Origin of the sequence: Micromonospora sp. NPDC005237 (assembly GCF_040607775.1) — a bacterium.
Lineage (GTDB): Bacteria > Actinomycetota > Actinomycetes > Mycobacteriales > Micromonosporaceae > Micromonospora.
In genome coordinates this window covers 1-56089 of the sequence record NZ_JBEXHJ010000009.1, presented here as the reverse complement: position 1 = coordinate 56089, position 56089 = coordinate 1, and the positions used below count along the sequence as shown (strand labels likewise).

Below are 56089 nucleotides of genomic sequence, written 5' to 3'. Positions count from 1 at the left end.
GCGCTTCCGCTTACGGCGACTCGGCCCGGGAGGCACCCGCAACTCCCGGCTGATCCGGATCGAGCGCGACTCGACCGTCGTGCGCCGGTTCGCCAGCAGCGCACGGATCGCCGCCGGGCCGGGCACGTCCGGCAGGCACTCCGCCGCCCCCCAAGCTGCCATGAAGCCGGACCGTCGGGCGAAAGCTTCGCGAAGAAGCAGAAGGAACGCGAGCCCGCTGCGGTGGCGGATTTCGAGCCGTCGCTGGACTACTTTCGGCAACCCGGCTGGGCTCGCCAGATCGGCGAATTACGGTGCATTGACGTGACCATCATTCGCGTTACCGCCGTAGCACTCAGCGCTTTCCTGGCCACGCCGGTTGTGGTGGCCGGGTCACCGACGCGCACGGCCGCCACGCCCGACATGCCCTGCCCGGCCGTGAAGCCGGCGGTGCCGCCGCCCGCCGGAGCGTCTCCACCACCGGTCGGTGCCGCCGATCGGGCGGTCGGCGGTGCCGCGCTGGCCACGACCGGCCTGGCCATTCCGGTGGGTGCGCCGACGGCGCCGGCGGTGACGGCCACCTCGTGGCTCGTGGCGGACCTCGACAGTGGCGCGGTGCTGGGCGGGTGCGGCCCGCACGAGCTCCGCACGCCGGCCAGCGTGCAGAAGATGCTGCTGGCCGCGGCCCTGATGCCCCGCCTGGACCCGGCCCAGATGGTCGAGGTGACCCGGGCTGATCTGCAGGATCTCGATCCGGCCAGCTCGCTGATGGGGGTGGTCGAGGGTGGCCGCTACTCGATCGAGAGCCTGTGGCTGGGGCTGCTCCTCAAGTCGGGCAACGACGCGGCCAACGTGCTGGCCCGCGTCGGCGGCGCCGCCGCCGGCCGGCCGGGCGGGGTGCAGGCGATGAACAACGAGGCGCACCGGCTGCGCGCGAATCAGACCCACGCGGCGACGCCCTCCGGTCTGGACGGTCCCGGCCAGTACACCAGCGCGTACGACCTGGCGCTGATCGCGCGGGCCACCTACGCCCGCGAGGACTTCCGGCGGTACATCGCGACCCGGGTGGCCCAGATAGCCGGCGACGCGGGCACCCCGGGCTTCGCCATCACCCATGACAACACCCTGCTGGACCACTACCCGGGAACGCTCGGCGGAAAGACCGGCTTCACCGACCTGGCTCGACAGACGTACGTCGGGGTGGCCGAGCGCAACGGGCGGCGGCTCGCGGTGACCCTGCTCGGCGCGGAGACCGCGCCGCTGGGCAGCCTGGGCGAGGCGGGAGCCCTGCTCGACTGGGGCTTCGCCCTCTCCCCCGGCGCGTCCGTCGGCCGCCTGGTCACCCCGGGCGAGAAGACGGACGACCATGCCGCGGCCGCCGGCGAGGGCGAGCACCACGGTCAGGCCGGGGACCGGTCGCTGCTGTCCTTCCCGGCGGTCCTCGGCCTCGGCGCCGCCGCGGCCCTGGCCGTCGTGCTCCTGGCGGCGCCCCGGTGGCGCAGGGCCATGCGGCAAGCAGCTGACCGGACCGCGCAGAGCGAGCGATCAGCGGCCGACCCGTCCCCGTCCGAACCGTAGGCGGACCACGCCGGCGCGCCGCCCGCGCAGGACCGGGATCCGGTGGACGTTCGCCGGCAGCCACCCCAGCGGACCCCGGCCCCGCGGCGACCGCAACTCCGACACCTCCGAGATGTTCGGGTGCAGCCCGCGAAGGCTCGGCCAGTCCGCCGAGTCGAGGCACCAGTGCATCTCGGGGGGCGGTAGCCGGATTCCCGGGCGCTGGCCCGGGGCACGGCACGCGCCATCCAGCCGGCGACCGTGTCGATGGCCATCACGCGCCGATCTCGATGATGTCGCCCCGGTGGTCGTCGGCCGTCACCCTGCCACCATCCCCGCGATTTCCCGCTCGGTCCCCCCCGTCGGGCGCGGTGGCCGGCGCATGTGAAGATGCGGCGCATGCGTGCCGTGATCTTCGACGAGTTCGGTGTCCGGCCCCAGGTCCGCGACGTCCCGGACCCGGTGCCGCCGCCCGGGGGCGCCGTCATCCGGGTCGAGGCGACCGGGTTGTGCCGCAGCGACTGGCACGGCTGGCAGGGGCACGACCCGGACGTCCGCCTGCCGCACGTGCCCGGCCACGAGTTCGCCGGCGTGGTCACGGCGGTCGGCGCCGGCGTACGCGGCTGGCACCCCGGCGACCGGGTCACCGTGCCGTTCATCTGCGCGTGCGGGCAGTGCCCGGCCTGCCTCTCCGGCGACCAGCAGGTGTGCGAGCGGCAGACGCAGCCCGGCTTCACCCACTGGGGCTCGTTCGCCGAGTACGTGGCCGTGCAGCACGCCGACGTCAACCTGGTCCGGCTCCCCGACGAGCTGGGCTACCCGGCCGCGGCGGCGCTCGGCTGCCGGTTCGCCACGGCGTTCCGCGCGGTGGTCGGCCAGGGGCGGGTCGCCGCGGGCGAGTGGGTGGCGGTGCACGGCTGCGGCGGCGTGGGGCTGTCCGCGGTGATGATCGCCGCGGCCTACGGCGCGCAGGTGGTGGCGGTCGACGTCGCCCCCGGCGCGCTCGAGCTGGCCCGCCGTTTCGGGGCCGCGGTGTGTCTGGACGGCTCTGCCCTCACCGGGCCCGGCGCGGTGGCCGCGGCCGTCCGGGAGGTGACCGGCGGCGGCGCCCACCTGTCGCTCGACGCCCTGGGCAGCCACGCCACCTGCACCGCCTCGATCGAGAGCCTGCGGCGGCGCGGGCGGCACGTGCAGGTCGGCCTCCTCCCCGCCGCCCAGGGCCGCCCGGCCCTGCCGATGGACCTGGTGATCGCGTACGAGCTGGAGCTGCGGGGCAGCCACGGCATGGCCGCGCACGCCTACCCGGAACTGCTCCGGCTGGTCACCGCCGGCGTGCTGCGCCCCGCCGAGCTGATCACCCGCACCATCGGGCTCGCCGAGGTGCCCGACGCCCTGACCGGAATGGACCGGCCCGCCCCCGGCGGGATGTGCATCGTCCAGCCTTGACCAGGACGACGCTCGGGTCGGACAGCGGACACGTCCCAGGTACGCGTAGGCCGCGGAGTAGCTCGCCGCCGCGGCACCGAAGACGGCCGGGAGATGTACCAGGAGGCGTTGCGGGACCGGCCCGACGATGGGATCCGGCTGCGGCTCGCCTTCGCGCTGCTGCGGGCCGGCGACGGCAGCGGCGCGCAACGAACCGCCCGAGAGGTCCTGGCCCGCGAGCCGGATTCCCGGTCCGCCGAGGCGGAGCAGACGCTGCGGCGTTTTCTGGCCGTCGCACCGGCTCATCCGGCCGCCGCAGAGATCAAGCGGCTGCTCGCCGCAGGTCAATCCACCGGGCGCTGACAGTGCCACCAGCCCGCCGATCAGGATCGCCGTCTCGCCGAGCACGACCAACCCGAGCAGGGTCGAGGACTCCAGGGCCGGCTGGACGATCACCAGCGTCAGGACGAGGAGCGGCGGCAGCCCGACCAGCACCGCCGACCGCCCTGTCCACCCGCTGATTGTCACCCCCAACGGGTTGACCGGTGACGAGAAAGGCCACGCGGTGGGCGGGCGATCCGTAGGGTTCGGGTCGACGGAGGCACTGCGCCGGATGAGGGGCGGCCGAGGACCGGTGGGAGCGCGAACGCATCGCCCGTCGCCGGTGTTGCTGGTCAGCCTGACCGTCTCGACCGGCCTGCTGGCAGCGCTGAGCGCCGCCATCCGCAGCCGTCCGGTGCCGCCGTGGGAGCGGGACCTGTTCGCCCTTCTCAATCACCTTCCCGCCGGGCTGGCCCCGGTCCTGGTACTGGTCATGCAGCTCGGCTCGTACCCGGCGGTGTTCGTCACCGCCGCGGCAGCCGTCGTCGCACGCCGGATCGGCACGGCGTGGAGTCTCCTGCTGGCCGGGAACCTGGCGTACTGGCTCGCGGTCGCCGTCAAGGCCGCGGTCGCCCGGCAGCGCCCGGCGGCGCTGCTCGCCGACGTGGTCCTGCGCGAGACGATCACCGGGCGCTTCGGGTACCCGTCGGGACACGTCGCGGTCGCCACGGCCCTGGCGCTCGTCGCGGCGCGGGCCGGCGGGCCCCGATGGCGCCGCGCGGCCTGGGCGGTGATCGGGCTGGTCGCCGTCGCGCGGATCCACGTCGGGGCGCACCTGCCGGTGGACGTGGTCGGTGGCTTCCTCGTCGGCTGGCTCGCGGTGTGTCTGACCCGGCTCGTGGTCGGCGAGGTTGGACCGCAACGGTCGGTGCCCCCTCTGCGGGCGGCGCTGCGGCGGCGCGGGATCGACGTGGCACGGTGGGCGCCGATCCACGGCGACGCCCGCGGCTCGCAGCCGTGGCAGGCGGTCACCACCGACGGGCGGCGACTGTTCGTCAAGGTGACCGGCGGTGAGCAGCGCGACGCGGACTGGTTCTACAAGCTCTACCGACGGGTGCGCTACCGCCACGTGGCCGACACGCCGCCGTACCTGAGCGCCCGCCAGCAGAGCGAACACGAAACGTGTCTGACCCTGCTGGCCGAGCGCGCCGGCGTCCGGATACCGGCCGTCGTCACGACCGCCGCCATGCCCGGCGGCGACGCCGTACTGGTGCAGGAGTTCATCGACGCCGCCCCGCTGCACGCCGTCGTCGGGCCGGTCCCGCTCGCCGCCGTGCGCGACGCCTGGGAACAGCTGGCCCACCTGCACCGGGCGGGCATCGCGCACCGCGACCTGCGCGCCGCGAACGTGCTCGTCGGCCGGGACCGCGCCTACCTGGTTGACCTGGGCTTCGGCACCGACGACGCCTCGGCCGAGCAGCAGGCCCGCGACGTCGTCGAGCTGATGGTCACTGTGTCCACGCGGGTCGACCCGGCCAGCGTGGTCGCCGGGGCGATCGACCGCCTGGGCGTCGCGGCGGTCGCGGACAGCGTGCCGTTCCTGCAACCTCCGGTGCTCTCGCGCGCCGGCCGTGCCGCCCTGCGCGGCCACCCCGGCATGCTGACCTGCCTACGCCAGGAGATCCTGCGGCGCTGCCCCGACCGTGACCGCCCGGCGGCGAAGGTGGTCCGGATCAGCCGCCGCGCGGTCCTGGAGCTGCTGGTCCTGGGGTTGATTGTGCACCTGCTGCTCCCCCAGCTCGGCGAGATACGCACCGCCATGCGTCTGATCGTGCACGCCAACCCGGTCGCGGTCGCAGCGACGCTGCTCGGCTCCGCCCTGACCTACCTGCTCAGCGGCCTCGTGCTCCGGTTGGCCGCGGCCAACCGGGTCCCGCTGGGCGAGGCCACCCTGGTGCAGGTCGCCGCGTCGTTCGCCAACCGGCTGGCACCCGGCAGCCTCGGCGGCGCCGCCCTCAGCCTGCGGTACCTGCACCAGAAGGGACTCGTCGCCGCCGCCGCGGGCACCGCCGTGGCCGTCTCCCGTACCGCCGGCGTGTTCTCGGTGGTGCTGCTCCTGCCGGTGCTGCTGCCGTTCGCCCGCCAACCCGCCCGCATCCTCACCCACGACGCGGCCAGGGCGTTGCCGCTGCTGCTGGGCGCCCTGGCCGTTCTGCTCGTCCTCGCCGCCGTGCTCGCCGTACCCCGGATCCGGCGCCGCGGACGCGCGGCGGCCGGCCAGGTCGTGACCGCGCTGCGCGAACTGCGCCACCAGCACGGGCTGCGGCGGCTCGCCGTCGCGTCGATGGCGCTCACCCTCACCTACGGCCTCTGTCTCTACCTCGCGCTGCTCGCCACCGGCCCGGTCCCCCTCGCGCACCTGCCCCCGGTGATCCTGGTCTGCCTCGTCGGTGAGGGTGTCTCGTCCGCCGCGCCCACCCCCGGCGGCCTCGGCGCCACCGAGGCCGCGCTCGTCTCCGGCCTGCTGCTCTACGGGCTGCCGCTGGACGCCGCGGTCGCAGGCACCCTGATCTACCGCCTCGCGACGTTCTGGCTCCCGGTACCGCCGGGCTACCTGGCCTTCCGGGTCCTGACCCGCCGCCGGCTGCTATGACCACCAGGCAACTGGCCGAATCCGCGCGCTGCCACGAACGCTGCATCACCCTGTTCCATGCGCAGGGCGAACAGTCATGGGGGCTCGGCGTTCCTCCGCGACTGCGATCTGTTTGAGCACGGGCTGCGGACCTGCCGCAGCAATCAGTGACCTCGGTCGCGGCGGAGGAAACACGACAGCAGTTGCCTGAACTCGTGCGGGTGCTCGATCGCCGGCACGTGCCCGCATCGGCCGAGCACGTGCAGACGGACATCGGCCAGGTGTTCGAGCAGAGGCTGGGCTGCCGTCGCGAGCGGGGTGACTCGGTCCTCGGCGCCGTGAACGAGCAGCACGGGCGCGCGGATCGCTGCCAGCGTCTGCGCCGAGAGGGTGAGATCGTCGACCCATCGTGCCCGAGGTGGAGGGAACAACGACGCGAATGCGGCCGCCCCCGCTCGCATCGCAGCCGCACGGGCATCGACGGCCGCATCCGTGACGAGCGCTTGGTCGAGGACGAGGCGACTCAGCATGTCTCGGGCCCCGAGCGGGCCGGCGGGGGCGGCCCAGACCGCGTCGAGCTCGGCGGACAGCGGCGCTCCGGGGGCGCCCATCGTCGAGACCGCCACGACACGGGTGACCTGCTGGGGGCGCGCGGCCGCCAACGCCAGCGCCACGGCACCGCCCATGGAGTGACCCACCACGGCGTAGTGCTCGATACCGAGAGCATCCATCAGGCCCGCAGCCTGCTCCGTCCACAGCCGGAGCCCACCCCTGGAGCCCGCCGGGACCGGTGTACGGCCGAACCCCGCCTGGTCGGGAGCCACCAGGTGCCAGGACGTGCCCAGCGCCTGCGCCGTCGTCGCCCAGGCGCCGGACCCGGTCGTGCCGGGTCCGGAGCCGTGCAGCATCAGTACCGCGGGCCCGGTGCCGCTCTCCAGGACGTGTACGGGGGAACCGTCGACTGTGACGGTCCGAAGTGGCGTCACCGGGGCAGACCAGGTGTGTTCACGCCGAGGCGGAGTTGACGGACTTCGAGAAGAGCTCCATCATCGCCCGGCCGAACTGCGGCATGTCGGGCCACCCCCGGCAGGAGACGAGGTTGCCGTCCACGACGTCGGGAGCGTCGATGACCGTCGCGCCCGCGTTCTCCATGTCACCGGTGATTGGCGGGAAGCACGCCGTCTTCCGACCTTTCAGGAGCCCGTACACCGCTGGCACCTGCGCGCCGTGGCACACCAGCGCGATGGGAAGGTTGCGTGCGAAGAAGTGCTCGGTGATGCGCCTGACGTCGGCGTCGACCCGGATCCACTCGGGGGCACGTCCCCCGGGGATGATGAGGGCGTCATAGCGCTCGACGTCGACCTCGGCCCAGGGCACGTCGACCGGCAGCTTCCGGCCGTTCTTCTCCACGTACGCGTCGGAGTTGGGGTCGAACTCGTGGATGACCAGTTGCACGTCACGCATCGTCCGTGACGAGACGTCGACGTCCCAGCCGCCCTCCTGCACGCGGTAGTAGGGATACATGGTGTCGAGTTCCTCGGCGGCGTCGCCGGTCAGGAGCAGCGCTCTGGGCACCTGCTTCTCCTCGCATCTGGTGGCGGTGGCGGTGGCGGTGGCGGTGAGGTGGATCCAATCCGATCCGATCGAGTCAGCATTCCTCGGCCCAGCCCGCCCGTCAACCCTCCAGCGCCATTCCGTCCTCGTCCTTGACCTCGTCGAACAATCGTCGGAAACGCTCGCCGGACCGCAGGATGTGCCGACGCATCGCGTAGGCGGCGGCGTCGGGGTCACGCGCGGCGATCGCGGCCACCACTTCCTCGTGCTCGGCCATCGCCAGGTGAGTGACCTGGGTGTCGTGGTGCAGCCGGAAGAGGTGCACGTGGCTGTGCAGGCGAGCGAGCGTTTCACGGATGACCTGGTTCTCCGCGCTCAGGGCGACGAGATCGTGAAAAGCGGCGTCGCGTAGCCCGAAGGCGCCATAGGCCAGCAGCCCGCTACCCCCCTCCAGCTCCGCCATCTCCTCCAGCATTCGTCGCAGACCGGCCACCTGCTCCGAGGACGCCCGCTCGGCGGATCTGCGCGCCGCCGCCGGCTCGAGGAGCAGGCGAACCTCGAGCATGTCCTCGAATCGGTGACGGGTGATCTGGGGCGGAATGCGGTAGCCGGCGTGGGGCACCCGCACGACCAGACCCTCGGCCTCCATGCGGTTCAGGGCGTCTCGGATCGGCGTCTGCGAGACCCCCAACTCTCGCGCCAGGACGTCGATCGTGACGCGGGAGCCGGGCTCGATCCGTAGCGACATCAGCTGTCCGAGCAGCGTGTCGTACACCTCGTCGGCAAGCCGGCCACGAGATCTTCCCGGCGGCATTCCACCCGGCATGGCCCTGCGGCCCCGCGCGATCATCGCTTCGTCGTCCATCGTGACCTGAGGTCCTTTCTTGCGCCTTCGGGAACCTGTTGACACCAGTCACAACGCTGCGGCATTCTGACGCCCCCAACCAGATCGTATAGGAAACGCGACGGATGATCTTCATCCGCCACCATCGCGGAACCGCCCGCCATGGCCACGTCGATCACCTGGAGGGCTGCTCGACGGCGTGAAGGCCCAGTACATCGCGGCGTACTCGTGACGCCGGTCCCCGGGTCGGCCCCCGCGACAGCCCGGCAACACACCTGAACAACCCAGCAACTGCTCGGCGAAGCACATAGCGAGGCTCTAGAAGTCCCCACCCAGAAAGCAGGCGAGAAGATGCGGAATCCACGGCGAATAGGACGAATATCCGTTCCTGGCCGAAAGGTGCAGCTGGCGGCGGCGGCCATGCTGCTGGTCGCCACGACAGTGACGGCATGCGGCGACGGCAAGGACGACGGCGGGAAGGCGAGTGCCCCCAAGGCACCGGCGACCATCCCGGAGCTCACCAAGGACCCGCTGACTCTCAGCTTCATCTGGTTCGACTGGCCGCCCGCCAAGGCGCTGGAAGCCTTCGCGAATGCCGAGTACACAAAAGAGCGGCCGAACGCGACCATCAAGGTCAACACCGTGCCGAACGCGAACTGGCACGACGCGATGTTCACCCAGTTCGCCGCGCACAAGACCGACTTCGACATCGCGATCCTGGACTCGCAACACATCGGCGAGGCCGTGACGAACGGCAACATCCTCGACATCACCGACTTCGTCAAGAACAACATCGACGTCAAGGCCTACAACCCGTACCTGCTGGCGGCCTACGGCCAGTTCCCCCAGGCGGAGACGGGCAAGCGCGACGAGAACGCCAGCCTGTACGGACTGCCGCTGCTCGGCGACACCTGGACGATGATCTACCGCAAGGACCTGATCGGCGACAAGCCGCCGCAGACCTGGGACCAGATGATCGCAGCTGCCGAGAAGTGCCAGGCGGACAACCCTGGCGTCAGCGGGCTGGCTTTCCACCAGGCCAACGGCTCCGACGCCGCAGCCGTCACCTACAACACGGTCAACGGGGTCTACGGCGGCAACCTCTGGGACGCCAAGACGCGCAAGATCGAGGGCGTCCTCAACGACGCCGCGGGCCAGGAGGCGATGGACGTCCTGGTCAACAAGATGAAGCCGCTGACCGCCAAGGGCTCCGGCAACTGGTTCATCGACGAGGTGAACGCGGCGGTCGCCCAGGGCAAGGCGTGTATCGCGTTCAACTGGATCGCCGCGAGCGGCGGCCTGCTCGATCCGAAGCAGTCGACGCTCGGCAAGACGCGGGAGCAGATTCTCGACAAGCTGGGCTTCGCCACCCTGCCGAGCCAGAAGACGAACCTGGTCCCCCTCGGCGGTATGGGGATGCACGTGTCGGCCTACTCCGCCAAGGCGAACCAGGCCGAAGCCCTGAACTTCATGAAGTGGTTCGAGCGGCCTGACATTCAGAAGAAGTGGGCCGCGGCCGGTGGCGTGCCGTCGCGTACGGATGCCCTGGAGTCGCCCGAGTTCCTCAATGCCGGGCCGTTCAACCAGGTGTACACCGACTCGGTTCCGCGGATGCGGGACATGTGGAACGTGCCCGAGTACGCGCGCCTCGTCGACATCGAGAACACCAACGTGAACGCCGCTCTCAACGGCGCGAAGAAGCCGAAGGATGCGCTCGACGACATCGCCAAGGAGCAGCAGGGCGTGCTCGACTCCAGCGGCCGCAAGGGCGGCGGCGGACTGTGAGTGCCCCCGTCCCCCTGTCGACCGACAACCCCGGGCAGGTGGCGTCCGCGGCGCCACCTGCACCGGGTCGGTCCCGCCGGCTGACCGACCGCGGGCTCGCCATGGCCTTCATCTCCCCCGCGCTGCTGCTGTTGCTCGCAATGTCGGTGTTCCCGTTGCTGTGGGCGTTGTACCTGTCGTTCACCGATTACTCGGCCACCCGCGGGGGGCCCGCCGGGTTCGTCGGATTCGGGAACTACACCGCCATCCTGACGTCGGCGCAGGTCCACCAGAGGGCCTTGACGACGTTGATCTACGTGGTCGGCGCGGTCGGCCTGCAGACCGTGCTCGGCTTCGGCATCGCCTACCTGATCTCGCGTCGTACGCACGGGCGAGGACTGCTGACCACCCTGTTCCTGGTTCCGATGATGCTGTCGCCGGTCGTGGTCGGGCTGTTCTGGCGATTCATGCTCGACGCGCAATTCGGCGTGATCAACAGCATGCTCGGCTCGCTCGGCCTGGGGCAGGTGGAGTGGCTCACCCGGCAGCGAACGGCATTGATCTCGCTGGTCGTGGTCGACACCTGGCAGTGGACGCCGTTCATCATGCTCATCGCCCTTGCGGGCCTGACCGCGGTTCCCAAGTACCTGTACGAGGCCGCCTCGATCGACCGGGCGTCCGAGTGGTTCCGGTTCCGCACCATCACTCTTCCGCTGGTGTGGCCGCTGCTCCTCATTGCCGTGATGTTCCGGGCCATCGAGGCCTTCCGGCTGTTCGACCTCGTCTACATCCTCACCAACGGAGGCCCGGGTGTCTCGACCGAGACGTTGTCGTTCCACGTCTACAAGGTCGCGTTCCTGGGCTTCAACACCGGGACCGCCTCGGCGTACGGGATCCTCATGGTCCTCGTCGTCATCGTCCTCACGCAGTTGTACCTGCGCTACCTGAACAAGCTCAAGGAGGGCTGATGGCCGTCTCCGTCGACGAGGCCGTGTCCACAGGTCCTGCCCGGGATCGCACGCCCCCCGCGCGCCGCCTTGGTGGCCGGGGCCGCTCCGGGGTGGAGTTGGCGCTGCTGGTGGTGCTGGCCGTCGTGATGCTCTTTCCGGTGCTGTGGATGATCGAGACGTCCATCAAGGAGAACCGGGACGTCTACGCCATCCCGGCCAAGTTCTTCGGCTTCACGGTCACGTTGGACCATTTCAAGGACGTGTTCGTCGCTCCCGGCGGCGGTCGCTCGGCCCTGTCCGTCGCGTTTCTCAACTCCGCCGTGGTCGCCGGGGTGTCCACGGTGCTGGCCACCGTGCTGGGGGTTCCGGCGGCCTGGGCGTACTCACGCTTCGCGGTGAAGGCCAAGAAGGACCAACTGTTCTTCATCCTGTCCACCCGCTTCATGCCGCCCGTGGTGGTCGTAATCCCGATCTTCCTCATGTACCGCCAGGTCGGGCTCATCGACAGCAAGCTCGGGCTGATCCTCATCTACGCCGCGTTCAACGTCCCGTTCACGATCTGGATGATGAAGGGATTCGTCGACGAGGTGCCCGCGGAGTACGAGGATGCCGCCATGCTCGACGGCTACACCCGTCTGCAGGCGTTCTGGAAATTCACCCTTCCCCTGCTCGTGCCCGGCATCGCCGCGACGGCGGTCTTCGCACTCATCTTCTCGTGGAACGAGTTCGTGTTCGCCATCTTCCTCACCTCCAGCGACGACGTGCGGACGGCTCCGCCCGCCATCGCCGGCCTCATCGGTGGCACCACCACGGACTGGGGTCTCGTGGCCGCGGCCTCCGTGGTGTTCGCCCTACCGGTGCTCGTCTTCGCCTACCTGGTGCGCAAGCACCTCATCGCCGGTGTGACGCTCGGGGCGGTGCGACGCTGATGGCCGACATCGAGGTGACCGCCCTGCACAAGCGCTACCCGGACGGGACGGTCGCGGTTGATCACGTGGACCTGTCCATCCGCGACGGTGAGCTGTTCGTGATGCTCGGCCCTTCGGGTTGCGGCAAGACGACCACGCTGCGGGCCATAGCCGGCCTGGAGAGGCAGACGACGGGCGACATCCGCATCGGCGACACGCTTGTCAACGACCTGCCGCCCGCCGAGCGCGACATCGCCATGGTGTTCCAGTTCTACGCTCTCTACCCGCATCTGAAAACCCGCGACAACCTGGCGTTCCCACTGCGGGCCGAGGGACTGCCCAAGCCGGAGGTGCACAAGCGGGTCGAGGAGGCCGCCCGGCTGATGCGGCTCGGTCCACTCCTGGACCGGCGACCGCGCCAGCTGTCCGGCGGAGAGCAGCAGCGCGTTGCGCTCGCTCGTGCCCTGGTACGACGACCGCGCGCGTTCCTCATGGACGAACCTCTCACCAATCTGGACGCCGAGCTGAGGGCGGACATGCGCACGGAGATCAAGCACCTGCAGGGCGAGCTGGGGGCGACGATGGTCTACGTCACCCACGACCAGGTCGAGGCGATGTCGCTCGGTCACCGAATCGCCATCCTCAACAAGGGCCGCGTCGAGCAGATCGGCACGCCGCTGGAGGTCTACGACCGTCCCGCGAGTCTCTTCTGCGCGGCATTCATCGGCTCTCCCCCGATGAACCTGATTGAGGTGGAGGTGGCCGACGGAAAGCTGCGCGGTCAGGGCGGACTGGTTCTCACGCCACCGCCAGGCCTGCCGCGTGACCGTCGCCTGGTGGCGGGCGTCCGGCCGGAGGCGCTGGAAGTCACCGAACCAGGGGCGGAAGGCTCGATCCCGGCCCGGGTGGTCTCGGCGGAGTGGCTGGGCGACGAAATCATCTACGTGGTCGACCACAGCGGCCAGCGCGACGTACGGGTTCGGATGCCACCGACTATTCGTTTCGCCGCTGACGCAAAGGTCGGGCTGCGGCACACCGGCGGGACCCCGGCGGTCTACGACGTGAGCACGGAAGAGCTGGTGGCCTGATGGGAACCGTGGCAGCGCACGGGCTGCGCAAGTCCTTCGGCAAGGTCCAGGCCCTGGACGGGGTGACGCTGGACGTGCCGGACGGCTCGTTCTTCGTCGTGCTCGGGCCCTCCGGGGCAGGCAAGACGACGACCCTGCGAGCGATCGCCGGGCTGGAGAAGCTTGACGCCGGGTCGGTGCACCTGGACGGGAGGGATGCGACAGGTGACACCCCGGCCGCACGCGACCTGGCCATGGTCTTCCAGAACTACGCCCTCTACCCGCGACACACGGTGTACGAGAACATCGCCTCGCCGCTGCGGGCACGCCGTAGTTCCGCGAGCGAGATCGCCGCGGCCGTCGAGCAGATGTCGAGCCTGCTGCACATCGAACGTCTGCTGCAACGTCGACCCGCGCAGTTGTCGGGCGGTGAGATGCAGCGGGTCGCCCTGGCCCGGGCGCTGGTGCGTCGCCCCCGCGCGTTCCTGATGGACGAGCCGCTGACGAACCTCGACCTCAAGCTCCGCGTCGAGATGCGCACCGAGCTCACCCGCATCCACCGGAGCCTCGGAGCAACCTTCGTCTACGTGACCAACGACCAGGTCGAGGCCCTGTCCATGGCCGACCAGGTAGCGGTCCTCAAGGAGGGGAAGGTGCAACAGGTCGGAACGCCGACCGAGGTGTACGAGCGTCCCGCCAACCAGTGGGTCGCAGGATTCGTGGGGAGCCCACCGATCAGCCTGCTCGCCTGCCGCGCCGAGGGAGATCGTCTGGTCGGTGCGGACGGCTGGACGCTGCCGCGGCCCCGCTGGACCACGGCTGAGGACGGCCGGGCGCTGCTGCTGGGCCTGCGCGCGGAGGACCTGTCCGTCGAACAGCGTGGGCACGCGTCGTTGTCCGGCGAGCTCTACGGGCTTGAGCCGCTCGGTGACCGCACGGTGGTCGACGTCCGAGTGGGGACGGAGATCCTCAAGGTCAAGGCACGACCCACCGTCACCGGTACGCCCGGCGAGCGGCTGCACGTCACGGTCGACCTGGACCGTGCGCACCTGTTCGACGCGGACACCGGGCTGTCGCTGTCCGAGGCTGGGCGGTAACCGCGCCGGCAGACGGGGCCACGGCCACCTTCGACCCGCTCGGCAACCTCGCCCCCGACGAGGGCGGGTGACCCGTCCGTCCACGCGCACAGCGCGCTCGCTGGGGCACGCCGGACATCACCACGAGGATCACAGGAGGCGACGCAATGAGTGACCCGATGAACGTCCTGGCCCCCGAGCACCGGCGGCTCCGGATCGGCGGCGCCTGGCGCGACGCCGCGAGCGGAGCCACCTTTGCCGTCGAGGACCCGGCCACCGGCAAGGCCATCGCCGAGGTGGCGGACGCGGACGTCGTTGACGGGCTCGCCGCTCTGGACGCGGCGAGCACGGCAATGACGGAGTGGGCGGCGACCCCGCCGCGGAAACGGTCGGAGTTGTTGACCGCGACGTACCGGGCGCTGATCGAGCGATCCGAGGAGGTCGCCCGGCTGATAACGCTCGAGATGGGCAAGCCGCTCGTCGAGGCTCGGGCGGAGGTGGCCTACGGCGCCGAGTTCTTCCGTTGGTTCGCCGAGGAGGCGGTGCGCGTCGAGGGGCGCTACAGCACCGCTCCCGCAGGCGGGTATCGCATCCTCACCGTGCCGAAGCCCGTTGGACCGTGCGTCTTCGTGACGCCCTGGAACTTTCCGCTGGCCATGGGCGCCCGCAAGATCGCTCCCGCGCTGGCCGCAGGCTGCACGACGATCACCAAGCCAGCAGCCCAGACGCCACTCACCATGCTGTTCCTGGCCCGCATCATGGAGGAGGTCGGCGTACCCCCGGGCGTTGTCAACGTGCTGACCACCAAGCGTTCCGGCGAGGTCATCTCCGCACTGCTGGCCGACAGTCGGACCCGCAAGCTGTCGTTCACCGGGTCGACCGAGGTCGGGCGCGTGCTGCTCCGACAGGCTGCGGACAACGTGCTGCGTACGTCCATGGAACTGGGCGGCAACGCGGCCCTGATCGTGTGTGCCGACGCTGACCTGGACGTCGCGCTCGACGGTGCCATGGTCGCCAAGATGCGCAACATCGGGGAGTCCTGCATCGCGGCCAACCGGATCTACGTCGAGGAGCCGGTGCGCGAGGAGTTCACGGCGCGCTTCGCCGAGCGGATGGGCGCGCTTTCGGTGGGCCATGGTCTCGACGACGGCGTGAACGTCGGGGCGTTGATCGACGAGGCCTCGGTCACCAGGATCGACGAGCTCGTCGCCGACGCGGTCGATCGCGGCGCCCGGATCGTGGTGGGCGGCGAGCGTCCGGATCGGCCGGGCCACTTCTACCCGCCCACGGTCCTCGTCGACGTGCCCGACGACGCGCGGATGCTGAAGACGGAGATCTTCGGCCCGGTGGCGCCGATCATCTCGTTCACGTCCGACGACGAGGTGCTGGCGAAGGCCAACGACACCGAGCACGGGCTGGTCGGATACGTCTTCACCCGTGACCTCCAGCGGGCGCTCCGGTTCGCCGAGGGGCTGGACACGGGAATGGTCGGCATCAACCGTGGCCTGATCTCGGACCCGTCAGCTCCGTTCGGAGGCGTGAAGCAGTCCGGGATCGGCAAGGAGGGGTCGCACGAGGGCATCCTCGAGTACCTCGACCTCACCTACGCGGCGATCGACCTACCGTGACCGGCCTGCCGCCCCGAGCTTCCGCCCCGCACATCGCCGCCGACGTTCGAGAGAGGCACTGACATGCTTGAGACCGTCCGCGGACCACGCCAGCTGATAGTGGGCGAAGGGGTCGCGCAGAACATCCCACGAGTGGTGGCCGAGAGTGGCTCGCGAGTGCTCATCGTGACCGACCAGGTTCTTCTCGGACAGCCGGGCGTGGCCGAGATCGTGGCCGCCGTACGGGAGAGGGTCGAGGTCGTCGGGGTGTTCTCCGACGCGACGTCAGACGTGCCACTCGCCGATGTCGCCCTGGCCGTCTCGGTCGCCGCCGAGGTGGACGCCGACGTGATCCTCGCCATCGGGGGTGGCACGGTGATCGACCTCGCCAAGATCGTCGGCGTCATCCGCCGCCACGGCGGGACGCCGCGCGACTTCTACGGCGAGTCGAAGGTGCCGGGGCCGACGATTCCTCTCGTGGCGGTCCCGACGACGTCAGGCACCGGCTCCGAGCTCACACCCGTGTCGGTGTTGACCGACCCGGACCGCGAGCTGAAGGTGGGGGTCTCCAGCGTCCACATCGTGCCCGACTTCGCCATCGTCGACCCCGAACTCACCTACACCTGCCCCGCGACAGTCACCGCCCACTCCGGCATCGACGCGTTCTGCCACGCGGTGGAGAGCTACACCGCGCGAGGGCGGGCCCACGGACCGCGCGACCCGGTGGAGCAGGTCTTCCTCGGCCGCAACCCGATCACCGACCACTACGCCCTCCTGGCCGCGGAGCGGATCGCCCGTAGCTTGCGTCGTGCGGTCAGGGACGGAGGCGACACGGACGCGCGCGCGGACATGTCCTATGGGTCCATGCTCGCCGGGCTGGCGTTCTCGCACGCGGGCAACGCGGCCCCGCACGCTCTCCAGTACCCCATCGGCGCAGCCACGCACACGCCGCACGGCCTGGGCGTCGGGCTGCTCCTGCCCTACGCGCTGGACGCGGCCAGGGAGGCCATCAGCGACCGGTTGGCCATCCTCGCCCGGGTGTGCGGGCTCGACGTGACCGACGCCTCGGATACCGAGGCCGCAGAGGTGTTCCTCACCTGGCTCGACGGGCTCCTTGCCGACATCGGCATCCCTGCCACCTTGGCGGACATCGGCGTGGCACGCGCCGACCTCCCGCGCTTCGCGGAGATGGCCAGTGGCGTCACCCGCCTGATCCAGAACCATCCAGGCCCGACCGACACCGCCAGCCTGACCGCGATCCTCGAAGCGGCCTGGACCGGGGACCGGATCCGACACGTCACGTCCTGATTCCGAACAGAGGCAGTGGCGGGCCTTTCACACGACGACGAGTGGTCGGGGGCGCTCCCCTCGACGGCCTGGCTCCACCACCACGTCAGCAGCACGGGAACTGCCGCGACGGCGCGTAACGACCCCGATTCTCGCCGTCGGCGCCCGAGCCCGGCTACCGGTGCGGAGCACCGATGACCCAGAGCGAAGTCCCGCGGCGAGAGCTGAACGGACAAGCTGGCTGAGGGCAATCCAGTAAGTGAGGTCGCGCTACGGTGCGAGGGGCACCGGCGACGGCGGAATCAGCTGGTCGGCTGGAAGACGGCCCGTACGCATCCGTCGAGTTTCTGTTTGAACATCTCGTAGCCGCGCGGCGCTTGGTCCAACGGCATCGTGTGTGTCGCGAGATGCTCCGTGACCAGCTCGCCGCGGGCCATCCGCTCCAGCAGCATGGGAATGTAGCGCTGTCCGTGCTGCTGTGCGCCGCGCAGCGTCAGCCCCTTGTTCATCACCGCCCCGAGCGGAAACTTGTCGACCAGGCCGCCGAACACACCCAGGATGAACACGCTGCCGCCCTTGCGGCAGTTGTAGATCGCCTCCCGGGCGGCGATCGGTCGGTCGGACTCGATGCGCAGCTGCTGCTTGACCTGGTCGTACCAGAACTGCGGACCGCTGCTGTGCGACTCCATACCCACTGCCTCGATGCACACGTCCGGGCCTCGGCCGCCACTGCGCTCCAGCAATTCGCCGCTGACGTCCTGCTGCTCGTAGTTCAGCGTCTCGACGCCGAGATGTGTCTGGGCCATCTGGAGCCGGTTGTCGAGTCGGTCGATCACGATCACCCGATCGGCACCGAGCAGCACGGACGCCCGAGCCGCCATCTGCCCGACCGCACCAGCACCCCAGACCGCCACGACATCGCCCGGTTTGACGCCGGCGAGGTCGGCGCCCATCCAACCGGTCGGCGCGGAGTCGGAAGCGAAGAGCGCGCGCTCGTCGCTCACCTCGTCCGGGACGGTGAAGGCGCCCTGGTCGGCGTAGGGGACGCGGATGAACTCGGCGTGGCTGCCGGCGAAGCCCCCGAGTGCGTGCGAGTAGCCGTAACAGCCTCCGGGCGCGGAGCCCCAGACGTTCTCGGTGATCATCGGGTTGGTGTTTCCGTTGTCGCACAGCGAGAACTGTTGTTGCTGGCAGTACCAGCACTTGCCGCAGGAGATGAACGAGCAGACGACGACCCGGTCGCCTACCTTGTGCTTGCGTACCTGCGAACCGACCTCGACGACCTCGCCGAGGAACTCGTGCCCGAGGACATCGCCGCGTTCCATGAACGGGATGTACCCGCCGAGCAGGTGCAGGTCCGAACCACACGTCACAGTCCGCCGGACCCGCACAATGACGTCCTGCTCGTTACGCATCTGCGGGTCCGGCACCTGCCGCACCGCGAGCTCGTTGGCTCCCTCCCAGACCAGCGCCTTCACTGTCGTCCCTCCCGCCGACCCTGCTGGGTGGCCATTCGCAGTGGCTTGTTCATCGGCGTCGGCTCGGTCGTGGGCGGATAGTCCGGATGCAGGACCTCACTGGTTTCGATCAGTTGCTTCGACTCGCGCAGCGCAGCCCGGATCGCCTGTTCAGGATCCCGGCCGGTGACCCGTCGGGCCGCGGCGGCAACAGGGAGTCGGGCGCCGTCGCGCAGCCGTACGGCGATCTCGGTCCCCCGGCCGCCGGGGGCAGGCCGGACCTGGACCTCGACGGCGTCGCCAAGCCCGGCCAGCGGCTCGGGGAACTGGCCGCCCGGGGCGACGTCACCCGCCGGTCGGTTCACCGTCGCCACGTGCCACCGCGCCCCGCGCCGCCGGGCCTGAACCCGTTGCCACTGGTCATTGCCCCGGCCAGCCCCACCGAGCAGGCGCCGGACAACCATCCCCCCGGCAATCGCGGCCGCACCACCGATCAGCCACCTCATGTCCGCCCCTGTCACTTGATCTGCTCGTGCGGGTGCCGTCAATAATCGGCAACGTTCTGAGCAAACCCTTTCATAAAGGGCGAACCCCGCAGGGGCGTTTGCAACACTCGCGGAGTTTCCACTGGCCAGGGCATTCTGGGAGCAGGCCGTCTTCAGTCCGGAGCACAAGCTCGCGATGGTGGCCGAGGGTGACGAAGTCCGCGGAACCTATCGAGTTGGAGCCGTGCAGGTGGCACGGGGTGTGCAGACCGAGCGGGGTGCCCAAACGGCGTGGGTGGGCGAGGCCGGATGGTGCGGCCTACGCCTGCGGCGACGCCTCCCCGACGATCACCGATCTGGTGCGACACACCGGGGTCGGCGTCGACGTTCAGGCCTTGCGCGCCGTACGCCGGTTGCCGAACGACTCCATGGTGGTCGCCTTCTTGGCCGGTGCCCTGGTGGCGGACGTGGTACGGGCCCGGGTCGGCGCGGCCTTCTTCGCCGGCGCCTTCTTCGCCGCGGCCCTCGCTGAGGGCGCCTTCTTTGGTGGTGCGTTCTTGGCGGCGGCCGCCTTCGCCGTCGGCCTGCGGCTGGGCGAGGCCGTGGTGGCGGAAACGTCCTTCTTCCGGGCGACGCGGGGCGTGGTCGGCGTGGGCTTCTCGCCGGGCGTCTTGGCTGCGCTCGCGCCGGTGGCCCGCTTCGTGGCAGCGGCGACCTTCTTGGCCGCCACCTTCCGGCTCGGCGGCATCTTCGTCGCCCCGGTGGCCTTGGTGGCTCCGGGTGATCTGCGTGCCGGGACGGTTGTCCTGCGTGGGCTCATCCTCGCTCCTCTCGGGTCTCGCCGGCATCACCAGCGCTGCCGGACGACAGACGTGGCGGGTCGCCTGGGCCCGATCGGCGAGGTGTTCCCGCGCCTCCGGCCGCCAAACGCGGGACGGAACGGCCGCGTCCAGCAGCCCGGGCCGGTCAGCCTGCTCCGCACGGCACGCGCACGAATGAGGAATGATTGGTTCATGACCGTGCGTGACGTGAGAACCGACGAGTCCCTTTCCGGGGTACGGGTCCTGGTCACGGGGGCGACCAACGGCCTTGGCCGCTCGATGGCCGAGGCGCTGGCCGACGGCGGCGCGCGGGTGGTCATCACCAGCCGCGATGAGGGCCGCACCGCCCAGGTCGCCGAGCAGATCGACGCCGAGCGCGGGCGGGTCGGTGGCGTCGCCATGGACGTCCGGGATGAGCGCTCGGTGGCCGACGGTGTCCGCCGGACGGTCGACCTCCTGGGCGGACTCGATGTGCTGGTCAACAACGCGGGGATCGGCATGCGAACCGTGAACCCGGAGTTCTTCACCGAACCTCGGGGCTTCTGGGAGGTCACGCCCGACGGTTTCCGGGACGTGATCGACACGAACCTCACCGGCTACTTCCTGGTCGCCCGCGCGGTCGTACCGACCTTCTTCACCGCCGGCGGCGGACGCATCGTGAACATCTCGCTCAACGAGGAGACCATGATCCGTAGAGGTTTCGTGCCCTACGGCCCGTCACGAGCGGGGTCCGAGGCGCTGTCCCGCATCATGGCCGCCGATCTGCGCGAGCACTCGGTATGGGTCAACGTACTCCTGCCCGGCGGGGCCACCCGTACCGGCATGATCCCGGACGGGATGCCCCAGGCGGTTCGCGAGCAGATGCTTGATCCCGCCGTCATGGCCGCGCCGATCCGCTGGCTGTGCTCGCCGGCCGCCGACGGTGTCACCGACGAACGCATCGTGGCCCGCGACTTCGACGCGTGGCTGCGTACCCGGACGACCGATCCGTCCCGGGTCCGCTGATCGCCGCTGGCGCGAAGGACAGGTCGGTGACGCGAAGGCCAGATCAGGGTCCGGGCACTACCAGGCCGGCCAGGTCGGCTGACAGCTACACATGGCGCGCCATCGCTGCCTCCGCCGACGACGCATGGGGCACCGACTCCCGCGGCAATCAACTGTTCGGCGAGAACCTGTGCCTGGAGAGCGCGCAGCTGCTCGGCGACGATCCGAACGCCGATCCCTGGAACTGACCCGGGGTTGACGAGCACCCCTCGCTCGATGCTGTGCCACCGCTGCGAACGCTTGATGTGGACGGCCTGAACGCGTCTGTTATCGACGCCCTCCCGACGGAAGTCCCACCGTTGCTCCGCTGCGAGTCCGCCGGCGGCGAGTAGTTCAGCCGCGCAGACGTCGGCGGCGTCGAGGTTCCCCGGGAGCGCCAGGATGTCGGCCGTCACTGGGCCTCGTCGGTTCCTGCACGGCCCGCTCGCGGCGGGCAGCCCGCCGGCCAGCCCAGATCCGTGCCGCGATCACCAGCGCCACAACCGCGAGCAGCACCTCCCCGCCCAGGCCAAGTCGCCGCTCCAGCAGTCCGTACGAGGCGCCAGCCAGGTAACCCAGCGCGGCCACCGCCGCTGCCCACAGCGCCCCGCCGGCAACGTTGGCCAGTGTGAACGTGCGCTGCGGTATGCCGCTCATGCCCGCCAGACCCGGCACCAGCGCCCGCAGCGCGGCCGCCCAACGGCCGAGCACCACTGCGCCGGCGCCCCGCCGACGGATCAGGTCGAGCGCACGACGCAGCTCACCAGATCGAACGAACCGGCGCGGCGTTCGGTCCAGCAGCCGCCGGCCGTAACGGCGGCCAATCAGATAACCCACCTGGTCGCCGAGGGCAGCCCCGGCCAGCGCCACAACCACCACCGCCCACAGCGGCAGCCTCCCGTCGTGGGCGAGGACTCCGCCGACCAGCACGGCCACCTCCCCCGGCACCACCAGGCCAAGGAAGGTCGACGCCTCCAGCGCCGGGAGGAGGAACGCCAAGACGAGCACCAGGGCGGGTGGCAGCGACACCAGCAGGTTGAGCACCTGGTCCATCCGGCAATTGTCATCCCATGACCAGGGGCTGGGCGCGGTGACGGCCAGACCGCTCCCTCCGTTCTCCCCGCACCTCTGGCAGGACACCGGCAGCAGAGCTTTCACGATCGCCGTCACCGCACTCGCCCCGGCAGCGGCCCGCTGTCCGCCGGCACTGACCGCCGCGTCGCCACCCTCGCCGACCTGAGAAGGTGCCGACCAGCATCGGCATCCCGGCCTGCCCGGTCAGCGTGGCGGCGAGGCCTGCTCCAGTGGGCGTCCATGGGCTCGGATCGCGTCCGCGACGGCGACGCCGAGCAGGACGGCGGCAGCTGCCGCAGCGACCCTGAGTGGCGGCAGACGGACCATCAGCGGCGCTAGGGCCACGAGGGCGAGGATCCCGATCGGCCGCGGAAGGGACACGCGGGCGAAGGCCACGTACTCGAATAGTGAACGCCCGGCGAGGTAGAGCGCGGGCCCGCCGAGGATGGCGCCGACCCAGGCGGGTTTGGCGTGTCCGGATGGATCCAGCAAGACGAGTTCGGAACCGGCTGAGGTCACGAGGATGCCGGACACCATGAGCAGGTGACAGAGCTCGGCCGACCGACCGAGTCGGCCTGGGTCGACGGATGCCACGACGGCCTCGCCCAAGATCTGGCCGGCTCGGTAGAAGTAGATCCGCCACAGCAACACCGTGGTGAGGAACGACAAGGTAAGAGCCAATATTCGTTCATGCACAATCGGACCACGTAGAAGACTCGAGCCGGAGGTCAGGATCGTCTCACCAAGCGCGACGATGACGAGCTGCCAGTAGCGTTCGGCCAGGTGCTCGCCGGCGACGGCCCACGGGGAAACCCGCGAGCGGCCCAGCCCCGGTACCGGCCAGCCGAGTCTGCCCCCCAGGTAGTCGATCGCCAGGGCCAGCGCCCACAGCGAATTGCGCGTCAACTCGGGTTCGAAGGCTCCGATGAGCCACGGCACGGCCGACGCGCCGAACCAGACGAGCGCCAGCATGTTGACGCGGCGCAGATCGTGGCCCCGCAAGGTAACTACGAAGAAAAGGGTGCGGCCCACCTGGATCGCGACGTACGTGCTCGCGAAGAGAATTCCGGTCTCGGCGAGAGCCCCGGATATCGCGACCGCCAGGAGCAGACTCCCGAACATCGTCGCGAGGACAAGGAACTGGATCTCCGGCCGGAACGGGTCGAATCTGCTGGTCATCCACGCCGTCTGGGTCCAGATCCACCAGACGGCCAATAGCAGCAGCAGAGTCTCGCCGTTTTCCGAAAGGGTGGTGGTCAACGTCTCGGCGACGTGACCCCTGGTGTAGTCCAGCACCAACTCGTGCACGACCCGGGTGAGCGCGAAGACGTACACGAGATCGAAGAACAGTTCCAGGAAGGTCGGCCGCTGCGGACTCTCCCGCCCACGCAGCAGATTGGCCACTCTGTTCGTCGTCACCGGCCCGCCTGCTTCGTCGGCTTGTTCTTGAAGCAGTCGTACCACGTGGCCGCGCCGTCGACAGATAAGACGCACTCCCGATGACTGAAGGCCTGACTGCCGACGAGGGCTGCGGCCCCGCCGCGTCCCCCACCGCCGCCCTCGATCAAGCCTGCGGCACATCCGGGACAAGCGCACCCAACTCCAGACGCCGGCCACCCGGTCGTGACGGTTCCGCTCAGCCGCACCGGCAGGATCGGCCGCCTGCGGGTCCGTCGTCGTCGCGGCGGGTCAGTGCGACAGGCAGCGCGGGGGGCACGCTGCTACTCGACCCTTGGCATACATACCCCCGGGGGGTACGGTGTGGGCGAGTGAAGGAGGTCGGACATGGATCACAGCAGCCACGTTCAGAGCCCCACGGCGACTGCGGCACCGGGCTCGGCCGGCCACGCCGGGCATGGGCACGAGGGGCACAACCAGCACAGCCCGGACGCCGACCGGCAGCAGATGCGGGTGGTGGAGAGCTGGGCGGTCGCGGCGTCGGCGACGCTGCATTGCCTGACCGGGTGCGCCATCGGTGAGGTCCTGGGCATGGTCATCGGCACCACGGCCGGGCTGCACAACGCCGCCACCGTGGTGCTGTCGATCGCCCTGGCCTTCGTGTTCGGCTACGGCCTGACCATGCGCGGCGTGTTGCGAGCCGGTGTCAACGTCCGCACCGCGCTGAAGGTGGCCCTGGCCGCCGACACCGTGTCGATTGCGATCATGGAGCTGCTGGACAACGCGTTCATCGTCGCGGTGCCCGGGGCGATGAACGCGGGGCTGACCAGCGTGCTGTTTTGGGCGTCCCTGGCCGGGTCGCTGGTCGTGGCGTTCCTGCTGACCACGCCCGTCAACCGGTGGATGATCAGCCGGGGCAAGGGGCACGCCGTGGTGCACCAGTACCACCACGCCCACTGAGAAACCGGCGACCGCGGCGGCCGAACCCGTTCAGGGTTCGGCCGCCGCTGACCGTCTAGACCTTCGTCAGCAGGTCCTGCATCTGGGTGATCTCGGCCTGCTGATCCGTGATGATCTTCGCCGCCAGAGTCTTGGCATCCGGGTTGCTGCCCTGCGCCGTCTCCTGCTGGGCCATGCTGATCGCACCCTGATGGTGGCTGATCATCATGGTGAGGAACTGCTTGTCGAACTCGGCGCCCTTGGCCTTCGCCAGTTGGGTCATGTCCGCGTCGGACATGACGCCGGGCATCGCGCCGTGGCCCATGCCCATGTCCATGCCGCTCGCGCTGGCCATCGGGGCCGGCCTGCCCCAGGCGGTCAGCCACCCGTTCATGGTGTCGATCTCAGGCTGCTGCGCCTGCTTGATCTTCGTGGCGAGCGCCTTGACGTCGCTGCTGGCGGCCCGGGTATCGGCCAGCGACGCCATCTCGATCGCCTGCCGGTGGTGGACGACCATCATGTGAGCGAACATCACGTCCGCGTCGTTGAATACCGCGCCCGCGCTCGCCGAGGCCGCCGGCGCGCTGGTGCCCATGCCGGAGCCGTGGCCCATCCCGGAGCCCGTGGAGTCATCGCCGCCGCAGGCCGACAGCAGCACCGCAGCGGTCACCGCCACGCCGGCCAGTCCGGCACGGCGCAGCACAACAGAACGTGTCAACACAACAAGAAGCCTTTCGGTATCGGTGAACGTGCGAGAAGAACCTCGGCGCACGCCCTGCCGTACGCGCAGCGCGTACGGGCAGCAGCGGCGCAGCGCAAGTTCTATGTACGCAGCACCGACAACCGAGCGAGACTCAGACCCACCGGCCGCGGCGGGCCCCGCGATACCCGCGACAGCGCGCTGACGTTGCGGATCTGCGAACCGACCGGACGCGGCCTCGCCCACCACCGCGCGATCAACAGCACGAGCACCGCCAGACCGGTGAGCACCGCCAGGCAGACACTCCAACCGGGCATGCCATCGCGCCCCGGGCCCTGCGGACCGCTCACGTGCGCGCAGCCTGGACACTCATCGGTCACGGCAGTCACCGCGGCCGCCACCTCCGCCGGCACGTCCATCCCGCCAGCCACGGCCACCGCACCGGCCGGCCCGTGGCCATGGTGGGTGCCCATGCGCATCCCGGCGTGTCCGAGGGTGTGCATCGCCGCGAGCCCGAACAGCGTGCAGGCCAGCAGCACCCACCGGGCCATCGGCCCGGCGCCCACTGCCCGCGCGCCTGTCACGCAACCACCGTACCCACCCACCGGGCGGGGACCCCTGACACCCGCACCGAACGTGACCGACAGACGACGGTTGACCCACCAGATCGACCAACGCACGGGCGCACCGACACGCGTGCGAGCTGCGACGCGACCCGATCGTGGCCATCCTTTACGGAGGTAGCGGCGCGGTCCGGCAGCGGCCTCGAAGGTCGTGTCGGCCCAGGGATTGCATCCGGTACCCAGGTACAGGCTTACCGTCGACCGGACGGCGCCGATGGCGCCCAGGTTCGAGGAGACGGCATGTCTTTCGTGATTCCGGACGCCTGCACGCTACCGACGGCGCAACAGCCGTTGTGGCTGGCGGAGTTTGCTGAACTGTTCGCCACCGCTGTGCGCGAGGTGGACCAGCTCGACGCGACCCACACGCGCCTGCGTCTGGCCGGCCCGGCGGGTCTGGCGGCCACGGTGCGTGACCTTGCCGCTCGCGAGACCGAATGCTGCTCGTTCTTCGACTTCACCGTCGCAGTCGAGCGTATCGGCGACGGGGAGGCCGTGACCCTGGACGTCGCGGTGCCGCCCCAGCATGGCGAGGTTCTGGCCTCTCTCGCGGGCCGCGCCCGTGACGCTGCCGCTCGCACCGCGAGCCGAGAGGAGCATCGTGCAGCGGATCAGTCGTGACCGGCTTCGCGAACTGCTCGATGCCGGTGAGGTCACGCTCGTCGAGGCAGCTCATTTCGAGGCGGACCATCTGCCCGGTGCGGTGAACCTGCCCGGTGAATTGTCCGCCGACCTGGCGGCCCGGCTGGCGCCGGACCGCGACCGGACCGTGGTCACCTACTGTTCCGGCCCGGCCTGCTCGCGTTCGAAGGCCGCCGCCGCGGCGTTCGAGCGGCTCGGCTACACCGACGTACGCGGCTACGACGGCGGCAAGGCCGACTGGGCCCAGGCTGGGTTGCCGTTCGCCGGTACCCGGTCGACGGCACGGGCGTCGTGATGGACGGGCTGCGCACCGGCGAGGTCGCCGAGCAGGCCGGCGTCAACATCCAGACGCTGCGCTACTACGAGCGCCGCGGCCTGCTCGCCGAACCGTCACGGACGAACGGCGGGCACCGCCTCTACCCAGCCGACACGGTCGCCCTGCTCAACGTGATCAAGGCAGCGCAGCGACTCGGATTCACCCTCGACGAGGTCGCCGAGCTGCTCGACGCGGGCCGCCACCGGCACCCGAGCGCGGATCTGCGGCAACGGGCCATCGACAAGATCGCCGAAATCGATCTGAAGATCGCCGACCTGACCGCGATCCGCGCCACGCTCACCGAAGTCGTCGACGCGCGCTGCAACAGCCTCACCAACTGCACCTGCACGGACTGCCCGATCCCGTATCTGACCATCGGCACCACTCGACCCTCCGGAGAACGCGAATGAGCCAGCCCGTCCCGCCGCCGACCCGCATCCCGAACCCAGCCCCGGGGGAGATCGACAACACGCCGCCGCGGCGCAGCAAGGTTGCCGGCGGACTCGCCGTCCTCGCCTGCGCCGCCTGCTGCGCGCTGCCTCTGCTGATCGCCGCCGGGGTGCTCACCGGCGCGGGCGCCGCGATCCTGGAGAAGACGCTGTTCGCCGTTGCCGCCGGACTGGTGGCTCTTGCGCTCGGCATGTGGTGGCTGCACCGCCGTCGCTCGGCCCAGCGTGCCACCGCTGAAGCGGGATGCGGCTGCCATAGCACTGGATGCGGCTGCTGACCCCCCGGGGCGCGAGGGTTTACCTGCGGGGCCGATCGCACACCGATGAGGTTTTCGCGCCGCGCCCGTCTGTACGTACTAAATGGACTTACGGGAGGTTGGCACGGTGCGGAAACTGATCTTCGCTATGAACGTAAGCCTGGACGGCTATGTCGCCGCGCCTGGCGATGACCTCGGCTGGAGCGTACCGAGCGACGAGCTGTTCCAGTGGTGGTCCGACCGGGTGGGGGCGACCGGCCTGGCGCTGTACGGGCGCAAATTGTGGGAGGCGATGAGCTCCCACTGGCCAACCGCCGACCAGCAGCCCGGCGCCACACCGGCGGAGATCGAGTACGCCCGCCGCTGGCGGGACGTGCCGAAGGTGGTGTTCTCCTCGACGACCCGCACGGTCGACTGGAACACCCGCCTGGTCACCGGCGACGCGGTCACCGAGATCACCCGGCTCAAGGCCGAAGACGGCGGCCCCATGGACATCGGCGGCGCCACACTTGCCGCAGCGGCCATGCGTGCCGGGCTGATCGACGAGTACGTGCTGGTCACCGCACCGGCCTTGCTGGGCGGCGGCACGCCGTTCTTCACGGCCCTGGACAGCTGGGTGAACCTCAACCTGGTGGAGACGCGGCCGTTTCCCGGCGGCGTGATACTGACCCGATACGAGACGAGGCGATGAGCACGGGCCGGACTCACCTGATCACAGTGTCGGAGGCAGGCCCAGCCATGGTTTGTCGGTGGCGTCGAATCCGGTGAGCTCGGCGATCCTCCCGTCGACGATGTGCAGGACCGCGATGGTGAACAGCCGGTACTCCGGTTCGTCGGGGGTGCGGAGGTACAGCGCGGCGGCAGGCATGCGGTTGATCGTCGTGGTGATACCGCGCCAGTCGTCGTAGCCGCGGTGGAAGAGCCCATGGGAGACCCAGCCGTCCACCGCTTCCCTGGCCGTCGTGGTCACGGTGCCCGGATCGGGCAGCATCGCGAAACGCAGGTCGTCGCGCAGTAGGGACGTCAGCCCGTCGAGGTCGTTGCGCTCATGGGCCTCGATGTACGACTTCACCGCGCCGCGCTCGTCATTCGACAGCTCGTGGTTGGCGGGGCTCCGCCAGTCGAGACGGCGGTCGGGCAGCTGCTCGCGCATCGTCACACGAGCCCGCTGCAGTGCGCTGGTCACCGATGCGACGGTCAGCTCAAGGGCGTCGGCGGCTTTCGACGCCGGCCAGCCGAGGACGTCGCGCAGGATGAACACCGCCCGCTGCCGCGGCGGCAGGTGCTGGACGGCGATGATGAACGCCAGCTCGATCGTCTCCCGCGCCACCACCGATTCCAGCGGGTCCTCGGGGAGCATCCGGTCGGGGTACGGCTGCAGGTACAGCAGCTCGGAGTCGGGGTTCGGCAGCTCGAACGGCACAGGTGTGCGGTCGTTGCGCTTCTCCAGGAAGTCGAGGCAGGCGTTCGTCGCGATCCGGTACAGCCAGGTCCGCACGGCCGCGTGGCCCCTGAACGACTCCCGCTTCTTCCACGCTCGCAGGAACGTCTCCTGCGTCATGTCCTGGGCGTCCTCGTAGTTCGCGAGCATCCGGTAACAGTGCACCTGCAGCTCACGCCGGTGGCGCTCCGTGATGAGTGCAAACCGCGCCGTGTCGCCTGAGTGGACCGCCGCGATGAACGCGGCCTCGGTGGCGCTTAGCGGTCTGGCGTCGGTCATGGTCGTTGATCCTTCCACCGGTGCGTGAGTGCTAAAGGAACCGACGACGTGGCGGAGGATTTCTGATCGGTGAAGCCGCCGACACTCAGGGCCGATCTCGGGCAGGAGCACGAGAGACCAGGCAAGCCGTCCGCCCTGCACGGTCCGCCTGGCCAGGCGCCATCCAAACGAGCTCGTGCACCCACCGCGCCACCAGAGTCCGGAACACCAGCGAGGGTCGTCGCCGAACGGCCACGGCCCTCGCTGCGTCGAGAGGACAAAGCCATGCCCCTTCTACCGCCTCGAGGAGAATGGCGTCTGCGAACCTCTCAGCGTCGGCGACCTGGCCCTCGGCAGGTTGCGGCTGCTGTCGCGGCAGTGCCACACCTGCATCTTCGCCCCGGCAATCGAATGCATCTCACCGTCGGGCGGCAGCGCGGCCTCCTCACGGAAACGGGAGTCCTTCACATCTGCCACGGCACTCCCGCATTATAAGTACCCCAACGCCAAGCCGGCGGTTTGCCGACCGTTACCGCATCCGGCGCCCGCAACTCGTCGAACGGCCCTTCGGCTTCGTCGAGGTCGATGCAGCGAAGTCCCCAACCTGGTCTCCACCGCCCTCGCGAGCTGCCCGTGACCGGCCTGGACGACTTCATGCACCACCTCAAGATGATCGGTCGGTCGGTCACCATGATCAACCCCGCCGAGTAGCATGGGCCTGTTCAGAGATAAGCACCGCCGCGCCGCAACGGCTCGGTCAAGCTAAACCCTAGGCTTACGCCCCAAGTCATCTGGCAACTGCCGCTCAAGAATGACCGACGAGAACAAAGCCAGTGTGAAAGTCAGCAACAGCAAGCCGGCGACCAGCACGGTCGTTGCGCCGATCTTGGCTGGCGCGCTCGATAGTTGGATTGAAGAATCGCCCAAGGTGGTCACATTCGCGACAACGTAATACGTGGAGTCTGCCAGCCTCCGCAACTCGGCTACAAAACCATGATCTCGCGACATGCCCTTGAACCCACCGAACCGGAGCTGAAGGGTAGACACCGAGATCGCTAGACTGAGAACCATAAAGACTGCCAAAGATACAAAAACAATCAGCTCATCCAGGACTGATCCATCCTCCGGGCGGCGCCCCGTGATTCCGGCCGTGAAGTAGGAACGCGCATATCGGCCGACGGCCAAATACCAGGCCACAGCCTCCGCTAACAATCCCATGTTGTAGGCGACAACCCAGAGGGTCAATGCGGACACGAGCACAGAAGCAACAACGCTCACTTTCGGCGCAAGAGCGTTCAGAGCGATCGTCGATACATAAGACACGAGGATAAACCCGGCACCACTGATGAATGTCTTCGCAATCAGCCTGACTACACTCTTTCTAGCCTTAGTCAGTCTCGAGTCTCTGGATCCAGGTGAGTAGAGTCGGCGGACCTTGTACCATTTAGCGCCAAATGGGAAGAAATCACCACCATGACGCTCAAATAACGCGGCCAACTCAAGATCATTTTTAGGAGGCCGCAGCCGCGACTCGCGCTCGTATCCGCGGGCCCGCTTAGCTGCCCATCGAACGGCGTTCATGAGGGCAACCGACTTGAGCAGGGCGAACGACATCAGGCAACAGACGACGACAGCCAGAGGCATCCGACAATTCTCCGGGCGACCCAGAAGTCTGGCAAGACTATCCCGGTACTAAGATCGGCGCGTCACAAGATGCCTAGAAGCTGGAGAAGAATGCTTGCGCTACTGATTACTGCAAGGAACGAGGAGCAGACCGTTGGTCAGGTACTAACAACGTTCCACGAGCAAATTCGGCCTCGCTTCAAGCTGTCGAAAACCATCGTTGTGGACGACGACTCGAGTGATCGCACTGCAGAGGTGGCACTCCATGCCGGAGCTTCCCTCGTTCTGCCTTCCGGGGGTATTGGGCTAGCTCAATCATTTCAACTGGGCGTCGATGCCGCCCTAGGCCTCGGTGCCACAACCATCGTCCACACCGACGCCGACGGGCAATATGCCCCCGACGACATTCACGCCCTGCTGCACAAACTCGCCAACGGGGCGGACTTGGCAATCGGGAACCGCCTATGGCGACGCCCTCCACATATGCAACCTTTTCGATACGCTGGAAACATCGCGCTGTCACAAGCGATATCAGCAATCTCGCGAGTTGCCGTTGCAGATAGCCAAAGCGGCTACCGGGCGTTCTCCGCCCGACTGGCTACTGCCGTTCGGATTTCCAGCAAATTCACCTATACCCAGGAGCAAATTATCCGAGCAGCGAGCCTAGGCTTCCGAATTGCCCAGACTCCCGTCTCGTTCCACGAGCGCCGATTTGGCTCGAGCCGCCTCGTACGCTCGCCTGCCGACTACGGGTACAGAGTCCTTAGAGATCTGATGAAAACTTTGTCGGCTCCGCCCGCAACTCGCCCTCGCACAGATTTTGTGAGGCGCATTCGTCGGTAGTTCGGGTTGGGTGCCGGAGTGGAGATCATTTCGACGTTGCTGTCGCACCTGACGGGCCTGCAGTTGGAAGCGGTGGCGGTCCAAGCAGAGCAAGCCGATAACTGGCACGTAAAACACCCGAGATCTACACAGATCCCACCGCACGCGCCGCAGCCCAAGCTGAACTGCGATCACAATCCGGCTGGCGTGGCAGCCCCCTGACCAGGATGCAACCGTGCCGAGGCGCGAGCGCCTTCATCGTGTAAGTGGACCCGAGCACATTGGTACACATCGTCGGCGCGACACTTACTGACCCGGTGGGGCATCCACCCGATGGCACGGTGATTACACAACCGACATCCGCAGTTAACTAATACAGTAAAGCCAGATTGGCGAAGGCCACGATGGCGATGCCGCTACCCCGCATCACCGCTCCGGTGGTCCTGCTACAGGACTCGAGCAGGGATCCGTACGACTGGCGTCGATGTAGGGCAGACCTGCCGAAGCCCTGACCACTTCTGTATCCACTGGGAGGTCACGCCGCGCCAATCGACCGCAGCACCACAGGTCAAAGCCCCTCGTCCCTGCCGCCGTCAGAGAGCACTTCGGGCGGGGAGACCTCTTCGCCAACCTGCACCCAATCTGCTCCCAGTTGCAAGCCGGGCCAACCAACGGCTCCTTGCCCCCTTGACCTGCGCACACTCCCCCTGCCACCGCCAGGCGACATAGAGCGTCGTCGACTGCTGAGTCTAACCGCGGAGCGCGGTGCAGAGACTGCCGTTGGACTCCCAGGGATTGGCGCGGAGCAGGACGAGCAGGTCGGTGCGGTCGAGGTCGGGCACCGGGATGGCGTTCGGGTCGCCGTACAGGTAGCCCGAGGAGACGTGCTTGGGCATCTGGTCGACGGTGCCCGCAGAGAAGAGGTTGCGGGTGGCGAGCGCGCGGACGAGCGGGCACACGTGGAGCCCGCCGGCCATCGTGTGCACGTTGGGATTGCCGAGGTAGGCGGCGACCGCGTCGGGGCCGCCGGCCCGGGCGGCGGCCAGCCCGGCCTCGACGGCGGCGAACGCCTCGTCCCAGCCGACCTCGCGCAGCGTGCCGTCGACGCGCAGCAGCGGCCGGCGCAGGCGGTCCGGGTCGGCGAGGAGCTGCGGGAACGGGGCCCTCTTCGGGCAGACGTAGCCGTGGCTGAAGACGTGCTCGCGGTCGCCGCGGACGTGGGTCACCCGATCGTCGGCGATGGTCAGTGTCAGGCCGCAGGTGGCCTCACGGAGCGGACAGGTGCGATACGCCGTGCGCGTCGCGGTCGTTCCCGGCATCGCGGGCCCCTTTCGGTGGGATACCGACTGGTCGGTATGGTGGCGCACCGCCGGGCGGCCGTCACCCCCGGCAACCGGCTCCGGCGGCATGCCGGGCACACCGCCGGAGCCCGCTCAGGTCGCCACGGCAACCGCCGGCACCACGTCGGGCGCGTCCAGCCGGAAGGCGTCGGCCGCCGCGTCGTCGGGCTGCTCGTGCGCGGCCCGCTCGGCCCGGACCCGCGCGACGTAGTGCGCCACCTCCCGGTCGACCCGCTCGTCGTCCCAGCCAAGGACCGGCGCCATCAGCGTCGCCGCCGGCCGGGCGGCCATCAGGCCCCGGTCGAAGCTCTCGATCGAGATGTGGGTGCGCCGGGTCAGCACGTCCTCCAGGTGCAGCGCCCCCTCGGCGGACGCCGCGTAGACGACCTCCACCCGCAGGTAGTCCTCCGCGCCGTCGAGCGGCTCGCCGAGCGTGGGGTCCTCCCGCAGCAGCGCCAGCACCTCGTCGACGGCGGCGCCGTAGCGCCGCAGCAGGTGCTCCACGCGCTCGGTGTGCAGGCCGGACTGCTGCGCCAGTCGGCGGCGCTGGTTCCACCGGGCGACGTAGCCCTCCGCCCCCAGCAGGGGCACCTGGTCGGTGCACGAGGTGGCCACCGCGGCGCCGAGGCCGCGCACCGCCTCGTCGACCGCGTCGCGCGCCATCACCCGGTACGTCGTGTACTTGCCGCCGGCCACCACCACGAGTCCGGGCGCCGGACTGACCACGGTGTGCTCCCGCGACAGCTTGGCGGTCGCGTCGGACTCTCCGGACAGCAGCGGGCGCAGGCCGGCGTACACGCCCTCGACGTCGTCGCGGGTCAGCGGGGTGGCCAGCACCGCGTTGACGCGCTCCAGCAGGTAGTCGATGTCCCGGCTGGTCGCCGCCGGATGCGCCTTGTCCAGGTCCCAGTCGGTGTCGGTGGTGCCGACCAGCCAGTGCCGGCCCCACGGGATCACGAACAGCACGCTGGACTCGGTGCGCAGGATCAGGCCGGTGCTGGACCGGATCCGGTCGCGCGGCACCACGAGGTGGATGCCCTTGGAGGCGCGCACCTGGAACTGACCCCGCTCGCCGACGAGGGCCTGGGTGTCGTCGGTCCACACCCCCGTGGCGTTGATGACCTGCCGGGCGCGCACCTCGAACACCCGGTCGGTCTCCAGGTCGTGCACCCGCGCGCCGGTGACCCGGGCGCCCTCGCGCAGGAAACCCACGACGCGGGCCCGCGACAGCGGGTACGCCCCGTGCGCGGCGGCGGTGCGGACGAGGATGGTCACCAGCCGGGCATCGTCGACCTGGGCGTCGTAGTACTGCAGAGCGCCGACCAGCGACTCGGGCCGCAGCGACGGGCAGGCGCGCAGCGCCCCGCGGCGGCTCAGGTGCCGGTGGGTCGGCACGCCGCGCGCGTGGCGGCCGGACAGGCTCATCGTGTCGTAGAGCAGCACGCCGGCGCCGGCGTACAACCTTTCCCAGCCCCGGTGGCGCAGCGGGTAGAGGAACGGCACCGGGCGGACCAGGTGCGGGGCGAGCCGCTGCAGGAGCAGGCCCCGCTCGCGCAGGGCCTCGCGGACCAGCCCGAAGTCGAGCATCTCCAGGTAGCGCAGGCCACCGTGGATGAGTTTGCTGGACCGGCTCGACGTACCGCTGGCCCAGTCGCCGGCCTCGATGAGCCCGACCGACAGCCCTCGGGTGACGGCGTCGAGAGCGCAGCCGGCGCCGGTGACGCCGCCGCCGATCACCAGGACGTCCAGTTCCTGGCCGCTGCCGAGGGCGGCCAGGGACCGCTCGCGGGCGGCCGGTGACAGTGTCGCGGAAAGCATCCGTCTTCTCTCTCCTGAGGAGGGTGGGGCGGCCGGCGACGGGCGCCGGCCGCCCGGATCCTTGAGGGGGGGTGGGGCGTCAGTCGACGTCGACCCAGTCGAGGGTGCGCTGAACCGCCTTCTTCCACCGGCCGTAGCCGTTCTCGCGCTGCTCCGGCGACCAGCCCGGCTGCCAGCGCCGGCTTTCGTTCCAGTTCTCGCGCAGCTCGTCGGTGTTCTTCCAGAAGCCGACGGCGAGGCCGGCGGCGTACGCCGCGCCGAGGGCGGTGGTCTCGGCGACCACCGGCCGGCTGACCGGTACGCCGAGGATGTCCGCCTGCATCTGCATGCACAGGTCGTTGACGGTGACGCCGCCGTCGACCTTGAGGCACTCCAGGTGCACCCCGGAGTCCTGCTCCATGGCGTCGGCCACGTCCCGGCTCTGGTAGCAGATGGACTCCAGAGTGGCCCGGGCGATGTGGGCGTCGGTGTTGAACCGGGAGAGGCCGACGATCGCGCCACGGGCGTCGGAGCGCCAGTACGGTGCGAACAGGCCGGAGAACGCGGGCACGAAGTACACCCCGCCGCTGTCCTCCACCTGGCGGGCCAGGATCTCGCTCTGCGCGGCGGTACTGATGATCTTGAGCTGGTCGCGCAGCCACTGCACGGCCGAGCCGGTGACCGCGATCGAGCCTTCGAGCGCGTACACCGGGGCGTCGTTGCCGAACTGATAGCACACCGTGGTGAGCAGCCCGGCCTTCGACCGCACGATCTCCGTGCCGGTGTTGAGGAGCATGAAGTTTCCCGTGCCGTAGGTGTTCTTCGCCTCACCCGGGGCGAAGCAGACCTGCCCGACCGTGGCGGCCTGCTGGTCGCCCAGGTCGCCGGTGATCGGGACTCGGCCGGCGAACGGGCCGTGCTGCCGGGTGCTGCCGTACGAGCGGGGGTCGGACGACGGCCGGATCTCCGGCAGCATGGCGCGAGGGATGTCGAAGAAGGACAGCAGCTCGTCGTCCCAGTCCAGCGTCTCCAGGTTCATCAGCATGGTGCGACTGGCGTTGGTCGGGTCGGTGACGTGCACCCCGTCCTCGACGCCACCGGTGAGGTTCCACAGCAGCCAGGTGTCGGTGTTGCCGAAGACGGCCTCGCCGCGCTCGGCGGCCTCCCGGACCCCGTCGACGTTCTCGAGGATCCACTGGATCTTCCCGCCGGAGAAGTACGTCGCCGGAGGCAGGCCGGCCTTGCGTCGGATGACGTCGCCCTTGCCTTCGCGTTCCAGGGCCGAGGCGATGCGGTCGGTACGGGTGTCCTGCCAGACGATGGCGTTGTAGTAGGGCCGGCCGGTCCGGCGGTTCCACACCACGGTGGTCTCGCGCTGGTTGGTGATGCCGAGCGCGGCCAGATCGGAGGCGGTCAGGCCACGGGCGTTCATCGCGGTCTGGATGACCGTCTGGGTCCGCTCCCAGATCTCGAGTGGGTTGTGCTCCACCCAGCCGGCCTGCGGCAGGATCTGCTGGTGTTCGAGCTGGTGGCGGCCGACCTCGTTGCCGCCGTGGTCAAAGATCATGAAGCGGGTGCTGGTGGTGCCCTGGTCGACCGCGCCGACGAAGTCAGCCATTCGGGTGTCTCCTTCTGTGTCCGTCGTAAGGATTCGGGTCGGCGATGTCAGATGCGGGCGAGCTCGTCCTCGGCCGAGGTCTTCTCGGTGGCCAGGGCGCCCGGCTCCAACTCGTCCTCGCTGGGCAGGAAGCGGCCGATGATCAGCTCGTAGAGGCCGGCGCCGATGATGCCACCGACGAGCGGCCCGACGATCGGCACCCAGAAGTACGGATAACCGCTGGTGTCCTGGAAGGCCGTTTCGTAACCGGTCAGGAACGAGGCGAGGCGGGGGCCGAAGTCGCGGGCGGGGTTGATGGCGTAGCCGGCGTTGGCGGCGAAGGCCATGCCGATCGCCACCACGATCAGGCCGACGATCAGCGGGGCGAGGTTGCCGGCGGGCAGCGAGTTACGCGCGTCGGTGACGGCCAGGACGAGGAACAGCAGGATGGCCGTGCCGATGATCTGGTCACGCAGCGCGCCCCACTCGCTCACGCCGGCACCGGGCAGGGTGGAGAAGACGCCCTGACTCTTGCTGGTCAGGCCTGGGTCGAACCGGGACAGCACCTCGCTGTAGTTCCAGCGGATGAGCAGGGCCGCGACGAACGCGCCGGCGGTCTGGGCCAGGGCGTACGGCATCACCTTGCGCCAGGAGAAGCCCTTGAAGACCGCCAGGGCGACGGTGACCGCGGGGTTGAGGTGCGCGCCGCTGATGCGGCCCGCCACGTACACGCCGAGCGTGACGCCGAGACCCCAGGCCCAGGCGATGCTGTCGAACTCGCCGGTTCCCGCCGCAGCCACCTGGGCGACCACGCCCACGCCGAACAGGATGAGAATCGCGGTGCCGGCGAACTCGGCGGCCAACTCGCCAACGAGCCCGGGCGCTTTCAACCGTTGCGCCATCTTGCCTCCAGAAACGGTGGGGGTGGCAGCCCTCCCCTCGGGGGAAGTGGAGGGCCGGTCGGTGACGCCGCGGTGCAGTAACGTCACTGTGCGGTGAACCGTAGGAAACCCTCGGTGCCGGGTCAACGAACCTCGGTCGACAATGCCGAACACTGTTGCGGCCGCCGAAACGCGATTAGCATTCCGCCCCATGCCGGGTCAGGTGCAGTCCATCACGCGGGCCGCGGCGATCCTCCGCCTGCTGGCCAGCAGCTCCGGCCGCCTCGGCATCGGGGAGATCGCCCGCTCCCTCGACCTGGCCAAAGGCACCGCGCACGGCATCGTCCGCACGCTCCAGGACGTCGGCTTCGTGGAGCAGGACAAGACCTCCGGCAAGTACCAGCTCGGGGCGGCCCTGCTGCACCTGGGCACCAGCTACCTCGACGTCAATGAACTGCGCTCACGCTCCATCAACTGGGCCGACCCGCTGGCCGCGCGCAGCGGCGAGGCCGTCCGCATCGGCACCCTGTTGGACGGCAAGGTGCTGGTGGTCCACCACGTCTTCCGGCCCGACGACACCCTGCAGACCCTCGATGTCGGGACCCTGCTGCCCCCGCACGCCACCGCGCTCGGCAAGGTCCTGCTCGCCTACGACGTCGGCGCCGCCAACGCGGTCATGCAGGGCGAACCCGAGCCGTACACCCGGCGCACCCTGGTCACCGTCCGGACCCTCAGCCGGGCGCTGACCGCGATCCGGGACAACGGCTGGGGCGCCGAGATCGAGGAGATGACCCTCGGCGAGGCCGGTATCGCCGCGCCCATCCGCGGCTACGGCGGCCTCGTCGTGGGCGCGATCGGGCTCTCCGGCCCGGTCGACCGCGTCTGCGACGCGCAGCGCCACCCCCGCCCGACGCTCGTCGCGTACGTCCGCGACGCCGCACGCGCGGTGTCCCGGGACCTCGGCGCGGCGCGTTGGTGATCCGTCCACCCTGCACCGCCATCCGCCCAGAGAGGACGAGGAATGACTGACAGCTACGTCGTCTCCATCGACCAGGGCACCACCTCGACCCGCTGCATCGTGTTCGACCGCCGGGGCAACCTCGTCTCCGTGGCGCAGCGGGAGCACCAGCAGCACTTCCCCCGGCCCGGCTGGGTGGAACACGACGCGCTGGAGATCTGGCGCAACGTCGGCAAGGTGGTGCCCAGGGCCCTCGCCCAGGCCGGCATCGTTCCGGGCCAGGTCGCCGCGATCGGCATCGCCAACCAGCGGGAGAGCACAGTGGTGTGGGACCGGCGAACCGGCATCCCGGTGGCGCCGGCGATCATCTGGCAGGACACCCGCACCGACACACTGGTGGAGACGCTGGCCCGGGCACCCGGCGCCGAGGACCTCCGGCAACACTGTGGGCTGCCGCTGGCCACGTACTTCTCCGGCCCCAAGCTGCGCTGGCTGCTCGACCACACGCCCGGGCTGTACGAGCGGGCCGAGCGCGGCGAGGTGCTTTTCGGGACGATGGAAAGCTGGCTGATCTGGAACCTCACCGGCGGCCCGGACGGCGGTCTGCACCTGACCGACGTCACCAACGCCAGCCGGACCATGCTGATGGACCTTCGCGCGCTCGGCTGGCACCCGGACTCGCTGGCCTTCTTCGGCATCCCGGCCGCCATGCTGCCCGAGATCCGCTCCTCGTCAGAGGTGTACGGCACCGCGACCGCCGTCCTGCCCGGCGTGCGGATCGCGGCGGCGCTCGGCGACCAGCAGGCCGCCCTGTTCGGCCAGACCTGCTTCGCGCCGGGCGACGCCAAGTGCACCTACGGCACGGGCAGCTTTCTGCTGCTCAACACCGGCACGGAGCCGGTGCATTCCAGCCACGGGCTGCTCACCACCGTCGGCTACCAGATCGGCGGGCAGCCGGCCGTCTACGCCCTCGAAGGCTCCATCGCGATCACCGGGTCCCTGGTGCAGTGGTTCCGCGACCGGCTGGAGCTGATCAGTTCGGCGCCGGAGATCGAGACCCTCGCCCGCACTGTGGACGACAACGGCGGCTGCTACATCGTGCCGGCCTTCTCCGGGCTGTTCGCGCCGCACTGGCGCAGCGAGGCGCGCGGCGTGATCGTCGGGCTCACCTCGTACATCACCAAGGGGCACCTGGCCCGCGCGGTGCTGGAGGCCACCGGCTGGCAGACCCGCGAGGTGGTCGACGCGATGAACGCCGACTCCGGCCTGGAGTTGACGGCGCTGCGGGTGGACGGCGGGATGACCGCCAACAACCTGCTGATGCAGTTCGTCGCCGACGTGGTCGCGGTGCCGGTGGTGCGCCCGATGGTCGCCGAGACGGTCTCCCTCGGCGCGGCGTACGCCGCCGGGCTGGCGGTCGGCTACTGGCCCGACCTGGAGGGGCTGCGCAGCAACTGGCACCCCGCCGCCCGCTGGGTGCCCCAGATGGACAACGCCGTGCGCGCCGAGGAACGGGAGAACTGGCAGCGCGCGGTGGAGCGCACCTTCGGCTGGATCAAGCCCGAGGCCCGGGCCGCCAACGAATGACCTTCGGGGGCCACCTCATCGATACGCCGATCCCCCATGCCTGCATCACCCGATTCCCGTTCGAGCCGTACGCCCGAGGATTAAACGGCGACACCGCGGCGGCCACCACTGGCACGTACTCGGCGAACGTCGGGGCTAGCGGACGGGCCGGCCCTACCTCCAGCCCGGCCAGCGACGGTCTGGCTCACGCCGCCTCACCGCCCGCCACGGCGGCGTGCACCCGCACTCCATGGGTGCAACTGCACCTCGGCTACCTCTGCCCGGAACCGGTCCGGTCGGGGACGTTCTCGACGCAGACCAACCTTCGCCGCCCGCGGACCGACACGTGCGAGCACTACGGCACCCGTCGTCCACAGTCACCACGCGCCCCGCATCCAGCTCCAGACCTAGGGCTCCGTGCTCGTCGGCCCGCTAATTGGTCCGACCCGTCCGACCAGGGCTGGTAGCGTGCGCCGAACATGAAGATCATGGGGGAAACATCGATGAACCGAACTCGACTCGTCCTGACTGGCTCGGCCGTTGCGGCGGCAATCGTGCTGTCCGGCTGCGATCCGCAGCCCGAATCTGCGGGCACCGCAACCTCGCCGTCCCCGGCGGCCTCGAGCGCCGCCCCGACCGGTAGTGCGGCCACCACCGCGACCAGCACCGCGGCCAACGACGCGGCCACAGTGAAGGCCTGCGCCGACATCAAGAAGGACATCAAGGACAACGCGGCTAAGGTCACCAAGGCCGAGAAGATCGGCCCGCCGGCCGGACACTTCGCGGTCAGTGCCCAGTGGGCCGCCGGCTCGGTCGCGATCCTGGCGCACTCGATGGGCGCCAACGAGGCAGTCACCGCCGCCAGCGAAAAAATCCAGAACGAGATGATGGGCCTGAGCGACGCGTACAACAAGTCCGCCGGCGCCAAGCCCAGCAAAAAGGCCCTGGAAGCCGCTATCAAGGAGCTGGACACCGCCTGCTCGGCCACCTGACCGGTTCGACCACGCAATCGGCGGTGACCCTCACCCGGACGGTCACCGCCGATTCGCGTGTCCGTGCGGCCTGCCGCACTGGTCGCGATGGACGACGCCGCCCGTCACACCCCGTACGCCTCGGCTTCAGCCCGGCGTACGGGGGTGCGACGAATAGTGGTTTCGGCGCGGGTTCAGTCCTGCGCGCGCCAACGGTAGAAGACGGTCGCGACCTGGTCCTGCGGGCCGTGGCAGAGGTCCGGCCGGTACGGCTCCACGTAGGGGCCGAGATCCTGCATCACCTTGCCGAAGGCCGGCTTCTCGGCGTGCTGGTCCCGGGTCGCCTCGGCCGCCGACGACTCCTGCTCCAGCAGGTGCACGTAGACATCGTCGATGGAGTAGAGCCAGCGTCCGGTGACACCCAGGTCGGTCGGGAGCGACCCGGCGTCCGACTCGCCGAACACCCGGGCCACGTCCGGCTCGGCGCCCGGCTTGATCCGCCCCACGATCACGGTGAGCGTGGTGTCCTCGGGCGGCTCGCCCTCCGGCGCCCAGTGGTAGAACTCCTTGGCCACCGAGTCCGACGGGTTCTTCCAGTAGCGCGGGTACGGCGTCACGTACGGGCCGATCTCCTCGGCGATCTTCTGGAAGGCGGGCAGCCCGCGCGTCTGCCCGGAGATCCTCGGGTCCTGCTCGCGCTCGATCACGTGCAGGTAGAGGTCGTGGTGCGACAGCAGGTACCGGCCGATGACGCCGAGATCCTGGGGCCGGGTGGCCTGGTCGTAGTGGCCGAAGACGTTGCCGACGATCTCGTCGCTGCCGGGGACCATGTGGCAGACGATCACGTTCCGGAAGACCATGACGTGCTCCTTGGCTGGGTAGGCGGGCTAGACGGTGAAGGTGACCGGCAGTTCCAGCAGGCCGCGGAAGGGCGAGGCGGCGGGCAGCCGGCGCACCTCGGCGAGCGGGACGGCGAGCCGCAGCCCGGGCAGCCGGCGCAGCAGCGCGGAGAGCGCGAGCAGCGCCTCCATCCGGGCCAGCGAGACGCCCAGGCAGTAGTGCACGCCGTGGCCGAAGCCAAGGTGCGGGCCCCGGACCCGGCGCAGGTCGAGCCGGTCGGGGTCGGTGAAGTGGGCAGGGTCGTGGTTCGCCGCGTTGATCGCCACCCCGACGATCGCGCCGCGCGGGATGCGTACCCCCTGGTATTCGACGTCCTCGGTGGCGATGCGCGGGCTGGCCACCGGCAGCGGGCCGTCGAACCGCAGCAGCTCCTCGATCGCGGTCGGCAGCAGCCTCGGCGTGGTCCGCAGCAGCTCCCACTGCTCCGGGTGGGTGAGCAGCGCCAGCACCGCGTTGCCGAGGAAGTCGGCGGTGGTCTGGTGGCCGGCGAACAGCAGTAGGAACGTGGTGGTGACCAGCTCTGCCTCGGACAGGGTGTGGTCCCGGTCGACCGCGTCCACCAGCGCGCCGATGATGTCGTCGGCCGGGTCGTCGCGCTTGGCCCGGACCAGGTCGGCCAGGTAGTGGTGCAGCCGCAGCTGGGCCTCCTGCACCGCCGCCCGTTCCTCGGCCGGGGGTCGGCTGGTCGAGCCGGAGGTGCGGATCACCTGGGTCCAGTCGAGCACCCGGTCGTGGTCGACCGGCGGCACGCCGAGCAGCTCACAGATGACCGTCATCGGCAGCGGGATGGCGAAGTCCCGCATCAGGTCCGCCTCGCCCTGCGGCACCATCTTGTCGATCAGCTGGTCGACGATCGCGGCCACCCGGGGCCGCAACGCCTCGATCCGCCGCGGCGCGAACGCCTGCGACACCACCCGGCGCAGGCGGGTGTGCTCGGGCGGGTCGGAGTTGAGCATGTTGCGGTTCAGGCCCTCCGAGTTCGGGCCGAAGATCCGCAGGTAGTGCTGGTCGGGCCCGTAGAGGTCCTTGGACAGCCGCGGGTCGGTCAGCGCCGTGCGCGCGTCGTCGAAGCTGGTGATCAGCCACGAGTCGAACCGGGGCGAGCCGACCGGGCAGACCGGCCGCTCGGCACGCAGCCGGGCGAAGGTGGGATAGGGATTGGCCGCGAACGCCTCCGTGTACAGCTCGCTCGCCGGCACCACGTCGTCGGTCATCGGGCCTCCCCCGGCTCGCTGTTCACACTGTGCAGCACCTGGTAGGTGTGTCGTTCGGCGGACTCGCGCAGCTCCCGGACCACGCGCAGCAGCCGGTCCCGGTGCGCGCTGCGGCCGAAGGCGTCCAGCCGCTCCCGGTCCGCCCAGTCGCTGATGACCAGATAGCTGCTCGGGTCGTCGGCGTCGCGGACCAGGTCCTGGTGCAGGCAGCCGTCCAGGGTGCGGATCTCCTCGGCGGCGGCGCGCCACTCCGCCTCGAAGCGCTCCTCGCACCCCTGCCGGGTCCGCATCGCCAGCACCGTGCGCACCCGGCTCACCGCGCGCCGCCGAAGACCAGGTGCAGGTGCTTGCGCAGCGCGTCGGCGTCGACCGGGGCGCCGCGGAAGCCGACGTGCCCGTCCGGACGGATCAGGTAGAGCCTGGTGCCGGCCAGGCCGTACCCGGCGCGGAACCGGCGGTCGCCGTCGCGCAGCACCGGCGGGTCGGCCAGGCGCGGCTCGGCGACGTCCGGGTCGAGCAGCAGGTACGCGTCGAGTTCCCCGCCGGCCTGCCGCCGCGCGTCGGCGCACAGGTCGGCGAACCCGGCCAGCTCCGTCGCGCCGGCCGTGGCGTCGGCGTAGAGCAGCAGCGTGTGCCGGGTGCCCCGGGTCAGGTCCCGCAGCCGCAGCGGATGCCCGACGCCGCGCCGGCGCAGACCCTCGACGTCCGGCGCGCGGTCGCCGGGACGGGGCGCGTCACCGAGCCCGGCCGGGTCGGAGACGGTCTCCCCGACCAGCGGGCTGCCGGCGTAGCTGAGCAGCAGGGACATCTCCTGAAGGAACTGCCGTTCCAGGTCGGCCCGGTCCAGTTCCTCGGTGCCGGCCAGCCGCACCGCGCGGCCGACGATCTCCTCGCCCTCCGGGCGCCGCTCGGCCTCGTAGCTGTCCAGCAGACCGGGGGCGGCCAGCCCGCGTACCGCCAGGGCCAGTTTCCAGGCCAGGTTCCAGGCGTCCTGGATGCCGGTGTTCATGCCCTGGCCGCCGGCCGGCGGGTGCAGGTGGGCGGCGTCGCCGGCGACGAAGACCCGGCCGTGGCGGTAGCGGTCGACGATGCCGTGGCTGATCCGGAACACCGACGACCAGCGCAGGTTCGTCGCCCGGGTGCCGGGCGGGGCGAGGCGGTCGAGGGCGGCCTGCACGTCGTCGAGGGTCGGCTCGCCGAGTTCCTCGCTGAAGCCGGGCGGGGCGTCCTGCCCGCCGGTCCGGGCGAAGAACCGGGGTGGGGCCAGGGTGGCGATGCGGTAGCGGTGTTCGCCGCGCAGCGGCACACAGACCAGCATCCCGTCCATCCGCCCGTCGGTGGTGTGCAGGAAGCGCAGCAGGTGCCCGTCGGGCATGTCCCAGTCCACGTCGACGTCCACCAGCATGAACAGCTGCGGGAACTGGCCCAGCCCGCCGGTGAAGGTGAGGCCGAGCCGGTCCCGGACCCGGCTGTGCGCGCCGTCGCAGCCGATTAGGTACGCCGCGCGTACGGTCTCGGTGGCGCCGTCGGCGGTGCGGACGGTGGCGGTCACGCCGTCCGCGTCCTGGGTGAAGTCCACCAGTTCGGCGCCGCGCCGCGGGCGAACCCCGAGCGCGGCCAGCCGGGCGGTGAGGATGCGTTCGGTCTCGTACTGGGGCAGGCCGAGGTGGTCGTAGGGCAGGCCGGGCAGCTCCCAGCTCATCCGGTGGGTCTGCTCGCCGTTGACGAAGACCATGTTGCCGGTGAGCCAGATGCCGGCGTCCATCGCCTCCCGCACGACGCCCTGCTCCTCCCAGATCTCCATGGTGCGGCAGTGCACGCCGATCGCCTTGTCGGCCTGCCCGGCCGGGGTCGCCCGCTTGTCGATCACCCGGCAGTCGATGCCGCGCCGGGCCAGCTCGACGGCGGCGGTCAGCCCGGTCGGGCCCGCCCCGACGACCAGTACGTCCGTTGTCCTCTGCACATCGGCCTCCCTGCCTGTGGTGTCGAGTCGCCGGCCGTCCCCACCGGGCACGACGTGGAACAGGCGGCGTCGGATGTCGAGAAGGAACGGTGCGATCGGCCCGGCCTGCGCCGAGGCGTGAGCCGGGTCGCCGATCCAGTCGAGGAACTCGGCCGCGGTGTCCCACTCGGCGAAGATGTGGTGCACGTCCGAGCCGGGTTCGCGGAGCAGCTGCTCACGCCGGTAGCCCGGCACGGCGGTCATCCGCCGCACCACCTCGGGGTAGCCGCGATGGAACTCGGCGAGCCGGGCGCTCGGCACGGTCAGCTCCACGTCCACGTAGACCGGGCCGGTCCCGTCGCCGGTCTCGACCATCGGCGGGTAGTCGGGCGGGCCGGCCGGTTCGGTCAGCGGCCGGAGCAGGTCGGACAGGCGGGCGGCCACCGGCCCGTCCCGGTAGGCGCGCAGCGCCTCCTCGTCGGCCCACTCGGTGACCACGACGAAGCCGTACGGGTCCAGCGCGTCCCGCAGCAGCTCGTGCCGGAGGCCGCCGGGGAGCGCGCCGAGCTGTCCGGCGACGTCCTCCCAGGCCGGCCCCACCGCGGGCGCGCAGCCGGGCCGCGCTCGCAGCCGGAGCATCGTCCTGATCATGCCGCCCCCTCGCACCGTGCCGTCCTCGTGCCGCGACCCTGCCAGAGTCCGCGTCACCCGGTCGTCACCGGCGGCCCGGGCGGTGTGGCCGTGCGGTGACGCGGCCGGAACGCCACCCCCTCCCGGCAAGCCGCCGTCATGTAACTATCTCCTTGGGCATGACTCCTTACGACTCGGATACCCGTGCCTGGCAGGCCCGGCGCTTGGGTAGCTGCCCCGGCCCGACGACATGTTTTCTCGGTCCTAACGGGATGCGAGGCTGAACGCGTGGCTCCCCGATCGACGTACACGTGGGCGGCCGCCCGGCCGCCCGGTACGCACCGTGGACACGTCGGCCGCCCTGGCCGCGCTCGGCGCGTCGCTGCACCGCACGGCGCCGTCGCGGGCAGAGCCGACCGAGCTAGAGCTGGCCGTGATCACCGCGCTGAAGCTCGTCGCACAGCCGGTCATCGCGTACGCGGCCGGGCTGGCCCTGCACCTGTCCGCGCCACAGTTGCTCGCCGTGGTGGTGTGCGCGGGCCTGCCGACAGCGCAGAACACGTTCATCTTCGGCCAGGAGTACGGCGTCGGCGAGGCGGTGGCCAACCGGGCGGTCGTGGTGACCACGACGCTGTCACTGGCCACCCTGGCCGCGGCGGCGGCGCTGCTCGGGTAGCTCCGCCGGCTGACTCGTCCAGCAATCATGGTGAGTCACGCCGACCATGGCGCTGGCGGACACGTCTGCGGCCACGATCATCGCCTGGTGATGTAGCGAGCGATCTTGAGTGAGAGTGGACGGACGGCTGTTGCGCCATGTCGGCGGCAGATCCGGATACCTGTGAGCCGTGGGTCTCGGCTAACGACACACGGGCGGTAGGAGAAATCCGCGATTGGATCAGACGTTGTCGGTCCAGGGTTTCCCGACGCCCGCGCGTGACACGCTGCGCCCACCTGGCAGGTCAAGAACATCGATGAGGCTGGGGTCCTCGTCGACGGCATGGTGCAGGTGCCCGACTTTGCCGTTGCTGCCGCTCGCGTCGGTGGCTCCGACCAACTGCCAGACCCCGTCGTCCGCGTCGTGACTGACGAACAAGACAGGCTCATGACGTTCGAACACCTCAGGGGTCTGGACACAGACCGTGCCAAGCAACCAGTGCCGCATCCACCAGGCTCGCCGGTCGTTCTCCATGACATGGTCGGTGACCCACCAAACGAACGGCAGGTCCTCGTGGGCACGCGACTGCTCCGCGGTCAGGTCCGGGCCGCCCTGCGGGACCCGCTCAAACGGCTCGTCGACCAGGGAGAACGCATGACCACCGTCGTTCACGAAGACGACGGCGTGGAAGGTGCCACCACCCGGATTGCCGACACCAATCCCAACGGACAGTCGGGCGACATGCGGGTCCGAGCCGGTGGTCCAGCCGAACGCGTACGAAGCCAACTCCCCACGCGGCCCCACGAACTCGCCGAATGCCCGCCGGTCCATGCCGCTGGCATCGGCCGTCGGCACCTCAACGAACGCACCCTCGAGCACCTGGATATCCACGCCGGCAACCTATCCGATCGCGCACATCAACCCGCAGTCGCACGCCTCGATGCCGCAGATCCGGATGTCCGCCGTACGCGACCGTCGTCGCGCTGGCGATCGGCCGCACCTTAAGATCAGGTTCTGTCGCGGTGACGGCGGGCTTCGATGTCGCGCAACACGTCCGGGTCCCATTGGCTGGCGTTCCAGTCGACGCTGGTCGGAGTGGGCGACAACGGCCACGCCGGGTCCTGCCCGGTGACGGGTGAGTAGTGTCCGGCGACGACGCGGTCGACGTGGGCGATCAGCCGCAGAACCCGCCTTCGGCTGTGCAGCACGCCGCCGATCAGCGCGGCGGCTCCGACGGTACGCAGGGCTGCCTGGCCGAACAGGACGGCCGGGGCGGTTCGGTCGACGGCCAACCAGGCCGTGGCGGCGCTCAAGACGACGCAGGAGGAGAAGACGCGTATGCCCCAGTGGCGGCTGTACGAGCGGCCCGAGGAGCCGTGCGCCTCGGCGATCTGACGAGTGCCGCGGCCCCAGATCAGTCCGCTGATCCCCAGGCCGATGACGGCGACGATCAGAGTCAGGTTGGCCAGGACGTAACCGATCGCCGCCCCGGTTCCGGACGGGGGCAGCGGGCGGGCACGGTCGCTCACGGCGCTGCCGAGGATCGCTGCGGCGATCGCGGCTAGGGCGAAGAGAATGGCGAAACCGGCTACGAACCAGGTCGCGATGTCCCAACCCGCTGTCCTGGGCGCGGGTGGAGGTGTCGAGGACCGGCACGTATGGCCTTGGCCGGGACCTTCGAGTTCGGTTCCGCATTTCGTGCAGTGCAAAGTGTTCCCCTCAGCGGCGCGACCAAGCCTCTGCCAGGCCAGATGAGCTGGGTGTCGCGCATCTTCCCGCACAGGACGGAGGGCCCGCCGGGTTCGGTGCCTAGCGGATCATGCCCGGTCGGCGCCGGTCCGGCGACCCCGAATCCCGCTGCTCGTCCTCGCCCCGGTTCCGCGCGGGTTGCCCGATGCCGCACAGGTGTCGGGTTGCTGCCGGTAGGGACGGTTTCTCGACGGCGACGTTGGCAACTCATAGCCGCCACCAGCACGGCTGCACGAGCATCAGCTCAGGCGGAACCGCCCCCCGATGTTCGCCATGCGCGTGGATGCTTCGTGTCGTCGTCTGCCGATTCGCAAGGATCGGTTGATCTCGCGAATCTCCACAAATACTGGTGTCCGAGGGCGACGAGCACCGCCGCCGCGGTCGCCTACTGGCGCCGCCGCGGCCGTCGTCTGCACCCGGCGGACATCGCCGTACGGATCGGCAAGTCCGAACGCACCGTCGGCCGCTACTGGTCGCGACCGGCCACAAACCGCACTTCCCACGTCAACGGGCGCCTTGCTGACAGCCTCCGCCGCTGACACCACCGGCCGGCCCTGTTTTGGCCCGACGACCACATCCGCTGGCAGGTCCCCGACTGCGATCCGCTGCGGGGGAATGGCGGACCATGGCGTTTTAGCACCGTACAGCGGCGGACACCATCCCCGGGCGAGACTCAGCTCGCCGCGCGAGAGGCCAACAGGTCGAGCGCGATGTCGACGATCATGTCCTCCTGTCCGCCGACGAGTTGCCGCTTACCGACCTCGAGCAGGATGGTGCGTACGTCGATGCCGTAGTGCTTCGAGGCTGCCTCGGCGTGCCGGAGGAAGCTGGAGTAGACGCCGGCGTATCCGAGGGTGAGGGTCTCGCGGTCCACGCGTACCGGGCGGTCCTGGAGCGGCCGGACGAGGTCGTCGGCGGCATCCTGGAGCGCGAAAAGGTCGCAGCGGTGGGTCCATCCGTGCAGGTTGGCCACGGCGATGAACGGCTCGATGGGGCAGTTGCCAGCTCCGGCACCATGACCGGCCAGAGAGGCATCGACGCGGGTCACGCCCTCCTCGACTGCTACGACCGAGTTGGCCACCGACAGCGAAAGGTTCTCGTGGGCGTGGATGCCGATCTCGGTCTGGGGGTCGAGGATGTTCCGGTAGGCGCGGATCCGCTCGCGTACACCGTTCATGGTGAGGCGACCGCCTGAGTCGGTGACGTAGACGCAGTGCGCTCCGTAGGACTCCATGAGCTTCGCCTGCTTCGCCAGCTCGTCGGCCGGGGCCATGTGGCTCATCATCAGGAAGCCTGAGACGTCCATGCCGAGGTCGCGGGCGTGGGCGATGTGCTGGGCGGACACGTCGGCCTCGGTGCAGTGGGTCGCGACCCGCACCGAGCGGACGCCGAGCCGGTAGGCCTGCTCGAGTTCTGCGACCGTGCCGATGCCGGGCAGCAGCAGGGTAGTGAGAGTGGCGGTTTTGATGTTGTCGGCCGCGGCCTCGATCCACTCCCAGTCGCTGTTCGACCCGGGGCCGTAGTTGAGTGACCCCCCGGCGAGGCCGTCACCGTGGGCGACCTCGATCGCGTCGACGCCTGCGGCATCGAGGGCGGCGACGATTTTCGCGACGTCGTCCGGCGAGACCCGGTGGCGCACGGCGTGCATTCCATCGCGCAGGGTGACGTCCTGAATGTAAAGATTCACGGGGGCGGAGCCGGTCATGGCATTGGTCTCTCGGTCGGCAGGGGTCGTCAACGGGTCACCTCACGGGCGACCTTGGTGGTGAGGCGGGCGGCGATGGCCTCCGCGGTACGGAGCGCGGCGGAGGTCATGATGTCGAGGTTGCCGGCGTAGGCGGGCAGGTAGTGCGCTGCGCCCTCGACTTCGAGGAACACCGTTACTTTGGTCGTCGCCGGTCCGGCACCCGTGGGGAGCAGCGTATGCACCGGCTCGTCGTCCGGGATGGGGGTGAACTGAACCTCCTGCTTCAGGCGGTAGCCAGGCACGTACGCCGCGACCTGCTTGACCATGTCCACCACCGAGGAGCGGATCGCGTTGTGGTCGGCGTCACCGATGAGCGCGAAGACGGTGTCGCGCATGATCAGCGGGGGTTCGGCAGGGTTCAGGATGATCACGGCCTTGCCGCGCAGGGCGCCGCCGACCCTCTCGATCGCTGCCCTGGTGGTCTCGGTGAACTCGTCGATGTTCGCGCGTGTGCCCGGCCCGGCGGAGCGGGACGAGATCGAGGCGACGATTTCGGCGTAGGGGACCGGTGTGACGCTGGAGATGGCGTGCACGATCGGGATGGTGGCCTGGCCACCGCAGGTGACCATGTTGACGTTGTCGACGTCGCTGTCGAGGTGTTCATCGAGGTTGACCGGAGGCACTACGTACGGGCCGATCGCAGCGGGGGTGAGATCGACCACCTTCTTGCCGTAGGGGGAAAGCTTCCTGGCATTGACCACGTGTGCGGAGGCGGAAGTGGCGTCGAAGACGATCTCGATGTCGTCGAAGCCGTCCATCGCGATCAGCCCGTCCACGCCCTCGTGGGTGGTGGGCACGCCTAGCCGTCGGGCTCGAGCCAGACCGTCGGATTCCGGGTCGATGCCGACCATCGCGCCCATCTGGAGGGTTTCGGAGAGTCGCAGCACTTTGACCATCAGGTCCGTGCCGATATTGCCGGAGCCGATCACGGCCACCTTGATCTTGCTCATCGCATTTCCTTCGCCGAGAACGTGGCGGTCACGGTGCCGAGGGAGGAGATCTCGGCTCGGACCCTGGCGCCGGTGGGAGTGGCAACCATCGGGCCGAGCGCGCCGGAGAGTACGACCTGGCCGGCACGCAACGGCTCGCCGAGCTCACGGGTGGTACGAGCCAACCAGAGCAGCGCGTTGAGCGGATCGCCGAGGCACGCGGCGCCGTAGCCCTCGGACACCAGGTCGTCGTCGACGTACATCCGCATCGTGACGTCGACCGGCTCGAAGTCGGTGAGCGTCACCCGCTGCGAGCCGAGCACGTAGAGCCCGCTGGAAGCGTTGTCGGCGACGGTATCGGTGATGCGGATGTCCCAGTCCGCCACCCGGCTGTCGACGATCTCCAGCGCGGCGACGGCGTAGTCAACCGCGGCACGGACGACGTCGACCGACAAGTTCTCGGAGTTGAGGTCCGCTCCCAGTACGAACGCGATCTCCGCTTCCGCCTTGGCCTGGAGCAGTCGCCCACTCGGGATTACGGGCAGGTGGGAGGCATCCATGTCGTCGAACAGCACCCCGAAGTCGGGCCGGTCCACCCCCAGCTGCTGCTGTACGGCGGGAGAGGTGAGGCCGATCTTGCGGCCGACGATACGCGCGCCTGCAGCGAGCCGGTTCCTGGTGAGTCGCTGCTGTACCGCGTAGGCCAGCTCCATGTCGCTGTCACCGAGCAGGTCACGCACCGGCTCGCACGGCGTGCCGTTGCGCGCTGCGGATTCGAGCCGGTCGGCCGCCTGAATGATGGCGGCGGCCCGATCGGTGCTTGTGGGTATCTGGGTCATCTGTGTCCTCGTGTCGGGTCGCCGCCGAGGACTCGGGCAGGCCCGCGGCCGGGCTACCGCTGTCATCGGTACGACGTGCGATGGGCGGACGCGTCCGGTGTCTGCTGTGGAGCGTCGGGGTCTCCGGAAATGCGGCAGACATGGCCGGAGACCCCGAAGATGGCGCGCGCGCGGGCGATTCGCTGGCGCGCCGAGCGGTCACGACAGCTGAGAGGTGAACTCGTCAACGGCGGCGACGGCGGCGAACAGCCCCATCGAGCCCAGAGATGCTTCGTGGGCGCCGGCGTCCGCGGCGGATGACGCGTCCGAAAGGACCACGGTGTGGTAGCCGAGGTCGGCGGCCTGTCGCACGGCGCCTTCGACAGATGCGTTGGTCGCGACGCCGCACACGACGACGTTCTCGATCCCCCGCTCGCTGAGGAGGTCGGCCAGTGCGGAATCGGTGAACGGACCCGGTCGCTTGTGCGTGACGACCACGTCGGACTCCGTGACCGTGAGCTCGGGGACGAGTGCTGCGCCCTCCGTGCCGTCCTTGAGGCAGCCTGCCTGCGCCACCATCTGCAGCAGCGGAAGCGTGGGGTTCAGGTCGGAGTGATCGGGTGCGAACGCGATACGCAGCGGAACCACGACTCCGCCCCGGTCGCGCAGGTGCTCTGCCGCGGCGTTGACCTTCGTGATGACGTCGCGGGCGGTGTACTCGGCAGAGAAGATCGTCCCGAAGGCGGTCCCCTCCGTGACGATGTCGTGCTGGAGGTGGACGATGAGGAGCGCGGTTTTGGACGCGTTGAGCTGGTTCATCAGTGGGTCCTCACTTGTGGGGCTGGACGATGACGCTGGCGAATCCGCCGTCGCGGTGGTTGGCCGCCGCCTGCACGGCCTCGTTGGCCTGCTCGAGCGGGAAGTGGTAGGCGTCGAGGTGGCTCAGGTCGAGAGTGCCCGCAGCCGCCATCCGGGCCATGTCCTCGCCCTCGGCGGTGGTGAACCACAGGGACCCGATGATGCTGATGTGCATGGTCATGAGCCGGTACATGGGGATGGGGAGGTCCTCGGGCATGGCGCCGATGCTGACCATCCGGCCTCCACGGCGCAGCGCCCAGATACCAGCCATCGTCACGTCAGCCGTCGCGGTGTCACCGGTGGCGTCGAGGAACACGTCGACGCCGCGTCCATCCGTGTGGGACCGGACCCACTCACCAACCTCCTGCTCGCCGAAGGAGAGGACCTTGATGCGTGCCGGGTCGATCTGACGGACCCGCTCCAAGCGCTCCTTGTTGCGCGCCACGGCGAAGATCTGGGTTGCCCCCATGGCGCGCGCCAGGAGGACGGCGTTGACGCCGAGAGTCCCGGTCGCACCGTGGATCAGGACGCTACTGCCGGCGCGGACGTCGCCCTTGCGTAGGCCGCTGTAGGCCGTGCCCAGGTAGCCGAAGCGCGTGGCGTGGTCGAGCGGAACGTTCTCCGGGATGACGATGACGTTCTTGACTGGCGCCTTCACGTACTCCGCAAGCCCGCCGTACGGATAGTCCTTGTGGATCTCGGCGGACTCCGGTCCGAAGCCGAAGTAGCCCATGAAGGTGTAGGCCGGGTCGTTCATCGGCTCGCCGTTGCGGGCGGCCCACGAGTCCCCGGAATCCAGGCCCGGGTTGATGTAGACCCGGTCGCCGGGCTTGAGGTTGCGTACCCGGGAACCGACCTCGGTGACGACGCCGGCGCTGTCCATGCCGAAGACAGCAGGCAGCTGCGGCAGGGGGAGGAAGGGCTTGACTGTCGGGTAGGTGTTGATGACGTTGCGCAGGTTCTGGACGATGGCCGCCGCCTCGACGCGGACAATCACGTCCTGGTCACCCGGGACCGGCTTCTCAATCTCGTCGATCTGGAACTTGCCGCCGACTTCGTGCAGCCGCGCGGCTCGCATCGTTGCCATGTTCGGACTCCTCACAGGTAGCGTTCGGCAGCCTCCCGGGAACGGGGCCGCCGGAGATTGGCATGCCACATCGTGGCACGAGGTGATCGCTACCACAACCGCCACCTTGCAAAAGCTCTATCGCGCACCACCCGGTATGGACATTACATCGGCCAGCTAGCATGCTAGTTGAGACGTCGAGGGGAAGGACGGACATGACCGAGCGTGAGTTCACCAGTGTGTGGTCAGACCTCGCCCAGGTGGAGTTCAGCCAGGGCTTCATCCAGGCGGGGCCCTACCGGACCCGCTACCTGAAGGCAGGGTCGCAGGACAAGCCACTGCTGCTCATGCTGCACGGTGTCACCGGTCACGCCGAGGCCTACGTGCGGAACCTGAAGGCGCACGCCGAGCACTTCAACGTCTACGCCATCGACTTCATCGGGCACGGCTACTCGGCCAAGCCCGACCACCCTCTGGAGATCCCCCACTACATCGACCAGGTCCACCACGTCATGGACACGCTCGGCTACGACAAGGCGTACTTCAGCGGCGAATCGCTGGGCGGCTGGGTAACGGCCCGTTTCGCCCAACTTTATCCCGACAAGGTGGAGCGGATCGTGCTCAACACCATGGGTGGCACGATGGCCAACCCGCAGGTGATGGAGCGCCTCTACACGCTGTCCATGCAGGCAGCGGAGGACCCGTCCTGGGAGCGGGTCAAGGCGCGCCTGGAGTGGCTGATGGCCGACCCGTCCATGGTCACCGCCGACCTCATCAAGACCCGCCAGATGATCTTCCAGCAGCCGGACTGGCCGCGGGCCTGCCGGATGAACATGGCTCTGCAGGACCTCGAGACACGCAAGAGGAACATGCTCAGCGACGACGACCTGCGTGCGATCAAGGCGGAGGCGCTGGTGATCTGGACGACCAAGGACCCCTCGGGCCCGGTCGACGAGGGCCGGCGCATCGCCGAGCTGATCCCCAACGGCCGCCTGCAGGTCATCGAAAACGCCGGCCACTGGCCACAGTACGAGCAGACCGCGGTGTTCAACCGCGTGCACCTGGACTTCCTGCTCGGAAACGAAGCAGTGTGAGATGACCGTTGCACTGATTGCCACCTCTCACAGCCCTCTGCTCGAACACGCCGACCTTGAGGCTGGGGTGGCAGCCGAGCTCGATCAGGCGTTCACGACCGCCCGGCGCTTCGCGGAGGACTTCGACCCGGAGCTTGTGATCAGTTTCGGGCCGGACCACTACAACGGCTTCTTCTACAACCTGATGCCGCCCTTCTGCATCGGCTATGCGGCGAGCAGCGTCGGCGACTACGGCACTCAACCGGGCCCCCTCAACGTGCCAGAGGAGATCGCACGAGGGATCGCCGAGGCCGTCATGTCGGCAGGCATCGACCTCGCGGTCTCCCTTCAAATGGAGCTCGACCACGGCGCAGTCCAGCCCATGGAGATCCTCTTCGGCGACATCGCCGCCCGCCCCGTGGTGCCGATCTTCCTCAACTCCGTCGCGCCACCCTTCACCCCGCTCCAGCGAGTCCGGCTTCTCGGCGAAGCAGTCGGCCGTCATGTTGCCCAACTGGAGATGAGGACCCTGCTCATCGCCTCTGGCGGTCTCTCCCACGACCCGCCCGTCGCTCGACTGGCAACTGCCACGCCTGAGCAGCGCCGGGTCCTGCTGGGTCACCATCTGCCCGCGACTCCGAGCTGGCGGAAGGAACGAGAGCAGCGCGTCGTCGAGACCGCCAGGGCCTTCGCAGCAGGCACCGCCGATATCCAGGACCTCGCCCCCGACTGGGACCGCGCCCTCATGGCCACCCTCGCCTCGGGTGACCTGACCAGCCTGGATGCGTGGACGCCAGAGGAGATGGCCAGGATCGCCGGGAACTCCTCACACGAGGTGCGGTCCTGGATCGCGGCCTATGCCGCACTAGGATCCTGTGGCGCTTACAGCGTTCAGTACAGCTACTACCGACCGATCCGTGAGCTGATTGCGGGCTTCGGCCTGACCACTGTGACCCTCGACTGAGCACGACCGACGAGACTCGTCGACATGGTTGGCTTGTGCCCAGCGCCAGCACCTGAGATTGGGAACCGCGATGAGCATAGCCACCGAATCGGGAAGAACAGACGTCCCGTTGGGACGTCTGCTGTTCGACCGCCTGCGAGAACAGCTCGTCGAGGGCACGTACCCACCCGGCTCCCGCGTGCCGATCGATGCGATCAAGGAAGAGTTCGGGGTCAGCAAACAACCCGTCATGGAGGCGCTGCGACGACTCGCCACGATGGGACTCGTGGAGATCGTGCCCCAGAGCGGCTGTGTTGTCCGGCAGTACACCCAGCAGGAGGCGCGCGACTTCTTCGGCGTGTTCGGCTCGTTCGAGGGTGACATCGCAGCAGCGGCGGCCCGTCGACACACTCCAGAGGAACTCGTAGAGCTCGACCACGCGTTCGAGCTGCTACATCAAGCGGAACACACCCCCGAGGTCGCCCAACGCAGTCGCGACTACTTCCAGTACAACGCCGGCTTCCACCGGGTCATCCACCGGATGGCCCGTTCGCCGCTCATAGCCGACCTCAGCCAGCGCATGTGGGTACTGTCAGACTTCCTGATGTACGGCTTCGCCGGCGCCGCACCCATCGCTGGCGCCGTCGATGCCCGAAATCACGACCACGACCTGATACGAACCGCAATCCGGGATCGCAACGACACCGTCGCCAGAGCCGCCATGGACCACCACATCCGATCCATCACCCGGCTCTTCGCCGACTGATCGTAGTTACCATCGGAGTTGGTGCCTGTCGCCGACATCGCGCACCGGTTATCGCCGATGCAACCCCTAGATTCTCCGCGACCACCGCCACACCGCGTCCGCCACGCGCAGCATGATCGGCAGCGGGCCGCGCCGGGATGGCAAGAGGTCCAACGAGCAGGAGTAGGGGCGGCCACGAGGTGGTTCGCACTGGCGGGCCGCCCCGCTCACCGCCAGCCGGCGACCTCACCCGTCAGTGGTCCGGTCAGTCGCGTTGCCTGTCCCGTGCTGCTGGTTCTGCCGCAGAGCTTCCTCGAGTTGGTCTTCGAGGATGATGATCCGGCAGGCAGCCTCCAGGGCGGTACCCTGGTCGACCATCTCCCGGGCCCGAGCGGCCAGGCGAAGCTGGTAGCG

At 69.5% G+C, this 56089-nt stretch carries 56 protein-coding genes; 29 read left to right on the top strand and 27 right to left on the bottom strand.

All coding sequences use genetic code 11. The annotated features are described in order from the left end of the window. Positions 1-303: 303 nt before the first annotated feature. From ABZT87_RS24360 to ABZT87_RS24345, 4 genes are all read left to right on the top strand, one after another. Positions 304-1557, top strand: a complete 1254-nt coding sequence (locus ABZT87_RS24360) for a D-alanyl-D-alanine carboxypeptidase (protein ID WP_355138330.1) — start codon at positions 304-306, stop codon at positions 1555-1557. A gap of 378 nt (positions 1558-1935) precedes the next feature. Then, positions 1936-2982: a zinc-dependent alcohol dehydrogenase family protein gene (locus ABZT87_RS24355; RefSeq protein ID WP_355138328.1), complete on the top strand. Its 1047-nt coding sequence runs from the start codon at positions 1936-1938 to the stop codon at positions 2980-2982. Between the two features lie 93 nt (positions 2983-3075). Continuing rightward, positions 3076-3324, top strand: a complete 249-nt coding sequence (locus ABZT87_RS24350; protein ID WP_354860307.1) for a hypothetical protein — start codon at positions 3076-3078, stop codon at positions 3322-3324. Positions 3325-3625: 301 nt separating this feature from the next. After that, complete coding sequence (locus tag ABZT87_RS24345; RefSeq protein ID WP_355138326.1) at positions 3626-5935, top strand: lysylphosphatidylglycerol synthase domain-containing protein; 2310 nt, start codon at positions 3626-3628, stop codon at positions 5933-5935. Between the two features lie 143 nt (positions 5936-6078). On the opposite strand, the gene ABZT87_RS24340 is transcribed toward ABZT87_RS24345, so the two are convergent. The 3 genes from ABZT87_RS24340 to ABZT87_RS24330 all read right to left on the bottom strand — a co-directional run bounded on the left by ABZT87_RS24340 (position 6079) and on the right by ABZT87_RS24330 (position 8333). After that, entirely contained in the window at positions 6079-6822 is a 744-nt protein-coding gene (locus ABZT87_RS24340; RefSeq protein ID WP_355138325.1) for an alpha/beta hydrolase, read from the bottom strand. 97 nt (positions 6823-6919) lie between these two features. Continuing rightward, positions 6920-7489 (bottom strand): DJ-1/PfpI family protein, encoded by a 570-nt coding sequence (locus ABZT87_RS24335; RefSeq protein ID WP_222952845.1) that lies wholly within the window; start codon positions 7487-7489, stop codon positions 6920-6922. Positions 7490-7589: 100 nt separating this feature from the next. Then, on the bottom strand, positions 7590-8333 hold the full coding sequence (locus tag ABZT87_RS24330) for a GntR family transcriptional regulator (protein WP_355138323.1): 744 nt from the start codon (positions 8331-8333) through the stop codon (positions 7590-7592). A gap of 378 nt (positions 8334-8711) precedes the next feature. Between ABZT87_RS24330 and ABZT87_RS24325 the strand changes: the two genes are divergently transcribed. The 7 genes from ABZT87_RS24325 to ABZT87_RS24295 all read left to right on the top strand — a co-directional run bounded on the left by ABZT87_RS24325 (position 8712) and on the right by ABZT87_RS24295 (position 16992). Next, positions 8712-10097, top strand: a complete 1386-nt coding sequence (locus tag ABZT87_RS24325) for an extracellular solute-binding protein (RefSeq protein WP_355138321.1) — start codon at positions 8712-8714, stop codon at positions 10095-10097. A 101-nt stretch (positions 10098-10198) separates the two neighbouring features. Then, positions 10199-11044 carry a sugar ABC transporter permease gene (locus ABZT87_RS24320; RefSeq protein WP_355138319.1) on the top strand — a complete coding sequence of 282 codons (846 nt, stop codon included), beginning with the start codon at positions 10199-10201 and terminating at the stop codon, positions 11042-11044. Then, positions 11044-11955 carry a carbohydrate ABC transporter permease gene (locus ABZT87_RS24315; protein ID WP_354860293.1) on the top strand — a complete coding sequence of 304 codons (912 nt, stop codon included), beginning with the start codon at positions 11044-11046 and terminating at the stop codon, positions 11953-11955. The genes ABZT87_RS24320 and ABZT87_RS24315 overlap by 1 nt, the downstream gene beginning before the upstream one ends. After that, the gene (locus ABZT87_RS24310) at positions 11955-13022 is read left to right on the top strand and encodes an ATP-binding cassette domain-containing protein (protein WP_355138317.1); all 1068 of its coding nucleotides are present in this window, start codon (positions 11955-11957) and stop codon (positions 13020-13022) included. The genes ABZT87_RS24315 and ABZT87_RS24310 overlap by 1 nt, the downstream gene beginning before the upstream one ends. Further along, a complete protein-coding gene (locus ABZT87_RS24305; RefSeq protein WP_355138315.1) occupies positions 13022-14098 on the top strand; it encodes an ABC transporter ATP-binding protein in 1077 nt (358 codons plus the stop codon). Before ABZT87_RS24310 ends, ABZT87_RS24305 begins: the two co-directional genes overlap by 1 nt. A 146-nt stretch (positions 14099-14244) precedes the next feature. After that, positions 14245-15705: an NAD-dependent succinate-semialdehyde dehydrogenase gene (locus ABZT87_RS24300; protein ID WP_355138313.1), complete on the top strand. Its 1461-nt coding sequence runs from the start codon at positions 14245-14247 to the stop codon at positions 15703-15705. A 63-nt stretch (positions 15706-15768) separates the two neighbouring features. Continuing rightward, positions 15769-16992 carry an iron-containing alcohol dehydrogenase gene (locus ABZT87_RS24295; protein WP_355138311.1) on the top strand — a complete coding sequence of 408 codons (1224 nt, stop codon included), beginning with the start codon at positions 15769-15771 and terminating at the stop codon, positions 16990-16992. A 281-nt stretch (positions 16993-17273) separates the two neighbouring features. Here ABZT87_RS24295 and ABZT87_RS24290 read toward each other — a convergent pair whose 3' ends face one another. The 3 genes from ABZT87_RS24290 to ABZT87_RS24280 form a co-directional block, all read right to left on the bottom strand. After that, positions 17274-18449, bottom strand: a complete 1176-nt coding sequence (locus ABZT87_RS24290) for a zinc-dependent alcohol dehydrogenase (RefSeq protein ID WP_355138309.1) — start codon at positions 18447-18449, stop codon at positions 17274-17276. After that, a complete protein-coding gene (locus ABZT87_RS24285; protein ID WP_354860279.1) occupies positions 18446-18793 on the bottom strand; it encodes a hypothetical protein in 348 nt (115 codons plus the stop codon). Before ABZT87_RS24285 ends, ABZT87_RS24290 begins: the two co-directional genes overlap by 4 nt. A gap of 508 nt (positions 18794-19301) precedes the next feature. Beyond that, complete coding sequence (locus ABZT87_RS24280; RefSeq protein ID WP_355138307.1) at positions 19302-19733, bottom strand: hypothetical protein; 432 nt, start codon at positions 19731-19733, stop codon at positions 19302-19304. 208 nt (positions 19734-19941) lie between these two features. Here ABZT87_RS24280 and ABZT87_RS24275 point away from each other — a divergent pair, with 208 nt between their 5' ends. Next, positions 19942-20739 (top strand): SDR family oxidoreductase, encoded by a 798-nt coding sequence (locus tag ABZT87_RS24275; protein WP_354860275.1) that lies wholly within the window; start codon positions 19942-19944, stop codon positions 20737-20739. A 26-nt stretch (positions 20740-20765) separates the two neighbouring features. Beyond that, positions 20766-20966 (top strand): hypothetical protein, encoded by a 201-nt coding sequence (locus tag ABZT87_RS24270; protein WP_355138305.1) that lies wholly within the window; start codon positions 20766-20768, stop codon positions 20964-20966. Positions 20967-21111: 145 nt separating this feature from the next. Here the strand turns inward: ABZT87_RS24270 and ABZT87_RS24265 are convergent, their stop codons facing one another. Next, on the bottom strand, positions 21112-21810 hold the full coding sequence (locus ABZT87_RS24265; RefSeq protein ID WP_355067938.1) for a DedA family protein: 699 nt from the start codon (positions 21808-21810) through the stop codon (positions 21112-21114). 225 nt (positions 21811-22035) lie between these two features. Further along, positions 22036-23250, bottom strand: coding sequence for a low temperature requirement protein A (locus tag ABZT87_RS24260; RefSeq protein WP_355138303.1), 1215 nt, complete (start codon positions 23248-23250; stop codon positions 22036-22038). Positions 23251-23616: 366 nt separating this feature from the next. On the opposite strand from ABZT87_RS24260, the gene ABZT87_RS24255 reads away from it, so the two are divergent. After that, complete coding sequence (locus ABZT87_RS24255) at positions 23617-24189, top strand: DUF4396 domain-containing protein (protein ID WP_354860264.1); 573 nt, start codon at positions 23617-23619, stop codon at positions 24187-24189. 55 nt (positions 24190-24244) lie between these two features. Here the strand turns inward: ABZT87_RS24255 and ABZT87_RS24250 are convergent, their stop codons facing one another. Together ABZT87_RS24250 and ABZT87_RS24245 are read right to left on the bottom strand one after the other, a co-directional pair. Beyond that, positions 24245-24889: a DUF305 domain-containing protein gene (locus ABZT87_RS24250; RefSeq protein WP_355138301.1), complete on the bottom strand. Its 645-nt coding sequence runs from the start codon at positions 24887-24889 to the stop codon at positions 24245-24247. A 101-nt stretch (positions 24890-24990) separates the two neighbouring features. Beyond that, on the bottom strand, positions 24991-25452 hold the full coding sequence (locus ABZT87_RS24245) for a DUF6153 family protein (protein ID WP_355067931.1): 462 nt from the start codon (positions 25450-25452) through the stop codon (positions 24991-24993). A gap of 279 nt (positions 25453-25731) precedes the next feature. Here ABZT87_RS24245 and ABZT87_RS24240 point away from each other — a divergent pair, with 279 nt between their 5' ends. The 5 genes from ABZT87_RS24240 to ABZT87_RS24220 all read left to right on the top strand — a co-directional run bounded on the left by ABZT87_RS24240 (position 25732) and on the right by ABZT87_RS24220 (position 27843). Continuing rightward, a complete protein-coding gene (locus ABZT87_RS24240) occupies positions 25732-26109 on the top strand; it encodes a hypothetical protein (RefSeq protein ID WP_355138299.1) in 378 nt (125 codons plus the stop codon). Then, a complete protein-coding gene (locus ABZT87_RS24235; protein ID WP_355138297.1) occupies positions 26090-26425 on the top strand; it encodes a rhodanese-like domain-containing protein in 336 nt (111 codons plus the stop codon). Before ABZT87_RS24240 ends, ABZT87_RS24235 begins: the two co-directional genes overlap by 20 nt. After that, positions 26425-26856: a MerR family transcriptional regulator gene (locus tag ABZT87_RS24230; protein ID WP_354863152.1), complete on the top strand. Its 432-nt coding sequence runs from the start codon at positions 26425-26427 to the stop codon at positions 26854-26856. The genes ABZT87_RS24235 and ABZT87_RS24230 overlap by 1 nt, the downstream gene beginning before the upstream one ends. Then, the gene (locus ABZT87_RS24225) at positions 26853-27173 is read left to right on the top strand and encodes a hypothetical protein (RefSeq protein ID WP_355138295.1); all 321 of its coding nucleotides are present in this window, start codon (positions 26853-26855) and stop codon (positions 27171-27173) included. The genes ABZT87_RS24230 and ABZT87_RS24225 overlap by 4 nt, the downstream gene beginning before the upstream one ends. Positions 27174-27255: 82 nt before the next feature. Beyond that, positions 27256-27843, top strand: coding sequence for a dihydrofolate reductase family protein (locus tag ABZT87_RS24220; protein ID WP_355138293.1), 588 nt, complete (start codon positions 27256-27258; stop codon positions 27841-27843). A gap of 21 nt (positions 27844-27864) precedes the next feature. Here the strand turns inward: ABZT87_RS24220 and ABZT87_RS24215 are convergent, their stop codons facing one another. Then, a complete protein-coding gene (locus ABZT87_RS24215; protein WP_355138291.1) occupies positions 27865-28983 on the bottom strand; it encodes an RNA polymerase subunit sigma-70 in 1119 nt (372 codons plus the stop codon). Between the two features lie 453 nt (positions 28984-29436). Between ABZT87_RS24215 and ABZT87_RS24210 the strand changes: the two genes are divergently transcribed. Continuing rightward, complete coding sequence (locus tag ABZT87_RS24210) at positions 29437-29562, top strand: hypothetical protein (protein WP_355138289.1); 126 nt, start codon at positions 29437-29439, stop codon at positions 29560-29562. A gap of 51 nt (positions 29563-29613) precedes the next feature. On the opposite strand, the gene ABZT87_RS24205 is transcribed toward ABZT87_RS24210, so the two are convergent. After that, positions 29614-30495: a hypothetical protein gene (locus ABZT87_RS24205; RefSeq protein ID WP_355138287.1), complete on the bottom strand. Its 882-nt coding sequence runs from the start codon at positions 30493-30495 to the stop codon at positions 29614-29616. 69 nt (positions 30496-30564) lie between these two features. On the opposite strand from ABZT87_RS24205, the gene ABZT87_RS24200 reads away from it, so the two are divergent. Both ABZT87_RS24200 and ABZT87_RS24195 read left to right on the top strand, forming a co-directional pair. After that, a complete protein-coding gene (locus ABZT87_RS24200; RefSeq protein ID WP_355138285.1) occupies positions 30565-31317 on the top strand; it encodes a glycosyltransferase family 2 protein in 753 nt (250 codons plus the stop codon). A gap of 18 nt (positions 31318-31335) precedes the next feature. Next, positions 31336-31518 carry a hypothetical protein gene (locus ABZT87_RS24195; protein ID WP_355138283.1) on the top strand — a complete coding sequence of 61 codons (183 nt, stop codon included), beginning with the start codon at positions 31336-31338 and terminating at the stop codon, positions 31516-31518. A gap of 527 nt (positions 31519-32045) precedes the next feature. Here the strand turns inward: ABZT87_RS24195 and ABZT87_RS24190 are convergent. From ABZT87_RS24190 to ABZT87_RS24175, 4 genes are all read right to left on the bottom strand, one after another. After that, positions 32046-32615, bottom strand: coding sequence for a molybdopterin-dependent oxidoreductase (locus ABZT87_RS24190; RefSeq protein ID WP_355138281.1), 570 nt, complete (start codon positions 32613-32615; stop codon positions 32046-32048). 114 nt (positions 32616-32729) lie between these two features. Beyond that, a complete protein-coding gene (locus ABZT87_RS24185) occupies positions 32730-34454 on the bottom strand; it encodes a glycerol-3-phosphate dehydrogenase/oxidase (RefSeq protein WP_355138279.1) in 1725 nt (574 codons plus the stop codon). Between the two features lie 79 nt (positions 34455-34533). Next, positions 34534-36051, bottom strand: a complete 1518-nt coding sequence (gene glpK / locus ABZT87_RS24180) for a glycerol kinase GlpK (protein ID WP_355138277.1) — start codon at positions 36049-36051, stop codon at positions 34534-34536. A gap of 47 nt (positions 36052-36098) precedes the next feature. Then, on the bottom strand, positions 36099-36932 hold the full coding sequence (locus ABZT87_RS24175) for an MIP/aquaporin family protein (RefSeq protein ID WP_355067915.1): 834 nt from the start codon (positions 36930-36932) through the stop codon (positions 36099-36101). Positions 36933-37122: 190 nt separating this feature from the next. On the opposite strand from ABZT87_RS24175, the gene ABZT87_RS24170 reads away from it, so the two are divergent. The 3 genes from ABZT87_RS24170 to ABZT87_RS24160 all read left to right on the top strand — a co-directional run bounded on the left by ABZT87_RS24170 (position 37123) and on the right by ABZT87_RS24160 (position 40427). Further along, positions 37123-37890 (top strand): IclR family transcriptional regulator, encoded by a 768-nt coding sequence (locus ABZT87_RS24170; protein WP_355138275.1) that lies wholly within the window; start codon positions 37123-37125, stop codon positions 37888-37890. A gap of 42 nt (positions 37891-37932) precedes the next feature. After that, positions 37933-39456 carry a glycerol kinase GlpK gene (glpK, locus tag ABZT87_RS24165; RefSeq protein ID WP_355138273.1) on the top strand — a complete coding sequence of 508 codons (1524 nt, stop codon included), beginning with the start codon at positions 37933-37935 and terminating at the stop codon, positions 39454-39456. A gap of 458 nt (positions 39457-39914) precedes the next feature. Beyond that, entirely contained in the window at positions 39915-40427 is a 513-nt protein-coding gene (locus tag ABZT87_RS24160) for a hypothetical protein (RefSeq protein WP_355138271.1), read from the top strand. A gap of 173 nt (positions 40428-40600) precedes the next feature. Here ABZT87_RS24160 and ABZT87_RS24155 read toward each other — a convergent pair whose 3' ends face one another. Genes ABZT87_RS24155 through ABZT87_RS24140 form a run of 4 tightly spaced genes read right to left on the bottom strand, consistent with a single transcriptional unit; the run spans position 40601 to position 45101 of the window. Next, positions 40601-41266, bottom strand: coding sequence for a TcmI family type II polyketide cyclase (locus tag ABZT87_RS24155; RefSeq protein WP_354862540.1), 666 nt, complete (start codon positions 41264-41266; stop codon positions 40601-40603). 27 nt (positions 41267-41293) lie between these two features. Then, positions 41294-42520 (bottom strand): cytochrome P450, encoded by a 1227-nt coding sequence (locus ABZT87_RS24150; protein ID WP_355138269.1) that lies wholly within the window; start codon positions 42518-42520, stop codon positions 41294-41296. Next, positions 42517-42828, bottom strand: a complete 312-nt coding sequence (locus ABZT87_RS24145; protein WP_354862537.1) for an antibiotic biosynthesis monooxygenase family protein — start codon at positions 42826-42828, stop codon at positions 42517-42519. The genes ABZT87_RS24150 and ABZT87_RS24145 overlap by 4 nt, the downstream gene beginning before the upstream one ends. 5 nt (positions 42829-42833) lie before the next feature. Further along, entirely contained in the window at positions 42834-45101 is a 2268-nt protein-coding gene (locus tag ABZT87_RS24140; RefSeq protein ID WP_355138267.1) for an FAD-dependent oxidoreductase, read from the bottom strand. A 334-nt stretch (positions 45102-45435) separates the two neighbouring features. Here ABZT87_RS24140 and ABZT87_RS24135 point away from each other — a divergent pair, with 334 nt between their 5' ends. Further along, positions 45436-45768, top strand: coding sequence for an AEC family transporter (locus ABZT87_RS24135; protein WP_355138265.1), 333 nt, complete (start codon positions 45436-45438; stop codon positions 45766-45768). Positions 45769-45987: 219 nt separating this feature from the next. Here the strand turns inward: ABZT87_RS24135 and ABZT87_RS24130 are convergent, their stop codons facing one another. The 7 genes from ABZT87_RS24130 to ABZT87_RS24100 all read right to left on the bottom strand — a co-directional run bounded on the left by ABZT87_RS24130 (position 45988) and on the right by ABZT87_RS24100 (position 52935). After that, positions 45988-46638, bottom strand: a complete 651-nt coding sequence (locus tag ABZT87_RS24130) for a hypothetical protein (protein ID WP_355138263.1) — start codon at positions 46636-46638, stop codon at positions 45988-45990. Positions 46639-46754: 116 nt separating this feature from the next. Continuing rightward, positions 46755-47276: a hypothetical protein gene (locus ABZT87_RS24125; RefSeq protein ID WP_355138261.1), complete on the bottom strand. Its 522-nt coding sequence runs from the start codon at positions 47274-47276 to the stop codon at positions 46755-46757. Positions 47277-48169: 893 nt separating this feature from the next. Further along, on the bottom strand, positions 48170-49201 hold the full coding sequence (gene dmpG / locus ABZT87_RS24120) for a 4-hydroxy-2-oxovalerate aldolase (RefSeq protein ID WP_355138738.1): 1032 nt from the start codon (positions 49199-49201) through the stop codon (positions 48170-48172). A 29-nt stretch (positions 49202-49230) separates the two neighbouring features. Next, positions 49231-50193 carry an acetaldehyde dehydrogenase (acetylating) gene (locus tag ABZT87_RS24115; protein WP_355138259.1) on the bottom strand — a complete coding sequence of 321 codons (963 nt, stop codon included), beginning with the start codon at positions 50191-50193 and terminating at the stop codon, positions 49231-49233. Next, positions 50190-51011: a fumarylacetoacetate hydrolase family protein gene (locus ABZT87_RS24110; RefSeq protein WP_355138257.1), complete on the bottom strand. Its 822-nt coding sequence runs from the start codon at positions 51009-51011 to the stop codon at positions 50190-50192. The genes ABZT87_RS24115 and ABZT87_RS24110 overlap by 4 nt, the downstream gene beginning before the upstream one ends. 198 nt (positions 51012-51209) lie before the next feature. After that, positions 51210-51809: a cysteine hydrolase gene (locus tag ABZT87_RS24105; RefSeq protein WP_355138255.1), complete on the bottom strand. Its 600-nt coding sequence runs from the start codon at positions 51807-51809 to the stop codon at positions 51210-51212. A 10-nt stretch (positions 51810-51819) separates the two neighbouring features. Further along, positions 51820-52935, bottom strand: a complete 1116-nt coding sequence (locus ABZT87_RS24100) for a zinc-binding dehydrogenase (protein WP_355138253.1) — start codon at positions 52933-52935, stop codon at positions 51820-51822. 194 nt (positions 52936-53129) lie between these two features. Here ABZT87_RS24100 and ABZT87_RS24095 point away from each other — a divergent pair, with 194 nt between their 5' ends. The 3 genes from ABZT87_RS24095 (at position 53130) to ABZT87_RS24085 (ending at position 55696) form a co-directional block, all read left to right on the top strand. Beyond that, positions 53130-54008, top strand: coding sequence for an alpha/beta hydrolase (locus ABZT87_RS24095; RefSeq protein ID WP_355138251.1), 879 nt, complete (start codon positions 53130-53132; stop codon positions 54006-54008). Between the two features lies 1 nt (position 54009). Then, positions 54010-54951, top strand: coding sequence for a 3-carboxyethylcatechol 2,3-dioxygenase (locus ABZT87_RS24090; RefSeq protein ID WP_355138249.1), 942 nt, complete (start codon positions 54010-54012; stop codon positions 54949-54951). Positions 54952-55021: 70 nt separating this feature from the next. Beyond that, complete coding sequence (locus ABZT87_RS24085) at positions 55022-55696, top strand: GntR family transcriptional regulator (RefSeq protein ID WP_139583154.1); 675 nt, start codon at positions 55022-55024, stop codon at positions 55694-55696. Positions 55697-56089 lie beyond the last annotated feature (393 nt).

What these genes read in the sequence shown, in the direction of transcription:
- ABZT87_RS24355 (WP_355138328.1), top strand. Translation starts at nt 1,936, where the DNA reads ATGCGTGCCGTGATCTTCGACGAGTTCGGTGTCCGGCCCCAGGTCCGC.
- ABZT87_RS24350 (WP_354860307.1), top strand. Translation starts at nt 3,076, where the DNA reads ATGTACCAGGAGGCGTTGCGGGACCGGCCCGACGATGGGATCCGGCTG.
- ABZT87_RS24340 (WP_355138325.1), bottom strand. Translation starts at nt 6,822, where the DNA reads ATGCTGCACGGCTCCGGACCCGGCACGACCGGGTCCGGCGCCTGGGCG.
- ABZT87_RS24330 (WP_355138323.1), bottom strand. Translation starts at nt 8,333, where the DNA reads ATGGACGACGAAGCGATGATCGCGCGGGGCCGCAGGGCCATGCCGGGT.
- ABZT87_RS24320 (WP_355138319.1), top strand. Translation starts at nt 10,199, where the DNA reads ATGGCCTTCATCTCCCCCGCGCTGCTGCTGTTGCTCGCAATGTCGGTG.
- ABZT87_RS24315 (WP_354860293.1), top strand. Translation starts at nt 11,044, where the DNA reads ATGGCCGTCTCCGTCGACGAGGCCGTGTCCACAGGTCCTGCCCGGGAT.
- ABZT87_RS24310 (WP_355138317.1), top strand. Translation starts at nt 11,955, where the DNA reads ATGGCCGACATCGAGGTGACCGCCCTGCACAAGCGCTACCCGGACGGG.
- ABZT87_RS24305 (WP_355138315.1), top strand. Translation starts at nt 13,022, where the DNA reads ATGGGAACCGTGGCAGCGCACGGGCTGCGCAAGTCCTTCGGCAAGGTC.
- ABZT87_RS24300 (WP_355138313.1), top strand. Translation starts at nt 14,245, where the DNA reads ATGAGTGACCCGATGAACGTCCTGGCCCCCGAGCACCGGCGGCTCCGG.
- ABZT87_RS24295 (WP_355138311.1), top strand. Translation starts at nt 15,769, where the DNA reads ATGCTTGAGACCGTCCGCGGACCACGCCAGCTGATAGTGGGCGAAGGG.
- ABZT87_RS24280 (WP_355138307.1), bottom strand. Translation starts at nt 19,733, where the DNA reads ATGAGCCCACGCAGGACAACCGTCCCGGCACGCAGATCACCCGGAGCC.
- ABZT87_RS24265 (WP_355067938.1), bottom strand. Translation starts at nt 21,810, where the DNA reads ATGGACCAGGTGCTCAACCTGCTGGTGTCGCTGCCACCCGCCCTGGTG.
- ABZT87_RS24255 (WP_354860264.1), top strand. Translation starts at nt 23,617, where the DNA reads ATGGATCACAGCAGCCACGTTCAGAGCCCCACGGCGACTGCGGCACCG.
- ABZT87_RS24240 (WP_355138299.1), top strand. Translation starts at nt 25,732, where the DNA reads ATGTCTTTCGTGATTCCGGACGCCTGCACGCTACCGACGGCGCAACAG.
- ABZT87_RS24230 (WP_354863152.1), top strand. Translation starts at nt 26,425, where the DNA reads ATGGACGGGCTGCGCACCGGCGAGGTCGCCGAGCAGGCCGGCGTCAAC.
- ABZT87_RS24225 (WP_355138295.1), top strand. Translation starts at nt 26,853, where the DNA reads ATGAGCCAGCCCGTCCCGCCGCCGACCCGCATCCCGAACCCAGCCCCG.
- ABZT87_RS24220 (WP_355138293.1), top strand. Translation starts at nt 27,256, where the DNA reads ATGGACTTACGGGAGGTTGGCACGGTGCGGAAACTGATCTTCGCTATG.
- ABZT87_RS24210 (WP_355138289.1), top strand. Translation starts at nt 29,437, where the DNA reads ATGCAGCGAAGTCCCCAACCTGGTCTCCACCGCCCTCGCGAGCTGCCC.
- ABZT87_RS24205 (WP_355138287.1), bottom strand. Translation starts at nt 30,495, where the DNA reads ATGCCTCTGGCTGTCGTCGTCTGTTGCCTGATGTCGTTCGCCCTGCTC.
- ABZT87_RS24200 (WP_355138285.1), top strand. Translation starts at nt 30,565, where the DNA reads ATGCCTAGAAGCTGGAGAAGAATGCTTGCGCTACTGATTACTGCAAGG.
- ABZT87_RS24190 (WP_355138281.1), bottom strand. Translation starts at nt 32,615, where the DNA reads ATGCCGGGAACGACCGCGACGCGCACGGCGTATCGCACCTGTCCGCTC.
- ABZT87_RS24185 (WP_355138279.1), bottom strand. Translation starts at nt 34,454, where the DNA reads ATGCTTTCCGCGACACTGTCACCGGCCGCCCGCGAGCGGTCCCTGGCC.
- glpK (WP_355138277.1), bottom strand. Translation starts at nt 36,051, where the DNA reads ATGGCTGACTTCGTCGGCGCGGTCGACCAGGGCACCACCAGCACCCGC.
- ABZT87_RS24175 (WP_355067915.1), bottom strand. Translation starts at nt 36,932, where the DNA reads ATGGCGCAACGGTTGAAAGCGCCCGGGCTCGTTGGCGAGTTGGCCGCC.
- ABZT87_RS24170 (WP_355138275.1), top strand. Translation starts at nt 37,123, where the DNA reads ATGCCGGGTCAGGTGCAGTCCATCACGCGGGCCGCGGCGATCCTCCGC.
- glpK (WP_355138273.1), top strand. Translation starts at nt 37,933, where the DNA reads ATGACTGACAGCTACGTCGTCTCCATCGACCAGGGCACCACCTCGACC.
- ABZT87_RS24160 (WP_355138271.1), top strand. Translation starts at nt 39,915, where the DNA reads ATGAAGATCATGGGGGAAACATCGATGAACCGAACTCGACTCGTCCTG.
- ABZT87_RS24155 (WP_354862540.1), bottom strand. Translation starts at nt 41,266, where the DNA reads ATGGTCTTCCGGAACGTGATCGTCTGCCACATGGTCCCCGGCAGCGAC.
- ABZT87_RS24150 (WP_355138269.1), bottom strand. Translation starts at nt 42,520, where the DNA reads ATGACCGACGACGTGGTGCCGGCGAGCGAGCTGTACACGGAGGCGTTC.
- ABZT87_RS24140 (WP_355138267.1), bottom strand. Translation starts at nt 45,101, where the DNA reads ATGCTCCGGCTGCGAGCGCGGCCCGGCTGCGCGCCCGCGGTGGGGCCG.
- dmpG (WP_355138738.1), bottom strand. Translation starts at nt 49,201, where the DNA reads ATGACCGGCTCCGCCCCCGTGAATCTTTACATTCAGGACGTCACCCTG.
- ABZT87_RS24115 (WP_355138259.1), bottom strand. Translation starts at nt 50,193, where the DNA reads ATGAGCAAGATCAAGGTGGCCGTGATCGGCTCCGGCAATATCGGCACG.
- ABZT87_RS24110 (WP_355138257.1), bottom strand. Translation starts at nt 51,011, where the DNA reads ATGACCCAGATACCCACAAGCACCGATCGGGCCGCCGCCATCATTCAG.
- ABZT87_RS24105 (WP_355138255.1), bottom strand. Translation starts at nt 51,809, where the DNA reads ATGAACCAGCTCAACGCGTCCAAAACCGCGCTCCTCATCGTCCACCTC.
- ABZT87_RS24100 (WP_355138253.1), bottom strand. Translation starts at nt 52,935, where the DNA reads ATGGCAACGATGCGAGCCGCGCGGCTGCACGAAGTCGGCGGCAAGTTC.
- ABZT87_RS24095 (WP_355138251.1), top strand. Translation starts at nt 53,130, where the DNA reads ATGACCGAGCGTGAGTTCACCAGTGTGTGGTCAGACCTCGCCCAGGTG.
- ABZT87_RS24090 (WP_355138249.1), top strand. Translation starts at nt 54,010, where the DNA reads ATGACCGTTGCACTGATTGCCACCTCTCACAGCCCTCTGCTCGAACAC.
- ABZT87_RS24085 (WP_139583154.1), top strand. Translation starts at nt 55,022, where the DNA reads ATGAGCATAGCCACCGAATCGGGAAGAACAGACGTCCCGTTGGGACGT.